Source organism: Nocardia cyriacigeorgica (assembly GCF_029868385.1).
GTDB lineage: Bacteria > Actinomycetota > Actinomycetes > Mycobacteriales > Mycobacteriaceae > Nocardia > Nocardia cyriacigeorgica_F.
This window is the reverse complement of the sequence record NZ_JARWNX010000029.1, coordinates 112,870-155,632: the sequence shown is the minus strand read 5'-3', so window position 1 is coordinate 155,632 and position 42,763 is coordinate 112,870. Positions and strand designations below refer to the sequence as shown.

Annotated in this window: 32 protein-coding genes (1 of these 32 cut by a window edge); 11 read left to right on the top strand and 21 right to left on the bottom strand. The window is 68.4% G+C overall.

Annotated elements, in window-relative coordinates:
* Together QH168_RS06425 and QH168_RS06420 are read left to right on the top strand one after the other, a co-directional pair.
* Positions 1-14,068, top strand: a 14,068-nt coding sequence (locus tag QH168_RS06425) for an amino acid adenylation domain-containing protein (RefSeq protein ID WP_432421043.1), incomplete at its 5' end; no start/stop codon positions are given.
* Between the two features lie 123 nt (positions 14,069-14,191).
* Positions 14,192-14,767: a Uma2 family endonuclease gene (locus QH168_RS06420; protein WP_280233541.1), complete on the top strand. Its 576-nt coding sequence runs from the start codon at positions 14,192-14,194 to the stop codon at positions 14,765-14,767.
* 171 nt (positions 14,768-14,938) lie between these two features.
* Here the strand turns inward: QH168_RS06420 and QH168_RS06415 are convergent, their stop codons facing one another.
* Positions 14,939-15,499: a peroxiredoxin-like family protein gene (locus QH168_RS06415; RefSeq protein ID WP_280233540.1), complete on the bottom strand. Its 561-nt coding sequence runs from the start codon at positions 15,497-15,499 to the stop codon at positions 14,939-14,941.
* A 68-nt stretch (positions 15,500-15,567) separates the two neighbouring features.
* On the opposite strand from QH168_RS06415, the gene QH168_RS06410 reads away from it, so the two are divergent.
* Positions 15,568-16,203 (top strand): TetR/AcrR family transcriptional regulator, encoded by a 636-nt coding sequence (locus tag QH168_RS06410; RefSeq protein ID WP_280233539.1) that lies wholly within the window; start codon positions 15,568-15,570, stop codon positions 16,201-16,203.
* Between the two features lie 78 nt (positions 16,204-16,281).
* Here QH168_RS06410 and QH168_RS06405 read toward each other — a convergent pair whose 3' ends face one another.
* Positions 16,282-16,866 (bottom strand): CGNR zinc finger domain-containing protein, encoded by a 585-nt coding sequence (locus QH168_RS06405; protein WP_280233538.1) that lies wholly within the window; start codon positions 16,864-16,866, stop codon positions 16,282-16,284.
* Between the two features lie 30 nt (positions 16,867-16,896).
* On the opposite strand from QH168_RS06405, the gene QH168_RS06400 reads away from it, so the two are divergent.
* Entirely contained in the window at positions 16,897-17,298 is a 402-nt protein-coding gene (locus tag QH168_RS06400; protein WP_280233537.1) for a RidA family protein, read from the top strand.
* 147 nt (positions 17,299-17,445) lie between these two features.
* Here QH168_RS06400 and QH168_RS06395 read toward each other — a convergent pair whose 3' ends face one another.
* Positions 17,446-18,399 (bottom strand): helix-turn-helix transcriptional regulator, encoded by a 954-nt coding sequence (locus tag QH168_RS06395; RefSeq protein ID WP_280233536.1) that lies wholly within the window; start codon positions 18,397-18,399, stop codon positions 17,446-17,448.
* Between the two features lie 63 nt (positions 18,400-18,462).
* Between QH168_RS06395 and QH168_RS06390 the strand changes: the two genes are divergently transcribed.
* Positions 18,463-19,617, top strand: a complete 1,155-nt coding sequence (locus tag QH168_RS06390; RefSeq protein ID WP_280233535.1) for an epoxide hydrolase family protein — start codon at positions 18,463-18,465, stop codon at positions 19,615-19,617.
* Positions 19,618-19,623: 6 nt separating this feature from the next.
* Here the strand turns inward: QH168_RS06390 and QH168_RS06385 are convergent, their stop codons facing one another.
* From QH168_RS06385 to QH168_RS06370, 4 genes are all read right to left on the bottom strand, one after another.
* Positions 19,624-21,669, bottom strand: a complete 2,046-nt coding sequence (locus tag QH168_RS06385) for a 5-oxoprolinase/urea amidolyase family protein (protein WP_280233534.1) — start codon at positions 21,667-21,669, stop codon at positions 19,624-19,626.
* A complete protein-coding gene (locus QH168_RS06380; protein WP_280233533.1) occupies positions 21,666-22,286 on the bottom strand; it encodes an urea amidolyase associated protein UAAP2 in 621 nt (206 codons plus the stop codon). The genes QH168_RS06385 and QH168_RS06380 overlap by 4 nt, the downstream gene beginning before the upstream one ends.
* A complete protein-coding gene (locus QH168_RS06375; protein ID WP_280233532.1) occupies positions 22,283-23,041 on the bottom strand; it encodes a DUF1989 domain-containing protein in 759 nt (252 codons plus the stop codon). Before QH168_RS06375 ends, QH168_RS06380 begins: the two co-directional genes overlap by 4 nt.
* Positions 23,042-23,129: 88 nt before the next feature.
* Positions 23,130-24,674 (bottom strand): amino acid permease, encoded by a 1,545-nt coding sequence (locus tag QH168_RS06370; RefSeq protein ID WP_280233531.1) that lies wholly within the window; start codon positions 24,672-24,674, stop codon positions 23,130-23,132.
* A 339-nt stretch (positions 24,675-25,013) separates the two neighbouring features.
* Here QH168_RS06370 and QH168_RS06365 point away from each other — a divergent pair, with 339 nt between their 5' ends.
* Positions 25,014-25,709, top strand: a complete 696-nt coding sequence (locus QH168_RS06365; RefSeq protein ID WP_280233530.1) for a TetR/AcrR family transcriptional regulator — start codon at positions 25,014-25,016, stop codon at positions 25,707-25,709.
* Positions 25,710-25,805: 96 nt separating this feature from the next.
* Here the strand turns inward: QH168_RS06365 and QH168_RS06360 are convergent, their stop codons facing one another.
* From QH168_RS06360 to QH168_RS06330, 7 genes are all read right to left on the bottom strand, one after another.
* Entirely contained in the window at positions 25,806-27,098 is a 1,293-nt protein-coding gene (locus QH168_RS06360; protein ID WP_280233546.1) for a TerD family protein, read from the bottom strand.
* Positions 27,099-27,264: 166 nt separating this feature from the next.
* A complete protein-coding gene (locus QH168_RS06355; RefSeq protein WP_280233529.1) occupies positions 27,265-27,795 on the bottom strand; it encodes a hypothetical protein in 531 nt (176 codons plus the stop codon).
* A gap of 13 nt (positions 27,796-27,808) precedes the next feature.
* Positions 27,809-28,609, bottom strand: coding sequence for a family 1 encapsulin nanocompartment shell protein (locus QH168_RS06350; RefSeq protein WP_280233528.1), 801 nt, complete (start codon positions 28,607-28,609; stop codon positions 27,809-27,811).
* A 3-nt stretch (positions 28,610-28,612) separates the two neighbouring features.
* Positions 28,613-29,644, bottom strand: coding sequence for a Dyp-type peroxidase (locus QH168_RS06345; protein ID WP_280233527.1), 1,032 nt, complete (start codon positions 29,642-29,644; stop codon positions 28,613-28,615).
* Positions 29,645-29,831: 187 nt separating this feature from the next.
* The gene (locus tag QH168_RS06340; RefSeq protein ID WP_280233526.1) at positions 29,832-30,158 is read right to left on the bottom strand and encodes a cupin domain-containing protein; all 327 of its coding nucleotides are present in this window, start codon (positions 30,156-30,158) and stop codon (positions 29,832-29,834) included.
* Positions 30,159-30,294: 136 nt separating this feature from the next.
* On the bottom strand, positions 30,295-30,795 hold the full coding sequence (locus QH168_RS06335; protein WP_280233525.1) for a dihydrofolate reductase: 501 nt from the start codon (positions 30,793-30,795) through the stop codon (positions 30,295-30,297).
* Positions 30,792-31,598, bottom strand: a complete 807-nt coding sequence (locus QH168_RS06330; protein ID WP_280233524.1) for a thymidylate synthase — start codon at positions 31,596-31,598, stop codon at positions 30,792-30,794. Before QH168_RS06330 ends, QH168_RS06335 begins: the two co-directional genes overlap by 4 nt.
* A 125-nt stretch (positions 31,599-31,723) precedes the next feature.
* On the opposite strand from QH168_RS06330, the gene cobF reads away from it, so the two are divergent.
* Genes cobF through QH168_RS06315 form a run of 3 tightly spaced genes read left to right on the top strand, consistent with a single transcriptional unit; the run spans position 31,724 to position 34,205 of the window.
* The gene (gene cobF, locus QH168_RS06325) at positions 31,724-32,473 is read left to right on the top strand and encodes a precorrin-6A synthase (deacetylating) (RefSeq protein WP_280233523.1); all 750 of its coding nucleotides are present in this window, start codon (positions 31,724-31,726) and stop codon (positions 32,471-32,473) included.
* A gap of 55 nt (positions 32,474-32,528) precedes the next feature.
* Complete coding sequence (locus QH168_RS06320) at positions 32,529-32,774, top strand: DUF2630 family protein (RefSeq protein WP_280233522.1); 246 nt, start codon at positions 32,529-32,531, stop codon at positions 32,772-32,774.
* A 6-nt stretch (positions 32,775-32,780) separates the two neighbouring features.
* Positions 32,781-34,205: a dihydrolipoyl dehydrogenase family protein gene (locus QH168_RS06315; protein ID WP_280233521.1), complete on the top strand. Its 1,425-nt coding sequence runs from the start codon at positions 32,781-32,783 to the stop codon at positions 34,203-34,205.
* Positions 34,206-34,386: 181 nt separating this feature from the next.
* Here QH168_RS06315 and QH168_RS06310 read toward each other — a convergent pair whose 3' ends face one another.
* Positions 34,387-35,340 (bottom strand): anti-sigma factor, encoded by a 954-nt coding sequence (locus tag QH168_RS06310; RefSeq protein WP_280233519.1) that lies wholly within the window; start codon positions 35,338-35,340, stop codon positions 34,387-34,389.
* Positions 35,337-35,990, bottom strand: coding sequence for an ECF RNA polymerase sigma factor SigK (gene sigK / locus QH168_RS06305; RefSeq protein WP_280233518.1), 654 nt, complete (start codon positions 35,988-35,990; stop codon positions 35,337-35,339). The genes QH168_RS06310 and sigK overlap by 4 nt, the downstream gene beginning before the upstream one ends.
* A gap of 218 nt (positions 35,991-36,208) precedes the next feature.
* Between sigK and QH168_RS06300 the strand changes: the two genes are divergently transcribed.
* The gene (locus QH168_RS06300) at positions 36,209-37,723 is read left to right on the top strand and encodes a carboxylesterase/lipase family protein (protein WP_280233517.1); all 1,515 of its coding nucleotides are present in this window, start codon (positions 36,209-36,211) and stop codon (positions 37,721-37,723) included.
* An 81-nt stretch (positions 37,724-37,804) separates the two neighbouring features.
* Here QH168_RS06300 and QH168_RS06295 read toward each other — a convergent pair whose 3' ends face one another.
* Together QH168_RS06295 and QH168_RS06290 are read right to left on the bottom strand one after the other, a co-directional pair.
* A complete protein-coding gene (locus tag QH168_RS06295) occupies positions 37,805-38,671 on the bottom strand; it encodes an Fpg/Nei family DNA glycosylase (protein WP_280233516.1) in 867 nt (288 codons plus the stop codon).
* A 372-nt stretch (positions 38,672-39,043) separates the two neighbouring features.
* Positions 39,044-40,423: a PLP-dependent aminotransferase family protein gene (locus QH168_RS06290; protein ID WP_280233515.1), complete on the bottom strand. Its 1,380-nt coding sequence runs from the start codon at positions 40,421-40,423 to the stop codon at positions 39,044-39,046.
* Between the two features lie 71 nt (positions 40,424-40,494).
* Here QH168_RS06290 and QH168_RS06285 point away from each other — a divergent pair, with 71 nt between their 5' ends.
* Positions 40,495-41,181 carry a pyridoxamine 5'-phosphate oxidase family protein gene (locus QH168_RS06285; RefSeq protein ID WP_280233514.1) on the top strand — a complete coding sequence of 229 codons (687 nt, stop codon included), beginning with the start codon at positions 40,495-40,497 and terminating at the stop codon, positions 41,179-41,181.
* A 116-nt stretch (positions 41,182-41,297) separates the two neighbouring features.
* Here the strand turns inward: QH168_RS06285 and QH168_RS06280 are convergent, their stop codons facing one another.
* The 3 genes in view from QH168_RS06280 to QH168_RS06270 are tightly spaced (at most 60 nt apart) and all read right to left on the bottom strand, a layout consistent with a single transcriptional unit that may run on beyond the window.
* Positions 41,298-41,846, bottom strand: a complete 549-nt coding sequence (locus QH168_RS06280; RefSeq protein ID WP_280233513.1) for a potassium channel family protein — start codon at positions 41,844-41,846, stop codon at positions 41,298-41,300.
* Between the two features lie 60 nt (positions 41,847-41,906).
* Positions 41,907-42,578 carry a nucleoside/nucleotide kinase family protein gene (locus QH168_RS06275; RefSeq protein WP_280233512.1) on the bottom strand — a complete coding sequence of 224 codons (672 nt, stop codon included), beginning with the start codon at positions 42,576-42,578 and terminating at the stop codon, positions 41,907-41,909.
* A 24-nt stretch (positions 42,579-42,602) separates the two neighbouring features.
* Positions 42,603-42,763, bottom strand: the 3' end of a protein-coding gene (locus QH168_RS06270) for an acyl-CoA dehydrogenase family protein (RefSeq protein WP_280233511.1). Its footprint extends 1,459 nt past the window's final position; 161 of the gene's 1,620 nt are visible here — the last part of the coding sequence; its start codon lies off the right edge, out of view — the gene reads right to left on this strand; it ends in the stop codon at positions 42,603-42,605.

Here is a 42,763-nt window from a genome sequence, read left to right as displayed (position 1 = left end):
GCGGCTGCGTCCGGTGCCGGTGGGTGTGGCGGGTGAGTTGTATCTGGCGGGCTCGCAGTTGGCGCGTGGTTATGTGGCGCGTCCTGATCTGACCAGTGATCGGTTCGTGGCGAATCCGTTCGGTTCTTCTGAGCGCATGTACCGCACCGGTGACCTGGTGGCGTGGACCGCTGATGGTGAGCTGGAGTATCTGGGCCGCACCGATTTCCAGGTGAAGTTGCGTGGTCTGCGTATCGAACTCGGTGAGATCGAGGCGGCGCTGACCGCCATGGACGAGATCGCCCAATCCGTCGTCGTGGTCCGCTCCGATGACCGCCTCGGCGATCAGCTGGTCGGCTACCTGGTGGCCGCCGCGGGCCAGAGCATCGATATCGACGGTGTGCGCACCCGGCTCGGTGGCGAACTGCCCGCGTACATGGTGCCGACGGCATTCGTGGTGCTCGACGAGTTCCCGCTCAACGCCTCCGGCAAGCTCGACCGCAAGGCGCTGCCCGCGCCGGTGTTCGAGGCCAAGGCATTCCGCGCACCGTCCACGCCGATCGAAGAGATCGTCGCCGGTACCTTCGCCGATGTGCTCGGCGTGGCCAGGATCGGCCTCGACGACGATTTCTTCACCCTCGGCGGCAATTCACTGCTCGCCACCCAGGTCACCGCGCGACTCGGCGCCGCACTCGACACCCAGCTCGCCGTGCGCGACCTGTTCGAGGCCTCCACCGTCGCCGCACTGGCGGGCCGGGTGGAACGCAATGCCGGTTCCGGCCGGGCCAGGCCCGAGCTGACGGCGGGGGAGCGTCCGGACCGCATTCCGCTCTCACCCGCCCAGCAGCGGTACTGGTTCCTCAACCAGTTCGATACCGCCACATCAGCGGTGGACAACATCCCGCTCGCGGTCCGGCTGTCGGGTCGCCTGGATGTCGGTGCCCTGGAACAGGCCATCGGCGACGTGTTCATCCGGCACGAGGTGCTGCGCACGATCTACCCGCGCTCCGCCGACGGCCCGCACCAGGTGATCGGTTCGGCCGAGCGCTCCGCCCCGCATCTGACGGTGATCGCGGTACCCGAATCCGAACTGGTCGCCAAGGTCATCGAATTCGCCATGACCACCTTCGACGTCACCGTCGAGGTGCCGCTCGCGGTGGCGCTGTTCCGCATCGTCGCCGACGACACCGGCACCGCCACCGACGATCACGTACTCGCCTTCACCGTGCACCACGTCGCCGCCGACGGCTCGTCCATGGGTCCGCTGGCCCGTGACGTGATGGCCGCCTATGTCGCCCGCGTCGCCGGTGACGCTCCGCAGTGGGCGCCGCTGCCGGTGCAGTACGCCGACTATGCGCTGTGGCAGCGGTCCGTGCTCGGTGACGAGGACGATCCCGAATCGCTGGCCGCCAAACAGGTCGCGTACTGGAAGTCGGCGCTGGCCGATCTGCCGGACCAGCTGGAACTGCCCGCCGACCGGCCGCGTCCGCCCGCACAGTCGTTCCACGGCAAGGCCATCCGGTTCGAGATCGACCCGCAGCGCCACGCCCGCCTGCACGAGCTGGCACGGGCCAACAATGCCTCGCTGTTCATGGTGGTGCACGCCGCGCTCGCGGTCCTGCTGTCGCGCCTGTCGGGCACCGATGACATCGCCGTCGGCACCCCGATCGCGGGCCGTGGTGAACGTGAACTCGATGATCTGATCGGCATGTTCGTCAACACCCTGGTGTTCCGCACCGCGGTGACGCCCGGCGACCGGTTCGCCGATCTACTCGCCGATGTGAAGGAACGCGATCTGGAGGCGTTCGCCAACGCCGACGTACCGTTCGAGCGCCTGGTCGAGGTGCTCAACCCGGTGCGTTCGACCGCGCGCAACCCGCTGTTCCAGGTGGGTCTGTCGTTCCAGAACCTGGCCGAGACCACCTTCGAACTGCCCGGTCTCTCGGTGAGCGCGGTCAACTTTGATTCGCAGCTGGCCAAGACCGATCTGCACGTCACGCTCTACGACCGTTACGCCGACGACGGCACCCCGGCCGAGATCATCACCGAATTCGGTTATGCCATCGACCTGTTCGACGAAGCGACGGTCCAAAGCTTCGCCGACCGCTTCCTCCGGGTGCTCGACGCGGTCGTCGAGGACGCGACCGTGCCCGTGGGCGAGATCGATCTGCTGGCACCGGCCGAGACCGAGCGCATCGTCACCGAGTGGAACGACACCGCGCACACCGTCGACGCCTCCGCCACGCTGGTGTCGCTGCTCGACGCGACCGTCGCGGCAACGCCGGACGCCGTGGCGTTGGTCGCCGATGGTGTCGCGAGCCTGTCGTACGCCGATCTCGACGAGCGCGTCAACCGTCTGGCCCGCTATCTGATCGGGCGCGGGGTCGGACCGGAGGATCGGGTGGCGCTGGCCATCCGGCGCAGCGCCGATCTGGTGATCGCCATGTACGCCGTCGCAAAGGCCGGTGCCGCGTATGTACCGATCGACCCGGATCAGCCCGCCGAACGCACCGACTACATCCTCGCCACCGCGGCACCGGTCTGCGTGCTGACCACCGCGCGCGACGATTTCCGTGCCGTCGCGGCCGAGACCGTGCGCATCGACGACCTCGACCTGTCCGGCTTCGCCGCCGGTCCGGTGGCCGCCGACGAACGTCGCGGTGAACTGACCCCGGCGCATACCGCCTACGTCATCTTCACCTCGGGTTCGACCGGTCAGCCCAAGGGTGTTGCGGTGCCGCACGCGGCGATCGTCAACCAGTTGCTGTGGGAGGCCGCCGAATTCGCGCTCGGCGCCGATGATGCGGTGCTGTTGAAGACCGCCGCGACCTTCGACCTGTCGGTCTGGGAGTTCTGGACGGCCGCCGTATGCGGTGGCCGCCTGGTGATCGCCACCGCCGAGGGCCATCGCGATCCGTCGTACCTCAACGAACTGATGCGCGATACCGATGTCACCACGCTGCATGTGGTGCCGTCGATGCTGGACGCTCTGCTCACCGAGGCCGGCGGACGTCTGCCCGACTCGCTGCGCCGGGTGCTCGCCATCGGTGAGGCGCTGCCCGCCGCGACCGCCCAGCGCTTCCTCGCCGGTAACGGCAGCGAACTGTTCAACTTGTACGGCCCGACCGAGGCCGCGGTCTCGATCACCAGCCACCGGGTGACCGTGGCCGATGAGCCGTCGGTGCCGATCGGTGCACCGGAATGGAACAGCCGCGTCTACGTCCTCGACGCCCGGTTGCGACCGGTGCCGGTGGGCGTATCCGGTGAGCTGTACCTGGCCGGTGCGCAGCTGGCGCGCGGTTACTTCGGCCGTGCCGATCTGACCGCAGACCGGTTCGTCGCCGATCCGTTCGGGTCCGGTGAGCGGATGTACCGCACCGGTGACCTGGTGGCCTGGAACGGTCACGGGGAGCTGGAGTACCGGGGCCGCACCGACTTCCAGGTGAAGATCCGTGGTTTCCGTATCGAACTGGGCGAGATCGAAGCGGCCCTGCTGCGGCAGTCCGCCGTGAGCGCCGCCGCGGTGCTCGCGCACACCGACCCCAATATCGGTGACCGGCTCGTCGCGTACGTGGTGCCCGCCGACGGCCCGATCGAGCAGCGGCAGTTGCAGGCGGCGCTGGCGGCGGAACTGCCGTCGTACATGGTGCCGTCGGTGGTGGTCGAACTCGACGCGCTGCCGTTGAACGCCAACGGCAAGCTGGACCGTAAGGCGCTGCCGGAACCCACGTTCGAGAAGGCGGTGTTCCGGGCGCCGGTCACCCCGATCGAGCAGATCGTGGCGAATGTGTTCGCCGAGGTGCTGCGGGTCGCCGATCGTCCCGACTCCGAGACCAAACGACTCGGCCTCGACGACGATTTCTTCGCCTGGGGCGGTAACTCACTGCTGGCCACCCAGGTGGCGGCCAGGCTGGGCGAGGCGCTCGACACCAGAGTGCCGGTGCGTCTGCTGTTCGAGGCCTCCACCGTGGCCGCGCTCGCGGTGCGGGTGGAGCAGCATGCCGAGGCGGGCGGGCGCAAGGCGCTCACCGCCGGCCCGCGGCCGGAGCGGATTCCGCTGTCGCTGGCCCAGCAGCGGATGTGGTTCCTCAACCGTTTCGACACGTCCTCGGCCGCCTACAACGTGCCCATCGCGGTGCGACTGAGCGGCGATCTGGATGTGGCGGCGTTGCGTGCCGCGATCGCGGACCTGGTCACCAGGCACGAGATCCTGCGCACGGTCTACCCGCAAGCCGGGGACGGCGCGATCGGCACCGGCGATCCGGTGCAGGTGATCCTGCCTCCGGCGCGGGCGATTCCGCGCCTGGACGTGCGCGTCGTCGCACCGGACGAGGTCGAAGCCGCCGTGGTGGAACTGACCTCGACCATCTTCGACGTCACCACCGAGGTGCCGATGAAGCTGGCGCTGTTCCAGATCGCGGACGAGGCCGGTGCGCCGCAGCGGGAGTACGTGCTCGCGATGGTCGTGCACCACATCTCCGGTGACGGCTCCTCGGTCGGCCCGCTGACCAGGGATCTGATGACCGCCTATGCGGCCCGCTCGGGCGGCGAGGCGCCGGGCTGGGCGCCGCTGGCGGTGCAGTACGCCGACTACAGCATCTGGCAGCGTGAGCTGCTCGGCGACGAGAACGACCCGAAGTCGCTGGCCGCCAAACAGGTCGCGTACTGGGCCGAAGCGCTCGCCGACCTGCCCGACCAGCTGGATCTGCCGTCGGACCGGCCACGTCCGGCCGTGCAGAGTTTCGCGGGCGGCAAGGTCGAACTGCATGTGGACGCCGAAACGCATCGCGCGCTGATCGAACTGGCGCGGGCCGAAGGCGCGACGCTGTTCATGGTCGTGCACACCGCGCTCGCGGTACTGCTCGCGCGGCTGTCGGGCACCGACGATATCGCCATCGGCACCCCGATGGCCGGTCGCGGTGAGGCGGTACTCGACGACCTGATCGGCATGTTCGTCAACACGCTGGTGTTCCGCACCCGTGTAGATGCCGGTGCACCGTTCACCGAACTGCTCACCACACAGCGCGATATCGATATCCAGGCGTTCGCCAATGCCGATGTGCCGTTCGAGCGGCTGGTCGAGGTGCTCAACCCGGTGCGCTCCACCGCGCGCCATCCGCTGTTCCAGGTGGGGCTGTCGTTCCAGAACCTGGCGCAGGCGAGCCTGGAACTGCCGGGGCTCGCGGTATCGGGTCTCGATATCGACACCAAGCTCTCGCAGTTCGATCTGCATCTGATCGCCACCGACCGCTACGGCGAGGCGGGTGAGCCCGTCGGCATCACCGGCTTCTTCACCTACGCGACCGATCTGTTCGATCACGGCACCGTGCAGGGCTTCGTCGACCGGTTCGCCCGCCTGCTCGGCGAGATCGTCGCCGCCCCGCGGACTGCGGTCGGCGATATCGAACTGCTCGACAGCGCCGAGCGGACCCGGTTGCTGGCCGGTCGCAATGCCACCGACCATCGCGTCGACACCGACGCCACGCTGGTCACACTGCTCGACGCCACGGTCACGGCGCTACCGAAGTCGGTCGCGCTGGTCACCGACGACGGCGCCCAGCTCACCTACGGTGAACTCGACGCCCGCGTCAATCGCCTGGCCCGGCACCTGATCTCACTCGGGGTCGGTCCCGAATCGCGGGTCGCGCTCGCGCTGCGGCGTTCGGTGGATCTGGTGGTCGCCATGTACGCGGTGACCAAGGCCGGTGGCGCCTATGTGCCGCTCGACCCGGATCAGCCCGCCGAACGCACCGGCTACATCCTGGAAACGGCCGCACCGGTCTGCGTGCTGACCAACGACGACGCCGAATTCGATGTGGCTGCGGCACAGGTCTTCTCGCTGGACGAACTGGATCTGTCCGGGTACAGCGAGGCGCCGGTCGGCGATGCCGATCGGGTGGCGCCGCTGCGGCCGCAGCACACCGCCTACGTCATCTTCACCTCCGGTTCGACCGGCCGCCCGAAGGGTGTCGCGGTGCCGCATGCGGCGATCGCGAACCAATTGCAGTACAAGATCGCCGAATTCGGGCTCGACGCGGCCGACGCGGTGCTGTTGAAGACGGCGGCGACCTTCGACCTGTCGGTCTGGGAATTCTGGTCGGCGGCGGTGTGCGGTGGCCGGTTGGTCATCGCCTCGCCCGACGGTCATCGCGATCCGGCGTACCTGAACGAGCTGATGGCCCGCGAATGGGTGACCACCCTGCATGTGGTGCCGTCCATGCTGGACGCGCTGCTCACCGGTGAACTGCCGGATTCGCTGTGGCGGGTGCTCGCCATCGGCGAGGCGCTGCCCGGTGCGCTGGCCAAGCGTTTCCGCGCCGAACACCCACGCATCGAACTGTTCAACCTCTACGGTCCGACCGAGGCCGCGGTCTCGATCACCACCCACCGGGTCGGCGCGGCCGACACCACCTCGGTGCCGATCGGTGTGCCGCAGTGGAACAGCCAGGTCTATGTGCTCGACGCACGCCTGAACCCGGTACCCGACGGTGTGGCGGGTGAGCTGTATCTGGCGGGCGCGCAGCTGGCGCGCGGCTACTTCGGTCGGGCGGATCTGTCCGCGGATCGGTTCGTCGCCAACCCGTTCGGGTCCGGTGAGCGGATGTACCGCACCGGTGACCTGGTGGCCTGGAACGGTCACGGCGAGCTGGAGTACCGGGGCCGCACCGACTTCCAGGTGAAGATCCGTGGCTTCCGTATCGAGCTGGGTGAGATCGAGTCGGCGTTGCTCGCGCTGCCGGAGATCGCGCAGACCGCGGTGCTTGCGACCTCGGATGCGCGCACCGGCGATCGTCTGGTCGCCTATCTGGTGCCGTCGGCGGCGCACGTGGAACGCGACGGCCTCGATATCGCGCAGGTGAAGTCGGCGCTCTCGGCGGCCCTGCCGTCCTACATGGTGCCTTCGGCCTTCGTGGTGCTCGACGCGCTGCCGTTGAACGTGAACGGCAAGCTGGATCGTAAGGCGCTGCCGGAGCCGGAATTCGAGGTCCAGGAGTTCCGTGCGCCGTCGACTCCGATCGAGGAGATCGTGGCGGGCGTGTTCGCCGAGGTGCTCGGTGCGGAACGGGTCGGCGCCGACGACGACTTCTTCGCTCTCGGCGGTAACTCGCTGCTGGCCACCCAGGTCGCGGCCCGGCTGGGTGCGGCGCTGGATTCTCGGGTTCCGGTGCGTGCGCTGTTCGAGGCGTCGACGGTGGCCGGGCTCGCGGTGAAGGTCGAACAGGACGCGGGCGCCGGTGGGCGTCGCGCACTGGTCGCCGGACCGCGGCCGGAGCAGGTGCCGTTGTCGCTGGCGCAGCAGCGGATGTGGTTCCTCAACCAGTTCGACACCGCCTCGGCCGTCAACAACATTCCGGTCGCGGTCCGGCTGACCGGTGACCTCGATGTCGCCGCGCTCCAGCTGGCCGTCGCCGATGTCGTCGGCAGGCACGAGACCCTGCGCACCGTCTACCCCGAACAGGGTGGCACCGCGCATCAGGTGATCCTGCCCGCCGACCAGGCCGTACCGGATCTGACGCCGATCGCCGTCGGCGCCGGGGAACTGCGGGAGCGGATCGTCGAGGCCGTCGCCGCCGGATTCGATGTGACGGTGGAAGTGCCGTTGCGCGCGAAGCTGTTCCGCGTCGAGGCGGAGGCGGGCGCATCGGCGGCCGAATACGTGCTCGTGTTCGTGGCGCACCACATCAGCGCCGACGGCTGGTCCATGGGACCGCTCACCCGCGACGTCATGGTGGCCTACGCCTCCCGTGCGGGCGGTGTCGAGCCGGGCTGGGCGCCACTGCCGGTGCAGTACGCCGACTTCAGCGTCTGGCAGCGCGAGGTGCTCGGTTCGGAATCGGACCCGGAGAGCCTGATCAGCAAGCAGGCCGACTACTGGCGCGCCGCGCTGGCCGGACTGCCCGATGAGCTGAACCTGCCCGCCGACCGCACCCGGCCGACCACCCAGTCCTTCGCCGGTGGGCGCGTGGTGTTCCCGATCGAGGCCGACCTGCATCGCAGGCTCACCGAGGTGGCCCGCCAGCAGAACGCGACCATGTTCATGGTCGTGCACACCGCGCTCGCGGTATTCCTTGCACGTATGTCGGGTACCGACGACATCGCCATCGGCACCCCCATCGCCGGTCGCGGTGAAGCCGAACTCGACGACGTCATCGGCATGTTCGTCAACACCCTGGTGCTGCGCTCCCATGTGCGCGGTGAACTCACCTTCGGTGAGCTGCTCGCCGCCACCAAGGACGCCGACCTCCAGGCCTTCGCGCACGCCGATCTGCCGTTCGAGCGGCTGGTGGAACTGCTCAACCCGGAGCGTTCGACCGCGCGGCATCCGCTGTTCCAGGTGGCGCTGTCGTTCGAGAACCTGCCGGAGAACAGTTTCGAACTGCCCGGATTGCACGTCGGGGCCGTCGATTTCGACGTCGACACCGCCAAGTTCGATCTGTCGCTGACCATCCGGGAAGCCGCCGGTGACGACGGCGCTGGCATGTACGCCGAATTCTCCTTCGCGCGTGACCTGTTCGACGACGCCACCGTCGAGGTGTTCGCGCGTCGCTTCACCATGCTGCTCGAGGCGATCACCGCGGCACCGCAGCGGCCGGTGGGCGATCTGTCCATCCTGGACGAGGCCGAGTACGAACTGCTGACGCATGTGCACGGCGAAGACGTGATGGCCACCGGCCTGCTGCCGGACCTGCTCAACCGCGGCGCCACCCTGAACCCGGAGCAGATCGCGGTGCGTTACGAGGGCCGCTCCATCACCTACCGCGAACTCGACGAGTACTCCTCGCGCCTGGCGCGGGTGCTCATCGACCGTGGGGTCGGGCCGGAGCGCATCGTCGCACTGTCGTTCCCGCGCTCCTACGAGATGGTCGCCGCGTTCTGGGCGGTGGCCAAGGCCGGTGGCGCGCATGTGCCGATCGACCCGACGTATCCGGAAGACCGGATGCGCCATATGGTCAACGACTCCGGCGCCGTGCTCGGCCTGACCTCGGACGAGTACCTGGACCGGCTGCCGCGCGAGGTGGAATGGCTGCGTCTGGACGATCCGGCCACCGGTGATCTGATCGCCGCACAGTCGGCGGCCCCGGTCACCGACGCCGACCGGATCAGCTCGCTGGCCATGCGTCATCCGGCCTATGTCATCTACACCTCCGGTTCGACCGGTCTGCCCAAGGGCGTCATGGTCACCCACGCCGGTATCGGCGGCCTGGCCGATGTGGCGACCGATCTGTACCACCTGAAATCGCATCACCGGTTCCTGCACATCTGCTCACCGAGCTTCGATCCGTCGGTGCTGGAATGGGTGTGCGCGGGCTACACCGGCGCCACGCTGGTGATCGTGCCGTCCACCATCATCGGTGGCCCGGACCTGGCCGAGCTGCTGCGCAGCGAGCGGGTGACGCATACGATCATCACCCCCGCGGTGCTCGGCACGGTCGATCCCGAAGGGATGGAGGCGCTCGAGGTCGCCTCCGTCGGCGGTGACGTCACCACCCAGGAGCTGCTCGCCAAGTGGGAGCCGGGCCGTAAGTACTTCAACGCCTACGGTCCGACCGAGACGACCATCATCTCCTCCTACGCGCGGCTGAACCCCGGTCGTCACATCACCGTCGGCCGCCCGGTGCACGGTATGACCGCCCTGGTGCTCGACGCACGGCTGAACCCGGTGCCGCCGGGTGTGGCCGGTGAGCTGTACCTGGCCGGTGGCGCGCTGGCGCGTGGCTACCACAACCGGCCAGATCTCACCGCCGACCGGTTCGTCGCCAACCCGTGGAGCACCGAGGGCGCGCGCATGTACCGCACCGGTGACGTAGTGCGCTGGTACGCCGAACCCGAGCAGCGGGCGGGCAATACCGCGCTCGCCGAGGTGAACTGGGAACTCGACTATGTCGGCCGTTCGGACTTCCAGGTGAAGATCCGTGGGTTCCGCGTCGAACTCGGCGAGATCGACACCGCGCTCGGCCGCCATCCCGATGTCGAGTTCGCGATCACGCTCGGCCGCGACACCGAGGCAGGTGCGACGATCCTGGTGTCGTATGTGTTGGCCGTGCCGGGTCACGAGATCGACACCGAGCAACTCACCGAGTTCGTCTCGCGTGGTCTGCCGCCGCATATGGTGCCGAGCGCGATCGTGGTGCTCGACGAGATCCCGCTGACCCCGGTCGGCAAGCTCGACCGCAAGGCGCTGCCGGAACCGCAGTTGGCGCCGCGCGAATTCCGGGCGCCGGTCACCGAGATCGAGGCGATCATCGCCGAGGTGTTCGCCGAGGTGCTCGGCGTGGACCAGATCGGTGTGGACGATTCGTTCTTCGCCCTCGGCGGCGACAGCATCCTGTCGATCCAGCTGGTCTCACGGGCCAAGGCGCGCGGTGTGGTGTTCACCCCGCGTGAGGTGTTCGAACGGCGCAGTGTGGCCTCGCTGGCCGAGGTCGCCACATTCGGTGCGGCGCCCGGCCAGATCCGGTTGACGGAACTGCCCGGCGGCGGTGTCGGCGAGATTCCGCTGACCCCGATCATGGCGCAGATCCTCGCGGGCGGTTCGTCCTACGACCGGTTCTCACAGTCGATGGCGCTGCGGCTGCCCGAAGGCATCGACCGGGCCACCCTGGTCGCCACCATCGCGGCCGTGTTCGATCACCATGACGTGCTGCGCTCGCGGTTGCGTCGGGACGGACAGTCGTGGATGTTCGAGGCGCTCGAACGTGGCGCGGTCGACGTCGACGCGCTGGTGCACCGGGTCGAGGCGTCGGCGGATATCACCGAGGCCGAGCTGACCGAACTGGCGACCGCCGAATTCGATGCCGCCCTCGGACGACTCGATCCGGCCGCGGCCGCGATGGCGCAGTTCGTCTGGTTCGCCTTCGACGGCGATCGTCGCGATGTGCTGCTCATCGTCGCCCACCACTTCGTGGTCGACGGTGTGTCCTGGCGCATCCTGATCCCGGACTTCGCGGTGGCGTGGTCGCAGCTGGCGGCCGGTCAGCCGGTGACGTTGCCCGCCAACGGCACCTCGATGCGACGCTGGGCGCACAGCCTGGTCGACGCGGCCGGTGACGCCGAACGGGTCGCGGAACTGCCGTTCTGGCAGGAGGTCACGGCCACCCCCGATCCGCAGCTGGGTTCGCGGGCGTTCGATCCGGCGATCGACACCTTCGCCACCGTGGAACGGGTCGAGGTGACGCTGTCGGCCGAGGTGACCGATGCCGTGCTCACCGCGGTGCCCGGTCTGTACCGGGGCGGTGTCAACGACGGTCTGCTGTCGGCGCTGGCCATGGCGGTCGCGCGCTGGCGCGGTGACCGGCACGGGTCGGCGCTGATCAAGCTCGAGGGTCACGGTCGTGAGGAAGAGGTCGTGCCCGGCGCGGATCTGTCGCGCACGGTCGGCTGGTTCACCGCCGCCTATCCGGTGCGGCTCGCGCTCGGCGATGCCGATCTCGACGACGCCTTCGCCGGTGGCGCCGCGCTCGGCGCGATCGTCAAATCGGTCAAGGAGCAGCTGCTCGGCATGCCGGACAAGGGCCTCGGCTACGGCATGCTGCGCTATCTGAACGACGAGACCGCGGCCCAGCTCGCCACCGGCTCGACCGGCCAGATCAGCTTCAACTATCTGGGTCGGATGTCGGCCGGTGAGATCCCCGCCGAACTCACCGAACTCGGCTGGGTGCCGGTGGCCGATCTCGGTCAGCTCGATGTCGAGATGGATCGGCATATGCCCGCCAACGCGGTGCTCGACATCAATGCCATCGTCACCGATGGCGATAACGGACCGGAGCTGGGTGCATCGTTCGCATTCCCGTCCGGGTTGCTGACCAGCGAGCGGGTGCGTGAGTTCGCCGATCTCTGGGTGGCCGCGCTCACCGCGCTGGCCGAGCATGCCCGTCGTCCGGAGGCCGGTGGGTTCACCCCGTCGGATATGGCGCTGGTGCGCGTTGGTCAGACCGATCTCGAGCAGTGGGAGCGCGAGTTCCCGGCGCTGTCGGAGGTGTGGCCGCTGTCGCCGTTGCAGTCGGGTCTGCTGTTCCATGCGCTGATGACGCAGGCGACCGTCGACGTCTACACCATGCAGGCCGTGGTGGATCTCGGTGGCAGCCTCGACGTTTCCCGGTTGCGGGCGGCGGCGCAGGGCATCATCGACCGCTATCCGAACCTGCGCACCGCGTTCGTCACCGATTCGTCGGGTCAAGCGGTGCAGGTGGTGCTGGATCGGGTCGAGGCGCCGTGGACCGAGGTGGATCTGCGGGAGCTGCCCGAGGCCGAGCGGCTCGCCGAGTTGCAACGCCGGGTCGCCGACGATCAGGCCACGCACTTCGATATGGCGACGCCGCCGCTGATGCGGTTCACCCTGTTCCGCACCGGCGAGACCCAGTGGCATCTGGCGATCACCACCCATCACATCCTGCTCGACGGCTGGTCCATGCCGCTGCTCATGCGGGATCTGCTGGTGCTGTATGCGGTCCACGCCGATCAGACCGCGCTGCCGCGAGTGGCCTCCTACCGCAATTTCCTCGGCTGGCTGGCCGGGCGCGACCGCGACGAATCGTTGCGGGCCTGGGCACGTGCGCTCGACGGGGTCGGCGAACCGACCCAGTTCGCACCGCAGCCGCGCGGCGCCGAACAGTACGAGATCGGCAAGCTGATCACCGAGATCGAGGCCGACCGCACCCGCAGGCTCACCAAGCACGCCGCCGAACTCGGCGTCACGGTGAACACGCTGGTGCAGGCCGCGTGGGGCATTCTGCTCGGCCGGCTCACCGGCCGTGGCGATGTGGTGTTCGGCGCGACGGTTTCGGGTCGGCCCGCGGAACTGCCTGGCGTGGAGTCGATGGTCGGTCTGTTCATCAATACGCTGCCCGTGCGCGTGCGTGTCGATGATCGGCAGACTGTCGGCGAGATGCTGGAGACCCTGCAACGGGAGCAGGCCGATCTGCTCGATCACCACTATGTCGGGCTCACCGATATCCAGCGGGTCGCCGGACCGGCCTCGCAGTTCGACACCCTGCTGGTGTTCGAGTCGTATCCGATGGACAAGGAAGCCATTTCGGCGGCCAGCTCCATCGACGGTATGTCGGTGACCGGTGTCGGCGTCAACGACGGCACGCACTATCCGCTGACGCTGCTGGTGACGGCCGAATCGACCATCGAGCTGACGCTGAAATACCTGAGCAGCCGGTTCACCGCCGAAGAGGTCGAGGTGCTCTCGACCAGGTTGCGGCGGGTGCTGGACGCGCTGATCGGTGATCCGGGCGCGCTGGTCGGTGACATCGACATCCTCGATGCGGGAGAGCGGGCGCGGTTGCTCGCCGATTCCGGGGCCGCCGCCGCGGCCACGACACCGGAACCGGTGGGCCGGGTCGGTGCCCGCACCGTCGCCAAGGTGTTGGCCGAGGTGGTCGAGGAGGATCCGCAGGCGCCCGCGCTGCTCGCCGGTGATGATGAGATCGCCTACCAGCTGCTGGACCGGCGGTCCTCGCAGCTGGCGCGGTTGCTCATCGCCCGTGAGGTCGGCCCCGGTGATGTCGTGGCGGTGGCGCTGCCGCGTTCGGTGGATTCGGTCGTCGCGGCCTGGGCCGTGCAGAAGGCGGGCGCCGCCCTGCTCTTCGCGACCGGTCTCGATGCCGGTGAGATCGCCGCCGCCGGAGCCGCTTTCGTCCTCGGCGCTCCGGCAGACGGCCTGTCCGGTATCGATCCCTCGGACCCCGAGATCGCCGCCGAACTGGCCGCCGCACCCGGCCACCCGGTGTCCTATGCCGATCGGGCCCGCCCGCTCGGCGAAGACCATCCGGCCTTCGTCCTCCTCGCCGACGGCGTCCCGAGTGTCCTGACCCAAACCCAGGCCCTCGACCGCGCCGAACACCTGCGCGAGGTGAACGAGATCGACTACGAATCGGCCACCTTCACCACGGCGGTCGCGGGTCGTGCCGCGGTGGACGAGTTCCTGACCTCCGCCACGGCGGGCGCCCTCTCGGTCCTGCCGACCGATGCGGACCCCGCCGACGATATCGCCGACGGGGAAGTGACCCACTGGTTCGTCGCCCCTGGCGAGGCGAGCGACGGCGCGGGCGAGGCACGGATCGTGGGCGAGGTCCAGGACTGAGCGGCCCGCCTGCGCAGGTACATCAGCTGTACCTGCGCAGGCGGGCCACACGGTGTGGTGAGCTGAACTCGCTGGGTACCGCGGCTACCGGTGCTCACTCACATGTGGCTGGAGGTGGTTCCGATGGCGATGCCGGTTCCCCGGTCGGATCGTTGGACGGCCGCAGACCTTGACGAAATGCCCGATAACGGATTGCGTTACGAGGTTCTGAATGGCCAGCTCGTTGTGAATGCCGCGCCCAAACCGCGCCACCAGTGGCTCATCAAGTGGCTGGAGCGTGCGCTCGATGATTCGTTGCCGCCTGGTCTCTTCACGATCGTGGGCGTCGGGGTCTTGATCGGCGACGACGAGCCGATTCCCGACCTGGTCGTCGGCGCGGGCAGTATTCCGATGGACGGCCGCGGGATTCCCGTCGAGCAAGTCCGACTGGCCGTCGAAGTCGTTTCCGGCCCGACGACCTTGCAGGACCGGATGGTCAAGCCCGTACTCTATGCCGCCGCGGGCATCCCGAACTATTGGCGATTCGAGATCAACTCGTTCAAGGGCCGCCTACCCGGTGAGGAACTGCCGGTACTGTTCGCCCATGCCCTCGGCAGCGATAACCAGTACGAACAGACGCACCGCGTGCCAGCCGGGGAGAAGGTGACCTTGCGGAGCCCGTTCGAGTTCTCGATCGACCCGGGCGACCTGCTGCCCTGAACGACGCCGGCCCACTTGTCGTCGGCGGCTGATGTCCGGTGCGGCTCAGCACTTCGGTCGGCACTTCGCGAAAGGCGTAGAGCACATTGGCGCCGCCGTACAGGAAGGCGCCTGCGAGCAAGCCGCTGGAGAGCAGGGCAGCGGCCCGCGTCAGGTGCGGTCGCGCGATCTTCATCGCCGCACCTCGGCCCGTGCGGCGTGCGCGAGCAGTTCGTCGACCGACCATTGGTCGTCGGCGTGCTCGCCGAGTTTGCTCGCGATCACCGTGCCGTCGGGCGCGATGAGGAAGTCCGCGGGCAGGCCGAGCCGCCCGCCCTCGGGGCGTGTCGGTGGTGCGATGTGTCCGGGCCGGCGGGAGGCGCGTAGCTCGCGGGCGACCGCGCGCACGATGGCGGGCCAGGCACGCGGATCGAGCAGGGCGCGTGGCGCCGATTCCACGCCGAACTCGCGGTAGAGCACTCGGCCCGGATCGGCGATCACCGGTAACGGGAGGTCACCGGTGTAGGTCCGCAGGTCCTCGGCGCCGGAATGGAATACGACCACTTCGCGGATATCGGCCGCGACGATCTCCTCGAGCCGGGCGACGATCGAACGCAGATGCAGGCTGCACACCGGGCAGCCCGCGAACCGCCGGAATTGCAGATGGACGAGGCAGTCCGGATCGGGGATCGGCACCGAGGCGCCGGAAATGGTGACCAGATCGCGGCTGGTCACCGCGGTGGGAAGCGGCATGGCAACTCCTTTGAGTGTACAAGGTACGCCTACGGCCAGTATGCGCGTATCGCGTACGCTGTCAATCCATGCCCCGTCCTCGCTCGCTGACCACCGACGATCTGGCCGCCGCCGCGCTCGCCGTGCTCGACCGCGACGGCCTGGACGCGCTGACCATGCGCGCCGTCGCCAAGGAACTCGGCATGGCCACCATGGCGCTGTACCGCTACGTCGCCGACCGGGCGGCGCTCGAGGTGCTGGTGGTCGAACGGATCTTCGCCGCCGTCGACCTGGCCCTGTCGCCGGATCTGGACTGGCGCGAGCGGGTTCGGCTGCTCATGGATCGGACCCGGCTGGCCTCGGCCGAACATCCGGAAGCGGTGCCGTTGATTCTGCGGCATCGGCAGTCGGCGCAGGGCTCGCTCGGGCTCATCGAGGCGATGCTGTCGGCGCTCACCGATGGCGGGTTGAGCGGCGCGCGCCGGGTCATCGCCCAGCGCACGCTCATCGGATACCTGCTCGGTTTCTTGCAGAACGAGCACTATGCCGCGCTGTCGGGACCGGGGACAGCGGTCATGGCCGGTCTGTCGCCGCAGGAGTATCCGTTGCTCGCGCAGACCGCCGCCGACGCCAGAGCCGTCGCTCCCGAGCGGGAATTCCGCGCCGGATTGGACGTGATCCTCGGCGGTCTCGCCGAACAGGCTGCCTCGGTACACGATTCGTAGCAGCCGTGCTCATCGGGTGGTGAACGAGCGGATCGGCGATAGCTATGCCGCGGGCCGCTGGGTAGATCCCCGGTGTGGCTAACGCTCGCCGTCGTCCACCGGATCGGACCCGCGGTAGCGGCGGACCTTGGCGAGATTGCCGCAGCGGTCCATCGAACACCAGCGTCGACGGCCGGGGCGGGACGCATCGACGAAGAGCAGGCCGCAGTCCTCGGCGGCGCATACCCGAATGCGTCCGGCCAACGGCCCGGAGAACAGGTCGATGGCATCGCGGGCGAGGGTGGACAGTGCGGCGGCCGCGGTCGGATCGCGGTAGCCGCGAGTGCCGTCCGCGTGGAGCACGGGAATCAGCGACGGACCTTCGGCGACCGCGTTCACCGCCGCCACCTCCTCGGCGCGCAGTGGCGCACCCGCCGCGGCGTCGAACGCGGCGCGGGTGATCGCCGCGCGCAGCGCGCGCATGCGCGGCAGATCGGCCGGTTCCGCGCTGATGACATCGACCTCCAGGATCACCGTGAGCCATCGGCGCAGGTCCTCGATGTTGTGCACGATCTCCCAGGCCGAGAGATCACCCGCACCGCCGGTGTGGACGAGATCGAGGGCGGGACGTCCGGTGCGGAAACGGCGGCGGAGATCGGGCGGCAGATCGGCTCGGGATTGCATGACACCAGTTTAACTGGTTACATAGCGATCATGACGATCAGCACGTACATCAACCCCGAATCTCTGCACAGCAACCCGGCCTTCACTCAGGTGGTGCGGGTGGCGAGCGCGGCGGACACGATCTATGTCGGCGGCCAGAACGGTGTCGACAGCACCGGACGGTTGGCGGGCGACGATATCGCCAGCCAGACGCGGCAGGCGATGGCGAATCTCACGACCTGCCTCGAGGCCGCGGGTGCGACGATCGCCGACGTCGTCAAATGGACCATCCTGCTGCGCGACGACGCGTCGCTCCAAGAGGGTTTCGCCGCATTCGGCCAGGCGTGTGGCCGACTGGAGAACCCGCCCGCCATCACCGTCGCGAAGGTATCCGGCCTCGCGGTGCCCGGCGCGCTGGTCGAGATCGAAGCGGTGGCCGCGGTCGCGCGATAGTCACTCGGCGGTCTGTCGAGCGCCGCGGAGTCCGTCGATGGGAAAGTGACGCGCTGCTGCGTCGACGGCCGCAGCTCTCGCGCAGGCGATGGTCGCGGCCGATGGACACCAGTAGCTCTGAGCGGGGGTGGCAGTCCCGCCCGCGGATCAATCGTCGACGGCGGTGGTGAGGCGGGCGGTGAGCGTGCGGATGCGCTCGATCAGCTCCGTGGGTTCATGGATGCGGATCGGTAGATCGAGCAATCCGAGGTGGAGCGCGATTTCGTCGAGGGAGTTGGAACCGGTGCGCAGCGAGCAGGATTCGGCGTCGATCGGTTCGATGACGCCGATGGTCGGTGGCAACCGCTCGGTCGCGACCTCGGCGGGCACCCCGATGGTCACGCGGGCGGTGTAGCGGTACGGCGCCACCGCCACCTGACCCGAGACATAGCCCGCGAGATCGGGATCAGGCGCCTCGCGCGGGGTGAAGCGGGGACCGGTCGGGATGCGGGGGCGGAGGCGATCCACCCGGAAGGTGCGCCAGTCCGCGCGGTCGGTATCCCAGGCGATGAGGTACCAGCGGCGGCCGGTGTGGGCGAGGCGATGGGGTTCGGCCTCGCGCAAAGATGTCGTGCCATTGTGGTTTCGGTAGTCGAAGCGTAGGCGGTGGTGATCGCGGATGGCGCCCGCGAGAGCGGTGAGGATATCGGGGTCCACGGTCGGCCCACCGGTGCCGACAGTGATCGTGGCCTCGTGCAGTGTGCTCACCCGGTGCCGCAACCGCGTCGGCAGCATCTGCTCGAGCTTGGTCAGGGCGCGCAGTGAACTGTCCTCGATACCGGAGATGGTGCCGCTGGCGGCGGTGCGCAGCCCGATGGCCACGGCCACCGCTTCATCGTCGTCGAGCAGCAGCGGCGGCAGCCGGGTGCCCGCGCCCAGCCGATAGCCCGCCACACCGCGCGCCGCCTCCACCGGATAGCCGAGCGAGCGCAGCTTATCGATGTCGCGACGCACGGTGCGCGTATCAATGCCCAGCTCACCGGCCAGATCCGCGCCGGTCCACTCCCGATGCATCTGCAACAGCGACAGCAGACGCAGCAGGCGTGCCGAAGTTTCTCGCATATCTTTCAGTCTGCCCTTCGGTTAGGGCCGAAGTTGCCCTAACCGGACCATAACGTAGTTCTCATGAGCACAGCGATCACTCCCTTCCGCATCGACATCCCGCAGAGCGAGCTGGACGACCTGCGCAGCAGGCTCGACAACGCGCGCTGGCCCGCCGCGCTGCCCGGCAACGGCTGGGACACCGGCGTGCCGACCACCTGGCTGCGCGAGCTGGTCGACTACTGGCGCACCGGCTACGACTGGCGGGCCGCCGAACGGCAGCTCAACGCATTCCCGCAGTTCACCACCGAGATCGACGGGCAGCTGATCCACTTCCTGCACGTCCGCTCGCCCGAACCGGATGCGTTCCCGCTGATCCTCACGCACGGCTGGCCCGGTTCGGTGGTCGAATTCCTCGACCTGATCGGTCCGCTGACCGATCCGCGGGCGCACGGCGGCGATCCGGCGGACGCGTTCCATCTGGTCATCCCGTCGCTGCCCGGATTCGGATTCTCCGGTCCGGTCGCCGAAGCCGGTTGGACCGTCGAGCGCATCGCGGCGGCGTGGGCGGAGCTGATGTCGCGGCTCGGCTATGAGCGCTACGGCGCCCAGGGTGGCGATATCGGTGGCGCGGTGAGCCCGGAGCTGGGGCGGGTCGCCGCGGATCGGGTGGCGGGCGTGCACGTCAACGGCGGTGTCGGCGACTACCTCCCGCTGCCCCTCCCGGAGGAGGAGCTGGCGGCGCTGAGCGAACGGGAACGTGATCGGGTCCGTCGCACCGAGGCGTTCATGGAGGAGGAGTTCGGCTATATCTCGATCCAGTCGACCCGTCCGCAGACGCTGGCCTATGGGCTGGTCGATTCGCCGATCGGCCAGCTCGCCTGGATCATGGACAAGTTCCGCGAGTGGACCCATCCGCGGGCGATCGACCCGGACAAGATCATCGACCGGGATCGCCTGCTGACCAACGTGATGCTGTACTGGCTCACCGGCACGGCGGGTTCGGCGGCCTACGTGGGGTACGCGCAGGAGCAGCCGTGGGGCGCCCCGAAGCAGAACTCGGGCGTGCCGACCGGTGTGATCGTGTTCGCCCACGATGTCGCCATCCGCAAGTACGCGGGTACCGCCGATACGATCACCCGGTGGATCGACGTCGATCGCGGCGGTCATTTCGCGGCGCTGGAGGAGCCGGTCCTGCTCACCTCCGATATCCGTGAGTTCTTCCGCGATCTGCGCTGATCCGGATCACTCGGGTGTATCCGCCAGTTCGCCCGCCGAACGCCAGGAGTGGCGTTCGGCGGCGAACGCGCGGGCCTGCACGGCACGGAAGGCTGCGATGGAATCGGCCTGATCGGCGAGGAAACGGCGGTAGTCGGCGAGCCGGAACTCACCGTCATCGGCCCGCAGGGTCACGTTCCCGGCGGTGAAGTCGGCGCGCAGGTCGAGCAGTTCCTCCGCCTCCACCGGATACCAGCGGATCCGATCGAAATAGCGTAGGAGCCAGGGCGTTTCCGAGCTGCGATGGTTCCACACCTGGGTGGTGCGGCCGACGAACTGGTACCCGCCCGGCCCCTCCATACCGTAGATGCAGAGATAGGCGCCGCCGATCCCGACCGCGTTCTCCGGGGTCCAGGTGCGGGCGGGATTGTATTTGGTGGTGACGAGCCGGTGCCGCGGGTCGATCGGTGTCGCGACCGGCGCGCCGAGATAGACATCACCGAGTCCGAGCACCAGGTATTCGGCATCGAAGACGGTATCGAAAACCTCGTCCACGGAGGCCAATCCGTTCATTCGCCGGATGAACTCGATATTCCACGGGCACCACGGCGCATCGGCGCGCACACCGTGCATATAGCGGGTGATCGCCTCCCTGGTGGCGGGATCGTCCCAGGACAGCGGCAGATGGACGGTCCGGCTCGGCACCACGAGCGCGTCCGAGGCCGGGATGTGCTGTTCGGCCTCGATGAGCAGATCCAGCAGCATGCGGACCGGCAGCACCGCCGGATCCACCTTCACTTGCAGGGACCGCACACCCGGCGTCAGGTCGACGATGCCGCGCGGCGCGAGCGCCAGCAGATGCTGGTGCAGTGCGTGGACCCGCGCGCGTAGACCGAGATCCAGGGTCATGGCGCCGTATTCGATCAGCACACCGTCGTCGCCCGCCCGTCGGTAGGTGACGCCGGTATCGTCGTCGGCGTCGATGCGGCGCAGGACGCCGTCGTCACCGTCGCCACCGGCCGACAGCACCGCGGGCCAGGCGGCACGGCGGGCCGCGCCGAGTGCCGCGACCGGCGCGGCGTGTTCGGCGCGGATCGGGACGAAGCGCACCGCGTCGCCGGGGCGGAGCTGGCCGAGCTTCCACCGATCCGCCGCGACGACGGTGACCGGGCAGACGAAACCACCGAGGCTCGGACCGTCCGGGCCGAGCAGAATCGGCGTATCGCCGGTGAAGTCCAGTGCGCCCACCGAATACGGGGTGTCGTGAATATTGGACGGATGCAGTCCGGCTTCGCCGCCGTCGGTGCGCGCCCACTCCGGTTTCGGCCCGATGAGCCGCACGCCGGTGCGATCGGAGTTGAAATGCACCTCGTAATCGGTGCCGATGATGGTGTCGATATCAGACCGGGTGAAGAACTCCGGCGCACCGTGCGGGCCTTCGGTGACGGCGAGTTCCCAACGCCGGGCGAACACCGGCCGATCGTCGGCGGGGACAGCCGAGGCGAGTGGGGTACCGGCCGCTCCCAGCGGTAGCAGCTCACCTGCCCGCACGGTGGTTCCCGTGCTACCACCGAACTTGCCGAGCGTGAAAGTTGCCGCGCTACCCAGGTATTCGTCCAGCACGAAACCGCCCGATATCAGCACATAGGCGCGCATACCCGGCCCGCTGATCGCGCCGACCTCGAGTAGTGCGCCCGCGGGCACCTCGAGGGTGCGCCACTGATCCACCCGCACACCGTCCACGGTGACCTCCGCAGGCGCACCCGTCACGCACACTCGAGTCGCGGCGGTGAATCGCAGCGCCGGACCGGTGAGAGTGCACTCCAATCCCGCGGCGCCCTCGGCATTGCCGAGCACCCGATTCCCGAGCCGGAACGACAGATCGTCCATCGGCCCCGACGGCGGTACCCCGACATGCCAGAAACCCGTGCGCCCCGGCCAGTCCTGCACGGTGGTCAGCGGGCCCGGCCGCACCACCTCCACCTGCGCGGTCGCGGCCGCGGCCGCGGATTGCGGTGCTGGCGCCTCTTCGGCGTGGCCGAGGTGGCTGCGCACCGGATCGATGATGGTCATCGCGACACCACCATGCGGACCGGGGTGGGGTCGAAACCATTGCAGGGGTTGTTGATCTGCGGACAGTTCGAGACCAGCACCAGGGTGTCGATCTCGGCGCGCAGAGTCACCCGTTTGCCCGGCGCGGACAAACCGTCCACGATGCCGAGCGTGCCGTCCGGCTCCACCGGGACGTTCATGAACCAGTTGATATTCGACACCAGATCACGTTTGCCAAGCCCCCACCGCAATCCCTCGGCGAGGAAATTCTCTACACAGGCATGCTGATGGCGGGTGTGATGGCCGTAGCGCAGGGTGTTCGACTCCTGGGAGCAGGCGCCGGCGATGGTGTCGTGATTGCCGACCTCATCGGCGGTCACCGTCATCAGGGCGGTGCCGTTATCGGTGCGCAGGACGCTGCCGGTGGTCAGGAAGATATTGCGCTGTGCGGCGATGGTGGCCTGTGCGCTGTAGCGATCGGCGTGATCGGCGGCCGAATAGAGCAGACAATCGACCGCCTGGTTGCCATGCAGGTCGATGATCTCCAGGTATTCGCCCGCCCGGACGATCGCCGACCACGGTGCGCAGGCCGCGACCAGATGATCCGCGCGGACGGTACGAGCGATGGCGCCGGTCATGCGATGGCCTCCTGGTCGAGTGCGGCCGTCCACGCGTTCTCGGTGTTCTGCACGGCACGTAGGTATTCGGGATCGGTGTTGTACTCACCGGCGAGATCCTCGGGTGCGGCCCAGGCGAGCAGATCGAGATCGGTGACCGGGCGGTCGTCGAGCGGATGCGCGGCATTGACGATCAGCGCGATGACCGGCAGATGGATGATCAGCTCGACCGCCGCGCCGGATGCGGCGCTACCGGTGCCGCTCACACCGCCATCGGGGGCGACACGCACCCCACGGAAGAACGACACCGACGGCGCGATATCGCGCGGCGCGAGCCCCTGCTTCACCCCGGCCAGCCGCAACAGCGCACGGGCGGTATCGGAGGGTCCGCACAGCGCGTCGTGCCTACCGGAATCGTCGAAGGCGATGGTCGCCAGAATCCGGCCCTGATCCGTGAGCAGCGGATGACCGGCACCGAGATAGGCCTGCCACGGAACCTTCACCGTATCGGCCACATTGAGCCGCTCCCAGGGGGCGTCGGCGCGCAACAACAGCAGATGCGCACAGGCCGCGCCCTCCGGATCGGCCAGCCGCAGGCGGGTGCCACGGCCGAGGACGACATTGGTGTAGCCGTCGGCGGGGAGGCGCCGGGCGAGGGTGAGCGTCGCAGGGTCGAGACCGGCGGGGAGGTGGGGTTCGGCGAGGGTCGCCGTTGCTGCCTGCGCTCGGGCATGCGCGCGAGCGCCCATGGTGGAAGATGTTGTCGGAGTTGGCATTTCTACTCCTTGTGGTCGGGGTGTGCCGATGGTCGGCACACCGTTCGGCTCCGATACCGGATCTGGTCGGTGCTGGATTCGATCGGGATCACGCGGGCTGGGGCGCCCGCTCGGTGACCGCGGACCGCCCCACCACCGACCGGTAGACCAGCGCACCCACCGCGAGTGCAGCGGCCACGAAGATCGGTGCGGCCCAGCGCATCACCCATGACCCGCCGTCGGGTGTGTACACCTCGGCCCGCGGCCAGGCCAGGTTCACCACCATGGCGATGCCCCACAACACGGCCAGCGCGTTCACCGCGATACCGAAGCGGCCGAGGCCGAACAGACCGGCGTGCTTATCGGCCTGCGGGTCGTTGCCCGGCCACCCCTGGCACCGGCGGATCAGCAGCGGCACCGTGACCAGCAGATAGGACAGATACAGGGTGACGATGCAGACGCTGGCCAAAGTCGCGAAGATCGCCGCATTGCCGAGATTCACCAGCAGCAGGGCGATCGCGAGCACCCCGAACACCACCGACGGCAGCACCGGAGTGCCGAAACGCGGATGTACCACCGCCAGCGCGCGAGCGAACGGCAGTTTGCCGTCGCGGGCCATGGAGAACATCAGCCGTGATCCGGCGGTCTGAATCGCCAGCGTGCACACCATGATCGCGATGGCGACACAGCCCAGCAGCACCGTGCCCGCCGGACTGTTCAGCTTCGCGGTGAGCACATAGGCCAGGCCGTCGGTTGCCAGCGCGCCATCGGACAGGCTCGGCGCGGCCATCAGCGCACCGAGCAGCATCAGACCGCCGCCCAGCGCCGATACCGAGAGCGCGGTGATGATCATCCGCGGCGCGACCCGGCGCGGATTTTTGGTCTCCTCGGAAAGCTCGGCGGCCGAATCCAATCCGATCATCACGTACGCCGCCATCAGCCCCGACACCAGGAACGCTGCCCAATAGGGACCCGCGGCTGCCTGTTCGGTCTGGAGCACCACATCGGGCCCGCGCTCGGTATCGGCGAAGAACAGCCCGATCACGGCGAGCACCCCGACGATCTCGATGGTGACGCCGATCGAATTGATCCTGGCCATCAGATCGACGCCGATCACATTGATCACCGTGGTCACGATCATCAGCACGCTGCCGAGCAGCACCGCGTTCATCGCACCCGACGGTGAGGTGAGGGCGGTATCGGAGCCGACAAGTTGGAATCCGCTCCAGATCGAGGGCAGCACCACCTGCAAGGCGATGGCTGCGGCCGCCGCGGTGACCACCCGCGCGATGATCATCAGCCAGCCGGCGAACCAGCCGACGATCGCGCCACCGAGGCGGCGCGACCACTGGTAGATACATCCCGAAAGTGGGTATCGGGCTGCGAGTTCGGCGAAATTCAGGGCCACCATGAGCTGGCCGAGGAACACGATCGGCCAGGTCCAGAAGAAGGCCGCACCACCGAACGAATAGCCGAACCCGAAGAACTGGAAGATCGTGGTGAGGATCGAGACGAACGAGAATCCGGCCGCGAACGACGCGTAGCGCCCCAGTTTGCGATGCAGGACGGGTTGATAGCCGAGATCGGTGAGATCGGCGCCGTCGGACCCGGGATCGGGTGGTGCGGCGCGGTGGGTATCGACTGTGGTGGCCATGGGCGGATGTCCTTCGACGGGCCAATATCTATCAGTCGATAGTTTTGCGGGCGTGATCGCGCTTTCGGTGACCTGCGTGTATCGCTTCTGCGTCGCCCGGTAACTTCTGTGTTGCCTGATTTTCTATCAAGTGACAGAAAACTCACGGCAGGCGTGGACGTAGGTTCGGTTCAGTGCGCCAGCGGGTTCGGAGAGCGGTGGAAATGCCTGGTGATGGTGGGCGAATCGGCGTTGCGCGGCAGCCGAACAGCGTGTGCGGCCTGCCACGGAGGCGGGCAGCGCCCGGCGTCGAATGCTTCGGCGCGGGGGAGCGGCCCCGAGCGATGACAGAATGAAGGCGTGGTCAATCTCGGTCCAGGGCGCCCTCGTGTCGAGCAGCGGTTGCGGCGGGGCAGCACGCCACGCGCGGAAATCCTCGACGCCGCCGCCGAGCTGTTCACCACCCATGGATACGGCAGCACCTCGACGCGCGGTATCGCCGATGCCGTCGGGATCCGGCAGGCGTCGCTGTACCACCATTTCGCCGCCAAGGACGACATCCTGGATGCCCTGCTCACCGAGACCATCGCCGGACCCCTGGCGCTGGCGGCCCGATTGAGCGAGGCACCCGACCGCGCGGCGGTGCGGTTGTATGCCCTCGCCTGGTCGGATGTCGGCCAGCTGTGCGCCTCACGTTGGAACCTGGGCGCGCTGTACCTGCTGCCCGAACTACGCGGCGAGCGCTTCGCCGACTTCCGCCTCCGTCGCGACGAATTGCGCCGCCACTACGAGACATTCGCCGCTGAAGTCATTGCGGAGGCGGGCGATTCGGGGGTGCCGGGCACTGAGACCCTGCCGTTCCGACTGGTCGAGACCGTGATCAGCATTCGCTCGGATGAAGGCGCCGCACCGGTCTCGGCGCAGCCAGCCATTTCCGATGCGGTGCTCCGGGTGCTCGGCTGGCCCGGTGCCTTGGATTCGGTGCGGGCCGATGCGGGTGCGCTGCTGAGCCGAGTCGGTCGAGTGGCCCTTGGCGTCGAATCGGTTGAGCGCTGAATCGGTTGAGCGCTGAATCGAGGCATCGGCGCAGGGACGCGCGCGAGACGGTCGGCCGAGGGTGCGAAACGACCCGGCCGACCTATTCGTGAGCCGTCAGGACTTGCCCTTGGCCGGAACCCAGGACAGACCCCAGCCGTAGGCCTGATCGACAGCCTTGTTCACCCAGTGCGGCGGTTCGACCGGCGGCCGGACGAACACACCCTCGCGGCGTACGACCAGCTCGCCGCCGACATTCTCGATCAGTGCGAGCACGATCGCGCGGGAGTTGTCGGTGCAGCCGTCGACATCCATTTCGATCGGAGGCGAACCCACCGGATACAGGGTCGCGGTAGCGCGCACGCCGCGCAGATCCGTTGCGCCCGCGTAGATGTTCGCGTACACCAGCAGGCGGCGGAAATCGGCGATGTGGTCGAGGTTGATATCCAGGTTCTCGCCGGTCGCCTCGTCACCGGTCCGGTCGTCCTTGTCCAGGCGCACATACGGTTCGGCGTCGAGGGAACCGAAATTGCCGACCGCGTGCACGAGACCCTTGTTGCCGTTGGTCAGCTCCCACATGCAGCACAGATCCAGATCGATGGTCTTGCCGCGCTTGCCGAAGAATCCGCTGTCCTTACCGCTCGACCAGTTCAGATTCACCCGCATGGTGCCGCCGGTGGCGCCGCGTTTGGTGAGCGAGACCGAGGGCGCGTCCTTGGTCAGCGACAGCTTCGACATATTGATCGGGGCACCGGTCGGTGCCGGTTGCGGCGCGAACGCGGGCTGCTGGGGCGGCGTGGGCTGTGTGGCGGCGGGTGGAACCGGCGCCGGTTGCGTGGGCGCGGGGACCTGTTGCGGTGCCGGAGCCGGTTGCGGTGCGGGCGCCGGGTCCTCGTCGACCGAGATACCGAAATCGGTGGCCAATCCGGCGAGCCCGGAATCGTAGCCCTGGCCCACGGCACGGAACTTCCAGGCGCCCTGGCGGCGGTAGAGTTCGCCCAGGACGAACGCGGTTTCGCTGGTCGCACCGGTGCTGTCGAATCGTGCCACCTCGGCGCCGGTCGCGGTATCGAGCACCCGGACGTAGAGGCCGGGGACCTGGGCGAAGGTGCCGCCGTCGGCGGAGGCGGCGATCACGATGCGTTCGATATCCGGCTCCACCCCGGCCAACTGCACCGACAGCGCATCGAGCACGACGGCGCCCTGCTGTTGTTTACCCTCGTGCCGCACCGCACCGGAGGCATGCGCGGCCTGGTTGTAGAAGACGAAATCGGTATCGGAGCGTACTTTGCCCGCGCCGGTCAGCAGCAGTGCGGATGCATCCGCATCAGGAACTCCGGCCCCCGAATGCCACCCCAACTCGACGCGAACCGTGGACATCGGCACGGGCACGTTGGCGCCCTTCATCATCGACACGCCTGCCAACGTAGTGGAGCCGTCCGGTCTCGGCCACCGGCCACGGCGAACCGGTGCGCGTCGATACCGGTCGCGCGCACCGGGCCTACCGGATGCCGGAAACAGCGCCGATGGTTGCCGGGTCGTCGCCCGCCGGGTGGTTTCGCGTGGCGGATCCGATTCAGTGGGTTGGCGGTGCGATCTTCCAGTGCCGATGCAGCGCGCCCGCGATCTCAGGTAGAACCATCACCGGAATCTTCTTGCGCCGCAGCATATCCCGGATCTGATCGACCTGTTCACGTTTGCGCATGTCATAGGCGCTCGATACCGGGCCGCTCACCGGGGGAATGGACAGCAGCACCAGTTCACCGTGCTGTTCGTCGCCGCCGGTCAGATCGAGCGCGAGCGACCAGCGGGCCCGTTCGTCGAGGGTGAACCGGCCCGCCACCACCCGGTCCCAGTCGATGCTGATCTCGGCCCATGGGGTGCGCCGGTAGATCGCGCCTTCGGTGAGCACGATCGCATCGCGGGTGAACAGCGCGACGAGCACCGCCACCCCGGCGACGGCTCCGGCGAGCAGTCCGGTGAACACCCGGTTCACCCCGAACATCGCGATGACACCGAGGCACAGCGCGACCGTCACCGCGATGCCGAGCACGCCGTAGACCATCGCGCGCTTGGTGGGCACCACGCCCGCGTGCACCAGTGTCATCTCTTCTCCATCTTCAGGCTTGCAGCGCCACCGCGGCTTCGGCGGTGTTGACCAGGAAGGTCAGGCTCTGCTGGAAGTACAGCTGCACCGATTCTGCATCGTGGCTCAGATATCCGATGGACAGATCCTGGCCGATCCGCAGATCGAAGTCGCCGCCGCGGGTGGTGAGCACGAACGCGCCATCGATGGCGGGCGCCCAGATGATCTCCCCCTCGGGGATGAGGCGTTCGATATGGGTGCGGATGGGATGGCCGTGGTCGGAGGTCTCGCTGACGGCGGTGTACAGGTCGGCGCTCAGCAGCACCGAGTACGGGCCGTCGACACCGGCCAGCCGCAATTCGCTCAGGGCCTGCGCGACCGCCTCCGGCACCAGCCGTGGATCGCTCGGCACCGATACCGGCGCGTTCGACGCGCTCGCCCGGACACCGGTGATGTTCGCCGCCGGATAGCCCTCGAAGATGGCGCGATCCTCGGCCCAGGCGATCCGTTTGGCGGCATCCTTGACCGGATCCAGATCGGCGTCCTGCGCGCCCCGCTCGACATCGTCGAGTTCCTCGCGCACCAGGGTGAACGGCACCCGCAGCTCCACCAGCGGCGCGACCAGCCGCTGCCTGGCCTGTACGCCGTCGTCGGGTGCGGCGATCGGGGTGGTGCGGCCGAGCCCGACGGCCGAATAGTCGGTGCCGTGCGGACCGGAGAGGTCGACGACGCGGCGGCCCGCGATATGCCGTTTGAACGTCCGGGTCGCCTCTTCCTCGATCGCCGCCCATGCCTCGGAGGTGATCGGCGCGAGTTCACGATGCAGGTTGTTCATGGGTCAGCTGCTCCTTTTCAACGTGCCGATACCGAGAGAGCCGTGGTCGGCCGGTGCGGCGGAGGGGGCGGCGGCGTCGTCGGCCTGCGACGCGCCGGGTGGTTCGGGCAGGTCGTCGAGAAAGCTCTGCGCGGGCACGAAGAACAGCCCGCCGGTGACGGCGGTGGAGAAATCGAGGATGCGGTCGTAGGCGGCCTCGTCGGAGCCGAGGAACATGCGGATCAGCATCTGCTCGGTGACGCTCGGCGTGGCCGCGTACCCGACGAAATAGGTGCCCATCTCATCGTCACGGATGCTGCCGAAGGGCATGTTGGCGCGCAGGATCTGTCGTTCGGTGCCGTCCGGTTCGACGATGGTGTTCACCGCGACATGCGAGTTCGGCGGTTTCACCTCGTCGGGCAGCTCGAAATCGTCGAGTTTGGTGCGGCCGATGACCCGCTCCTGCTCCTCGACCGAGGTGTTGCGCCACTCGTCCATCTTGTGCAGATACTTCTGCACGATGACGTAGCTGCCGCCGACGAAATCGGGGTCCTCGTCGCCGACCAACGCCACCCGCCCGGCGAGCGAATCGGCATCGGCGCCCTCGGGGTTCTCGGTGCCGTCCACGAAACCGAGCAGATCCCGCTGTTCGAAATACCGGAAGCCGGTGGTCTCGTCGACCACCGTGACAGCGCCTGCCAACCGGTTGCTGATGGCCATCGCCAGCTCGAAACAGGCGTCGTGCACCTCGGCCTTGATATGGAACAGCAGATCGCCCGGAGTGGCGGGAGCCTGATGCCTCGGCCCGGCATAGCCGGGGAACTCGTGCAGTTCGGCGGGGCGCGGACCGGCGAAGAGCCGGTCCCATGCCGCCGAGCCGATACCGGCGACGCAGGTCAGACCGGCGCCGGGTAACCGGAAACCGACGGATCGGCGCAGACCGGCCAGGTCGGCGAGCAGATCGCGCACCGTCGCTTCGCCACCCTCGTCGATGGTCATGACGAGGAAGATCGCCGACGGTGTGAGCGGTTGGAGGATCGGCTGCGGCTCACCCATGATCGTCAAGCGTAATAGCTGGCCGCGTGCCCGCGACACCGAATCGGTCCTGGCGTGTTCGGACTCACCCGGATCGCGGGTCGCCCGTTGCTGTTTCGTACGCCGCGATCGACGCCGTGCCGAATGCCCGACGATAGCGCCGGACGCCGCCCCTGCCGGTGGCGGCGTCCGGACAGTGGTGATTCGCCTATTTCGCGACGGTCAACAGGAACGCCACATCGTCGACGGCCTTGACGCTGTGCCGTGCCTTCGGCACGACGAGTAGATCGCCAGACGATCCCTTCCATTCGTTGGCGCCGCTGATCAAGGTCAGGGTGCCGCTCAGTACCAGCAGGGTGGCATCGCCGAAATTATCGTGTTCGGCCAGGCTCTGGCCCGCGGTGAGACCGACAACGGTTTGGCGCAGGGTTTGCGCGTGGCCGCCGTAGATCGTTTGCGAGCTACGGCCGCTCGTGGCGGTGGCTGCCAGTTTGAGTTGCTGGCGAGCAACCGCGGTCAGCGATTTCTTGTCCATGGACTGCCTTTCGCGGATCACACCCGGAACAGGGCTGGTGTTCCGGGCCGATACCGCTGAGTATGCCCGACCCGTCACTCCCGCTCGGGTGTTTTGCGCGCTTGCCCGCGCCGAGCCCGGCCAGCGGAGGCGGTATTCAGCCGCGTCGGGTGAATCGGCGGATCCGGTAGCGCGGTCCCGCACTCGACTGTTGCCACGGCGTGTCCGCGTCGGACTGCCAGCTCGCGTCGATATCCGGTGCGTAGGCGTCGCCGGTGATATCGGCGTCGATTTCGGTGACGAGCAGTTCGGTGGCGTATTCCAGTGCGGCTCGGTAGATTTCGCCGCCGCCGATCACCCAGACGTCATCGGGCGCGGCCAGATCGAGTGCTTCCGATAGCGAGGCGCTGCGTTCGGCGCCGTCGGCGGCCCAGTCCGGCTGCCTGGTCACGACGATATTGCGCCGGCCGGTCAGCGGACGGAACCGTGGCGGCAGCGAATCCCAGGTGCGTCGGCCCATCACCACCGGATGGTCCATCGTGACGGCCTTGAAGTTGGCCATGTCCTCTGGCACCCGCCACGGGATCCGGTTGTCGGCTCCGATGACGCCCTCGCGGGTTTGTGCCCAGATGAGTCCGATGACGCGCGCGGAACTCACACGGCCACCGGGGCCTTGATCGCCGGGTGGTGTCGATAGTCGACTACCTCGACGTCGTCGTAGGTGTAGTCGAACAGCGACGGCGCGTGGCGCAGCCGCAGTGTCGGGAACGGGTACGGCTCGCGGGTCAGCTGTTCGGTGACCTGGTCGACGTGATTGTCGTAGATATGGCAATCCCCGCCCGTCCAGATGAAATCACCCGGTTCCAGCCCGGTCTGCTGGGCCACCATCTGCGTCAGCAGCGCATAACTGGCGATATTGAACGGCACGCCGAGGAACAGGTCGGCACTGCGCTGATACAGCTGGCACGACAGCTTGCCCTCGGCCACGTAGAACTGGAAGAACGCATGACACGGCGCCAGTGCCATCTTGTCGAGTTCGGCCACATTCCACGCCGAGACGATCATGCGCCGCGAATCCGGGTCCTCGCGCAGGGTGCGCAGCACCTGACCGATCTGGTCTATATGGCTGCCGTCCGGGGTCGGCCAGGAGCGCCACTGGACGCCGTAGACCGGTCCGAGTTCGCCGTCGGGGGCCGCCCACTCATCCCAGATCGTGACGCCGTGCTCGCGCAGCCAACCCACATTGGAATCGCCGCGCAGGAACCACAGCAACTCGTACACGATCGACTTCAGATGCACCCGTTTGGTGGTGATCAGCGGGAACCCGGCCGACAGGTCGTAGCGCAGCTGATGACCGAAGACGCTGCGGGTGCCGGTGCCGGTGCGATCGGCCTTCTTCGTGCCGGAGGTGAGCACCTGACGGAGGAGATCTTCGTATTGGGTGTCCGGGGAGGTGGTCACGACCTCGAGCTTATCGACCTTTCATCGACGGCGGGTGGGCAGGTCGAGCACCTGATTTCAGGGCCTCGTCAGCACCTGACCAGGGCGTGGTCAGCACATGATCAGGGTCCCAATAGGCTCGCCGTATGCGGAAGCTGTACGTGATCGGCATCGGCGCCGGTGATCCGGACCAGGTGACGGTGCAGGCCATCAAGGCCATGCGCGAGGCCGAGGTGTTCTTCCTGATCGGCAAGGGCGCCGAGAAACAGGAACTCGTCGACGTGCGCACGACCATTCTGGCCGAGCATATGGATCGCCCGTACCGGATCGTGGAGGTCGCCGATCCGCCGCGTGCACGTGCCCCGATGGACGGTTCGGACTACCGCGAGGTGGTCGAGGACTGGCACGAACGCCGCTCGCTGCTGCTGGAGCGGGAATTCGCGCGGGTCGAGGGCGTCGGCGCGATTCTCGTCTGGGGCGACCCTTCGCTCTACGACAGCACCCTGCGCATGGTCGAACGTGTCATCGATCGCGGCGCCATCGGTTTCGACTACACCGTGATCCCCGGTGTGACCAGCGTGCAGGCCCTCGCCGCCCAGCACAGGACGGTGCTGCACCGCATCGGTGAACCGGTGCAGATCACGACTGGACGTCGGCTGCGCGCTGACGGGCTCGGCGCCGGATCGACAGTCGTCATGCTCGACGGCGACTGCGCGTTCACCAGCGTGCCCGGCGACACCCGGATCTGGTGGGGCGCCTACCTCGGCATGCCGGACCAGACGCTCATCGCTGGCCGGGTCGCCGAGGTCGGCGAGCGGATCCGCGAGCGAAGGGAGCAGCTGCGCGCCGATAAGGGCTGGATCATGGACACCTACCTGCTGCGCGCACCCGACTGAACCGCCACGCGCGAATCACCCGGATCGGCGGGCCCGGGTCCGTAGAGTGGGCGGTATGACCGAACAGGACATCCTGGGGCGTATCAAGGAATTGGTCGAGCAGGAGCACAAACTGCGGTCGCAGGCGACGCAGGGCGAGCTGGATCCGAAATCGGAACGGCAGCGGCTGGCCGAACTCGAGGTGATGCTCGATCAGTGCTGGGATCTGCTCCGGCAGCGAAGGGCCCGCGTCGACGCGGGTGAATCACCGGACAATACGCAGGTCAGCTCGGCCAGACAGGTCGAGGGCTACCTCCAGTAGCGGCCAGTGGACACCACCGAGTTCGACGTCATCGTCATCGGCGGCGGCCCGGCGGGGGAGAACGCCGCCTCCTACGCCATCGCCGGAAGTGAACGCACCGCCGCGATCGTCGAGCGTGAACTCATCGGCGGTGAATGCTCCTACTGGGCCTGCATCCCCAGCAAGGCGCTGCTGCGCCCCTGGCATGTGCTCGGCGGCGCCCGCGCCATGCCCGGCGTGCGCGCCGACGGACTGGATGTGGCCGCGGTCCTGCGGCGGCGCGATGAATTCGTGCACGACCACGACGATTCGTCCCAGGCCGACTGGGCCCACGACAACGGCATCGAAGTGGTGCGCGGTGCGGGCCGTTTGGCCGGTGAACGTCTGGTCGAGGTCGGCGACCGCACACTGCGCGCCCGGCAGGCCGTGGTGTTGGCCACCGGCACCACCGCGACCATTCCCGATGTGCCGGGCCTGCGCGCGGCGTTGCCGTGGATTTCGCGCGATGTCACCAATCTGGCCGAGGTCCCGCGCCGGGTATTGATCGTCGGCGGTGGTGTCGTGGCCTGTGAGGCCGCGACCTGGCTGTCGGCGCTCGGTTCCGTGGTGACCATGGTGGTGCGCGGCGGTTCGCTGCTCGGACGCGTCGAACCCTTCGCCCGCGACCGGATCGCCGAGGCGCTGACCGAGCGCGGTGTACGGATCCGGTTCGGTACCGAACCGGTGCGAGTGGCGCGATCGGATGCACGCGACACCGGTACCGGCCTGGTCCATGGCGGGCCGGTGACGGTGACCGTACGCGACAGCAGTGGGGAATCCGAACTCGAGGCCGACGAGATCGTCGTCGCGGCCGGACGCGGACCCACCACCGCCGACCTCGGATTGGCATCGGTCGGATTGGCGCCCGGCTACGTCGAGGTCGACGATCAGCTGACGGTGCCCGGCCTGCCGTGGTTGTACGCCGTTGGCGATGTGAACCATCGCGTCGCCCTCACCCATATGGGCAAATACCAGGCCCGGATCTGCGGCGACGTGATCGCCGCCCGCGCCGAGGGCAAACAACCGACCGGCCCGCGCTACACCGCGTCGGCCGATCACGCGCAGGTACCGCAGGTCGTCTACACCGACCCGGAACTGGCCTCGGTCGGCCTCACCGAAGACGCCGCCCGCGCAGCGGGCCACCAGGTCGACACCGTCGAACTCGATATCGCCGTCGCTGGATCCGCCCTCGCCCGCGACGACTACGCGGGCCGCGCCAAACTCGTGATCGACCCCGCCGCCGCAACCCTGCTCGGCGCCACCTTCGTCGGCCCCGACGTCGGCGAGCAACTACACGCCGCCACGATCGCGGTGGTCGGCCAGGTCCCGCTGGACACCCTGTGGCATGCGGTGCCCGCTTTTCCCGCGATCAGTGAGTTCTGGTTGCGCCTGCTGGAGGCGTGGCGCGCCTGATACGCGGCGGGTTGGTGGTCCGGCTATCGGGCCGACCGGATCTCGATGGTGTCGTGCTCGGGCGGGTCGCTGGATCCAGCGATCCGGGCGACGGATTCGCTCGGGCCGGGTGATGAGTGCGGCGCTGAGCCCGGGCGGCTGGGGTGGTGGTCGGGTTCGGGGCGGTGATCGGGCGTCGGTGTCAGGTCAAGGGGAGGGCGGCGATCGGGTCGGTGGTCGGGCCGGGTGAACCGCCGTCGGGTTCGATGGTGACGGCGAGTTGGTCCGAGGCGGCGAACTCGGTGACGTAGGGCGCACCGGGGGTGGGTAGGTCGAGGAGGACTCCGGCGGAGCGGGGGGCCCCATCCGTCCCGATCAGCCAGAGCTGGTGTGCGTACCCCTCCGGCGGTGCGGGGACGGCGTCGAAGGTGATCGCGACGGCGCCCAGCTCGTCCGACACGTGCGCGATCAGATTGCCGCCGGTGCTGACCGGGCTGGTCTCGGTGTGTGCGTCCGGCTGTTGCAGCACCTGATCGGCGGTCACCATCCGAGCGGGCGACTCCTCGGTGCGCTGGCCGAAGACCGCCGCGCCGACGGCGACCACCACCGCCACCGCGGCGGCCGCGGCGGACCAGCGCAGCAGTTTGCGGCGGCGAGCGCGGGCGGCGGCGAGTTCATCGGCGGGCGTATCGATGCCGCCGACCTGGTCGGGGCGGGAGGAATCGGTGTGCGCGTCCGACGGGCGGTCGGGGTGCGCGGTGGTAGCAGGGGGGATGGTGCCGGGATCGGTGGTGTCCACGGAGCCGGAGGGGCGGTCGGTACCGGTGGTGCTGGGATCGGCGGGGGTTGCCGGGTCGGGGGCGTCGGGTGCGGTGCGGGGATTCTTGTGGTCGGCGGGGGCTTCGATCGCGTCGAGGATCCGTGCCTCCAACTCGGCCGGTGGTTGCTGGGCGTCGAGGGTCGAGAGGGCGCCCATCGCTTCGCGTACGTCTCGGACGATCTGGTCGAAGGATCGGCGGGTTTCGGGGGTGCAGGTGGTGCGGCGTTGTTCGATGCTGTCGCGTTCGGCGTCGGTGACGGCGTCGAGGGCGTAGGCGTGGGCGAGGTCGAGCAGATCGTGATCGTCGAGATGGTCGGGGGGTGGCGCGTCGGTCATCGAGCAGCTCCGGTCAGGCAGTCCTGGAGGCGCTTCAACCCGTCCCGGATGCGGCTTTTCACTGTGGGTAACGGCGAATCGAGGTGGTCGGCGACCTCGCGGTAGGTCCGGCCGCTGTAGTAGGCGAGGGCGACCGCTTCGCGCTGGGTGGCCGTGAGGGTGTCGAGGCAGTCGCGGACGGCCTGTTCGTCCAGTCGCTGCCCGACCGTTTCGGCGACGATGTCGTGGTCGCGTCCGAGGTGGGTGTGGCCGTAGACGGCATCGCGTCCGGCGGCCGAACTCTCGCTGCGCACCCGATCCACCGCCCGCCGATGGGTGATCATCATCAGCCAGCCGATCGGGCTCGACAACGCCGGGTCGTAGCGCTCGGCCGACGACCACACTTGCAGGTAGACCTCCTGCGTGGTCTCCTCGGCCGCCGTCGGACTGCGCAGCACCCGCAGCGCCAGCCCGAACACGCGCGGACTGGTCTCCCGGTAGAACCGGGTGAAGGCTTCCCGATCACCGGCCGCCGTCGATTTCAGCAGGCCGTCGAGCTGGCGCCGGGCGTCACCGTCACCGTTGCGTACCGGGCACGCGGCCGCCTGTTCGGCGGTCGCGTCGACGGAGACGCGACCCGCGAACGGCATGGGGCCCTGTTCGCCCGTCATGACGGCTTCCTCGTTTGCACGACAGGGAGTTCGCCGTAGCCGTCCGGCCGGATGGGCCGCACACCCGGTGTGTGGTCAGAGCCACGATCGTGGCCTCGTCGGAGCACGGGTTCAGTGTTGCGCAATGGCGTTGATCGCGGTGGCCGATTCGAGCCACCGTGGTGTGAATTTCGGTTTACTTCTGTTGGCGGTCCGCCAGTTGTCGCTACCATCGGTCAATGGTCGCGTCGACAGATGTCTCGACCGCGGACGGCGTTGTCCGTGGTCACCGTGGCCGCCGGGTGATCCGCTGGCGGTCCGTTCCCTATGCGGCTGCGCCGGTGGGCGCGCTGCGCTTCCGCGCCCCGCGGCCGGTCGAACCGTGGACCGGTATCCGGCCCGCCACCGAATTCGCCTTCGCCGCGATGCAACATCGGACCGGCGCCCAGATCGGCGCGCGCAGCTATCAGCCGACCAGCGAGGACGCGCTGACGCTGAACGTCACCGCACCCGTGGCGGCAGGCAGCGCCCCATTGCCGGTCATGGTTTTCATCCACGGCGGCGGATACATGTTCGGCACCTCCGCCCTGAGCCTCTACTCCGGTGCCCGACTGGCCGTCGGCGGTGACGTGATCGTCGTATCGCTGAACTATCGGCTCGGCGCGTTCGGGTACGCCGATTTCGGCGAGTTCGGCACCGAGGAGCGCCCGTTCGATTCGAACCTCGGCCTGCGCGATCAGATCGCGGCCCTGGAATGGGTGCGCACCAATATCGCGGCCTTCGGTGGCGACCCGGACAATGTCACCGTCTTCGGTGAATCGGCCGGGGCGCACGCGGTGCTGAGCCTGCTCGCCGCGCCCGCCGCTGCCGGGTTGTTCCATCAGGCCATCGCGCAGAGCGCGCCCGCCGACTGGGCATTGTCCGCCGAGGACGCGCGGCTGATCGCCCGCCGCTGCGTGGACGCCCTCGGAGCGAGGTCGGACAACGCCACGCGGATGTTGTCGGAGGCGTCGGCCATCGATATCCATCGCGCGTTCGGGCGGGCCATGCGCGGCTCGCTGCGGGAACGGCCCGGTTTCTTTGCCGCCGCGCCCGTCGTGGACGGCACCCTGCTTCCGCAGGCGCCGATCGACGCGATCGCCGACGGCAACGCCCATCGCGTACCGCTCATCATCGGCACCTGCGATAACGAGGGTGCCCTGTTCGCGAGGTTCGCCGACTACGCGCTGCCCACCACCGCTGACCGGCTGCGCGCCGCCATCGGTGACGACGCGGCCGCCGAAGCCCGCATCCGGGCCGCCTATCCGGGCTACCCGGACGCGCGAGCCGCGGTCCGCGCCGGTGGCGATTTCGTGTTCTGGCGCCCGTCGGTCTCGGTGATGGCCGCGCACAGCAGGTACGCGCCCACCTACGCCTACCGCTACGATTTCGCGCCTCGCGCGCTGCGGTTGGCCGGGATCGGCGCCACCCACGCGACCGACCTCATCCCGGTGTTCGGCGTCGCCGACAGCCCGGTGGGCCGGGCGCTCACCGCGGCGGGCGGTCGGCGCGGTCTGGTCTCGGTGACCAGGCAGTTCCAGGACAATTGGCTGCGATTCGCGCATACCGGCGCGCCGCTGCCATCCTGGCCCGCCTACACCGAGGCGCGCCGCAGCACCTTGATCATCGATGCGCCCAGCCGGGTCGAGCACGATCCACAGCGTGCGAAGCGGCTGGCCTGGGAAGGTATTCGGATGCCGAAGCTGGTGCACTAGGGCGGATCGCTGCCGTACACGTGGCACCGTATCCCATGCTGGCCTACTCGATCAGCCGCCGATGACCGTGCCGGTGTGGCTCTATTTGAGCAATCGGGACATGCGTCGGTCGGCGAGGATCTTGCCGCCGGTCTGACAGGTCGGGCAGTACTGGAAGGAACGCTCGGCGAAGGAGACCTCGCGGACGGTGTCGCCGCAGACCGGGCAGGGCAGGCCGGTGCGTGCGTGCACTCGCATACCCGAACGTTTCTCGCCTTTGAGCCGGGCGGCGTCCTGCCCGACGGAGCGCTGTACGGCATCGAGCAGCACCGCGCGCATGGCCTCGTACAGTTCCGACACCTTGTCCTCGGACAGGGTTTTCGCCGTGGCGAACGGTGAGATGCGGGCGGTGTGCAGGATTTCGTCGGAGTAGGCATTGCCGATTCCGGCCAGCAGCGATTGTTCGACCAGCGCGGTCTTGATGCGCTGGCTCGTTCCGGCGAGGATCTGCGCGAACTGTGTCTCGGTGACGTCGAGTGCGTCCGGCCCGAGCCGGGCGATACCGGGGACCTGCTGTGGATCGTCGACGATATAGACCGCGAGCCGCTTCTTGGTGCCCGCCTCGGTGAGGTCGAAGGCAGGGGTGGCGCCCTCCGGGGTGAAGAAATGCACGCGTAGCGCCAGCGGTCCTTTGCCCGGTTTCGGTGGTGTCGCGCTGGGATTGTCGGTCCAGCGCAGCCAGCCACCGCGGGACAGATGGGTGATCAGCCACAACCCACCGCAGTCCATACCGAGGAACTTGCCCCACCGCCCCGCGCCCGTCACATCCCGCCCGGACAGCGCGGTCACCGGCGGATCGAAGGTCTTCACCGCGCTCAACGCCGCCACATCCACGCGACCGACCACCGCGCCGACCGCATGCTCCCGCAGGAACTGCGCCAACGCCTCCACTTCAGGTAGTTCGGGCACGCGTACCAGGCTACCTGCGACAACCGACAGAATCGGGCGTTCGCGGCAGGGTCTGCGGCCCGACGGACAACGGCTCGCACCGTTGAGCGCGCGGGCCCTGCCGACTGCGGACACGCGGGGAGCGACCGCCGCGGCAGCTCAGGAGAAGCGGCCGGAGCGGGCAACCTGGTGTGTCGGCATTTGCCCGAGCCATGCGACTACCGCCGTCGGTCCCGCTGAGGTCCAGCAGGTCCAGTCGACGAATTCGTCGACTGGACCACCGTCTCGCACGAGGAGGTCGACGGCATCGGCACTGTGGGACGCGAGGCAGCGCCGTCTGGATGTGCGGCAGCGCCGTCACCGGTCGAACCGGAACCGAAGGGCCTGTCGCGCTCAGGCGCAGGCGCGCTCGAGGCATTCCGCCGCGAGGGGTACCGCGGTGGCGAGTTCGTCGTCCGGTAGCGCGGAGTAACCGACGGCCACTCCGAAGGTGCGCTGTGGGCCGGTGTGATGGCGGGCAAGGCCATCGAGGGCGACACCGCGACGGTTCGCCTCGGCGACGGCGCGGTGCTCGGCGTCGGCGGTCGGCAGCGGAACCACCAGGTGTGAACCGGCGTCGTCGCCGCGGATGGTCAGTCCGCGGCGGCTCAGTTCGTCCACCACGAACGCGCGTCGCGGGGCCATCATCCGGCGGAGTCTGCGCAGATGCCGTGCGAGATCGCCGCCCGCGGCCAGCTCGGCAAGGATCAGCTGCCCGGCGGAACTCGGGGTGCTGCCGATCTGTTCGCGGTAGGCCAGCACCGCCGCGGTGACCTCGGGCGCCGCGACCAGCCAGCCCGCACCCAGGGTGGGCGACAGGATCTTGCTCGTCGTCCCGAGATGGACCACCACATCGGGCGCCATGGCGGCGAGTAGGGGCAAAGGCGCGGTGTCGTAACGTAATTCGCCGTCGTAATCGTCCTCGATGAGCAGTACGTCGTTGGCGCGCGCGTAATCGACCAGCTGCACGCGCCGAGCTGCCGTCATCCGTTCGCCCAGCGGAAACTGATGGGCCGGAGTGCAATACACGGCTTTGATGTCGCTGGGCAGCGCGTCGACCCGTAGTCCCGCACCGTCGACAGGTACCGGTAGCACCCGCACACCGGCCGCGCGGAATGCCCCGACCGCGCGCTGATATCCGGGATCCTCCATGGCGACGCTGTCACCGGGGCGCAAGACGGAACTGGCGATCTCATCGACCGCGGCGCTCGTCCCCGAGGTCGCCAGAATGGCGGTGCCGCCACCGGCGGGCAGTCCACGATGACGCAGCAGATGCTCGGTGACCGCCGCCAGATACCGCTGCTCACCAGCGCGATCCTTGCGCACCACTGGTTCCCGATCCGCGGCGGCCCGCCAGGCCCGCCGCCACGCCGCCCGGTCGATGGCGGGTACGCACGGCGCGCCCGGTCGCAGATCGAGCAATGCGGTCACCTCCGCGGGTACCGCACCCGTGGTGACGCCATGCGGCGCGGGTGCGGGCGCGGTGGTCAGATAGGTGCCCGAACCGCGTCGGCCGCTGAGCCAGCCCTCGGCGTGCAGCTGATCGTAGGCGGCGGCCACCACTGTGCGGCTGACGGCGAGCTGTGCGGCCAGCGACCGTGAGGAGGGCAGCCTGTCCCCGCCGCGCAGCGCCCCGGAGGTAGCCGCCCGACGTAGCCCGTCGGCCAGTTGGACCGACAGCGGCGCCGTGGCGTTCCGGTCGAGTTCGAGCAGTTCGGCGATGACCTCGGACATGAAAGTGGCCTTTCGAACTTCTCCAGTATTGGCTATATCAGGATGCCATTGGTCCCGGCATGCTGAACCATATGACCGAACAAGCCCTGCTCCGGCCCCCGCTCTCGCCGACTTCGCGCAGCACACCCACGCGGCTGAAGGATCGTGCCCGGACCGATCGTGCCGACTTGGACGCGGTGCTCGACGCGGGACTCATCTGCCATCTCGGCGTGCTGCTCGGCGGCGTCCCCGTGGTGCTGCCCACCGCGTACGGTCGTGATGGAAACCTTCTCTACCTGCACGGATCTACTGGCGCCGGCAATCTGCGGGCGGCGCTGGAACAGGACGTGTCGGTGGCGGTCACCCTGGTCGACGGTGTGGTCTATGCCCGTTCGGCCATGCATTTCTCGATGAACTATCGCTCGGCGGTGGTGCTCGGGCGTGCCGTCGAGATCACCGATCCGCAGCAGCGGCTGCACGGACTGCGGGTGATCGTCGAGCACGCGGCGCCCGGGTCCTGGGATCGGGTCCGACCGCCGAACAAGAAGGAACTGGCCGCGACCACGGTGCTCGCGCTCGAACTCACCGAGGCGTCGGTGAAGATACGCGAAGGCGGGCCGAAGGACGACGCCGCCGATATCGACGCGGGCGGTGTGTGGGCCGGTGTGGTGCCGACGCGTCAGGTGTGGGACCCACCGGTGTCCGCGTCCGACCTCGAGGCCGGTATCGCGGTGCCCTCCTCGGTGTCCCAGCGTGGCACCGCCCGCCAATCCGGCTGACCGAAGGCGAGTCCGGACAGTGCGGCGGCGACCTCCTCGGGTGCGGCGGGCGCGACGCCGTGCGCGCTCACCGCGGCGATCTGATCGTATTCGGCGGAATCCGGCATGGCGCCAGGTTAATTCGCATCGTCCGGCTTCTGCTGCCGTAACAGTTCCAGCCGCCGGGTGACGCTGGTGGTCAGCACGGTGATCAGCGTGCCGAGCACGATGAGATCGAAAATGATCTGCACCATGCTGGCGATGCGGGCGGCCTGGCCGACCGCGTGGATATCGCCGTAGCCGACGGTCGCCAGTGTCGACACCGTGTAATAGAGGGCATCGGTGCGGGTGTCGATGCCGTCGAACTGATTCGTGCCACGCGCGTCGAGAAGGTAGTAGAACAGCGCGAAGAAGATCACGACCACCGACACCACGAGCAGGAGCCCGTCGATGCGGTGGGTGGTGTCCTCCATGGCGGCGATGTACTGCGTGATCCGCCGGTAGCCGAGCCAGGCCAGCCCGAGGACTCCCGCGACGAACGCGATCAGCGTGACGATCCGGGCCGGCCAGGTGGCGGCGATATCGGAGCCGATCGGAACGCAGTAGTAGAGCAGCAGCGCGCACACCACCGTGCCGATATTGCGCAGGGCGTGCACGCGTCGGGAGGTTTGTGGGATCGCCGTCATCGGTCCATGATCGACCGGTCCGGTGCGGTGCGGTGCGATACGCGCCGGATCGGTATCCGGTCAGCCGAGGAAGTATCTGCTGTCTCGGCCGTAGAGCACCAGGTCGGCGTGCTGTGCGGTCCGGGCGACCTGGTCGGCGTTGACCATATCGCTGTCGTGCACCTTGATCGCCGCGGCGGCATCGTCTCGTCCGCCGTGCCGGTGGCGGCGCAGCAGCCGGTCGATGAGGGTGTTCCGGTCGGTGGTCAGGTACCAGCATTCGTCCAGCAGGGGCCGCACCGCCGACCACGGCTCGTCGTCGAGCAGCAGATAGTTGCCCTCGGTGATGACGATCCGCTGATCGGTCACGACGACGGCGCCGGGTGCGGGCTCATCGGTGGCGCGGTCGAAGGTGGGCCACGGCACCGGTATGCCGATCGGATTGTGCCGTAACCGGTTCAGGCCGTCGACGAATCCGGTGACATCGAAGGTGTCGGGTTCGCCCTTGCCCGCCAGACGTCCGGCGGCACGCAGCTGTGCGTTGGTCTGGTGGAACCCGTCCATGGGCGCCAGCTCGGCGACAGCAGCCCCGGCTACGGCGTTGATGGCCTCACGCAACGCCGCCGACAGCGTCGACTTACCCGCACCGGGCGGGCCGGCGATGCCGAGCAGATATCGGCCCATATGCCCGTCGGCTCGGGCCAGCACCTGTTCGGCGAGCGCCCTCACGGTCGTTTCCGGATCAGCTGTCACCGGCGTGACGGTACCCGCGGGCGGTCAGACGAAGGCCCGCTCGATGATGGCTGCGGTATCGACCCCGGTGGGCAGGGTGCCGAAGGCGATGCCCCAGTCGTCACCGAGGCGGGTGGCGCAGAAGGCGTCGGCGACCGCGGAATGGCCGTGCCGTACCAGCTGTGCGCCCTGGAACACCAGCGCCA

What these genes read in the sequence shown, in the direction of transcription:
- QH168_RS06420 (WP_280233541.1), top strand. Translation starts at nt 14,192, where the DNA reads ATGGCGATGCCGGTTCCCCGGTCGGATCGTTGGACGGCCGCAGACCTT.
- QH168_RS06415 (WP_280233540.1), bottom strand. Translation starts at nt 15,499, where the DNA reads ATGCCGCTTCCCACCGCGGTGACCAGCCGCGATCTGGTCACCATTTCC.
- QH168_RS06410 (WP_280233539.1), top strand. Translation starts at nt 15,568, where the DNA reads ATGCCCCGTCCTCGCTCGCTGACCACCGACGATCTGGCCGCCGCCGCG.
- QH168_RS06405 (WP_280233538.1), bottom strand. Translation starts at nt 16,866, where the DNA reads ATGCAATCCCGAGCCGATCTGCCGCCCGATCTCCGCCGCCGTTTCCGC.
- QH168_RS06400 (WP_280233537.1), top strand. Translation starts at nt 16,897, where the DNA reads ATGACGATCAGCACGTACATCAACCCCGAATCTCTGCACAGCAACCCG.
- QH168_RS06395 (WP_280233536.1), bottom strand. Translation starts at nt 18,399, where the DNA reads ATGCGAGAAACTTCGGCACGCCTGCTGCGTCTGCTGTCGCTGTTGCAG.
- QH168_RS06390 (WP_280233535.1), top strand. Translation starts at nt 18,463, where the DNA reads ATGAGCACAGCGATCACTCCCTTCCGCATCGACATCCCGCAGAGCGAG.
- QH168_RS06385 (WP_280233534.1), bottom strand. Translation starts at nt 21,669, where the DNA reads ATGACCATCATCGATCCGGTGCGCAGCCACCTCGGCCACGCCGAAGAG.
- QH168_RS06380 (WP_280233533.1), bottom strand. Translation starts at nt 22,286, where the DNA reads ATGACCGGCGCCATCGCTCGTACCGTCCGCGCGGATCATCTGGTCGCG.
- QH168_RS06375 (WP_280233532.1), bottom strand. Translation starts at nt 23,041, where the DNA reads ATGCCAACTCCGACAACATCTTCCACCATGGGCGCTCGCGCGCATGCC.
- QH168_RS06370 (WP_280233531.1), bottom strand. Translation starts at nt 24,674, where the DNA reads ATGGCCACCACAGTCGATACCCACCGCGCCGCACCACCCGATCCCGGG.
- QH168_RS06360 (WP_280233546.1), bottom strand. Translation starts at nt 27,098, where the DNA reads ATGATGAAGGGCGCCAACGTGCCCGTGCCGATGTCCACGGTTCGCGTC.
- QH168_RS06355 (WP_280233529.1), bottom strand. Translation starts at nt 27,795, where the DNA reads ATGACACTGGTGCACGCGGGCGTGGTGCCCACCAAGCGCGCGATGGTC.
- QH168_RS06350 (WP_280233528.1), bottom strand. Translation starts at nt 28,609, where the DNA reads ATGAACAACCTGCATCGTGAACTCGCGCCGATCACCTCCGAGGCATGG.
- QH168_RS06345 (WP_280233527.1), bottom strand. Translation starts at nt 29,644, where the DNA reads ATGGGTGAGCCGCAGCCGATCCTCCAACCGCTCACACCGTCGGCGATC.
- QH168_RS06340 (WP_280233526.1), bottom strand. Translation starts at nt 30,158, where the DNA reads ATGGACAAGAAATCGCTGACCGCGGTTGCTCGCCAGCAACTCAAACTG.
- cobF (WP_280233523.1), top strand. Translation starts at nt 31,724, where the DNA reads ATGCGGAAGCTGTACGTGATCGGCATCGGCGCCGGTGATCCGGACCAG.
- QH168_RS06320 (WP_280233522.1), top strand. Translation starts at nt 32,529, where the DNA reads ATGACCGAACAGGACATCCTGGGGCGTATCAAGGAATTGGTCGAGCAG.
- QH168_RS06310 (WP_280233519.1), bottom strand. Translation starts at nt 35,340, where the DNA reads ATGACCGACGCGCCACCCCCCGACCATCTCGACGATCACGATCTGCTC.
- sigK (WP_280233518.1), bottom strand. Translation starts at nt 35,990, where the DNA reads ATGACGGGCGAACAGGGCCCCATGCCGTTCGCGGGTCGCGTCTCCGTC.
- QH168_RS06300 (WP_280233517.1), top strand. Translation starts at nt 36,209, where the DNA reads ATGGTCGCGTCGACAGATGTCTCGACCGCGGACGGCGTTGTCCGTGGT.
- QH168_RS06290 (WP_280233515.1), bottom strand. Translation starts at nt 40,423, where the DNA reads ATGTCCGAGGTCATCGCCGAACTGCTCGAACTCGACCGGAACGCCACG.
- QH168_RS06285 (WP_280233514.1), top strand. Translation starts at nt 40,495, where the DNA reads ATGACCGAACAAGCCCTGCTCCGGCCCCCGCTCTCGCCGACTTCGCGC.
- QH168_RS06280 (WP_280233513.1), bottom strand. Translation starts at nt 41,846, where the DNA reads ATGACGGCGATCCCACAAACCTCCCGACGCGTGCACGCCCTGCGCAAT.